The organism is Pseudomonas marginalis, from assembly GCF_900105325.1.
GTDB lineage: Bacteria > Pseudomonadota > Gammaproteobacteria > Pseudomonadales > Pseudomonadaceae > Aquipseudomonas > Aquipseudomonas marginalis.
Genome location: NZ_FNSU01000003.1, coordinates 3,408,459 through 3,464,056, shown reverse-complemented (window position 1 = coordinate 3,464,056; position 55,598 = coordinate 3,408,459). Strand labels below are relative to the sequence as shown.

Genomic DNA, 55,598 nt, shown 5'->3' with positions numbered 1-55,598 from the left:
CTATGGTAATCGTCGATCCAATGCGGGTCTCGCAATTGCTATTGATAGGCAGACCACTGGCCGAGTGACTTGTGAATCGTTACGTCCCGATATCGATTGGGAGTATTTGCGAATGCAGGGACATACGTCTGTTGTTGCGGATGCCTCAGCTCAAGCGGCTTAGAAAAAAGGCGACCTAAAGGCCGCCCAGTTCCTCCCGGCACACACCACCACAGTGCTGTCGGGTCGCGATAAAGGTAGGCGGGCAAACCACATGCAAACCGCCTCTCTTTACCGCGCTGCCAAGGCACGGATGCCTTGGGTTGCCTGCTAACCCACCACGGTCTGCAGGCTGTAACGGCAAGGTACATGCGGAGCGTGTGCCTTGCCATTGGGGTGCAGCCGGAGTTTCTACCACAGAGCGCCCGGCTGCATGCGACCACCTGTGAGTGACCACGGCGCAACTGTATCAAACAGGCACGCGGCGGTCACTGGCAGAGTTTTTGGAGTTTTGCCATGAACCGTAAACAGTTCAATTCCATTGAGCGCGCACGGCGTTCGCTGTTGACTCTACCGCAAGCTTTGCTCCACGCCGCACGCGATTATCCTGGCGGTGCCACAGCCATTGCCGCCATCGACGGCGGCAACGCCACCACGCTCAATCATAAGCTGAGCCTGACCAACACCAGTCACACGCCAAACATTGGCGATCTTGAATTGGTGCTGGATGCCACGCGCGATCCGCGCATTGTAGATGCGTTACTGCATCCCATCGGTTGGGTGGGGATCGACGTTTCCGAGTTGAGCGACACCGACACGGCGCAGACGCTATTGGCCGGCATTGGCGAGTTGCTTTCTCGTGAGGGGGAGTTAGCCACGCATGTATCTACCTCATTGTCCGATGACAGATTGGACGATGACGAGCTGGCTGAGTTTGAACTGCTGGCTGAGCGCATGGTGCAGGCGGTGTTCAAGTTGCGCGCGGTGCTCCGCAAGAAGCATGCGGAGGATCTAGCCTATGTCTGACAACGCAGATATTGCCGATAATGTTATCGCCCTTAATCTTGCACTGGCCCTGGCAGCGAGACCTACTGCCAACCCAGGCCAATGTGCTCTTGAGTGTGTTGACTGCGGGGAGGATATTCTTGAGGCTCGGCGGCTGGCGCTGCTTGATCGCGGCTGTACACGCTGCACTGACTGCCAGGAGTTGGCTGACCTGCGCGGGGTACGGGCATGACTAATCATGAATTGCTCGATGATGTGTTGGCCCAGTTGCAGGACTACGGGCTTAAACCAGAAACCCCGCTGGTGATTGGTAAGCGAACGCGTTGCGAGTGCGACGGCGACAAGGCTCCGGAAAAAACTGGTTGGTATGTGATCTATGACCATCTGACTGGCGGCAAGACACTGTATTGCGGTGCGTTTGGTGACTGGCGCCAAGGTGAAAAGGGAAGTTGGCAGAAGATCAAGGTCAAGGGTGGCCGGTTGAGCGCTGAGGATCGTGCGGTGATGCGGGCGCGGGCCGAGGAGGGCCAGCGTAAAGCGGCTGAGGCCGGGGCGCGCAAGCATCGAACTGCCGCGCGCCGTGCTGCGGGCATGTGGAAGCATTTGGAGGTAAAGGGCCATTGCGCATATCTGGATGCGAAGCGTGTGGCCGGGTTTGGCCTGCGTTATAAGCTCAAATCGGGCTGTGCCCTTGTACCAATGCGCAGTGTGAAAACCTGGGAGGTGATCGGCCTGCAGGTGTTGTTCCCTGAAGTGCAGCCCAAGCTGGGGCGTAATAAGACCTATTGGCCGGCGGGCTTGGAGAAAGAGGGGGCAGTGCATTTGATCGGCCCTGAACCTGAACCTGGCGATGTGATTCTTGTGTGCGAGGGGTACGCGACCGGCGCGAGCCTGCATATGGCCACCGCACTGACGGTAGCGGTGTGCTTTGATGCTGGCAATCTGTTGCCGGTGGCGCAGGGGTTACGGGTGCGTTATCCCGGTCGCCCGCTGTTATTCTGTGCCGATGATGATTGGAAAACCCAGGTGCAGGGTAAGCCGTTCAACACGGGTAAGGTGAAGGCGGAAAATGCGGCGGTGGTCGTTGGTGGCCAGGTGGTATTGCCGATTTTCGATAATGACCGTGAAGCTGGTTGGACGGATTTTAATGACCTGCATTGTGCTGAGGGTTTAGATGCGGTGCGCCGCCAGGTGTTGGCGCTGGTGAGGCCGGCGACTGATGCCGGATGGCATGAAAAGCTGCTGCGGTCTGCTAAGGGCGGGATTCTGGCGCACCCTTATAACGTCGGATTGATTCTGGGTAATGACTCGCGCTGGAGCGGGGTGATTGCGTGGGATTCGTTCGCGTCGAAAATCATTAAGGCGCGCACTCCGCCGTTTGGTGGCAGTGCAGGTGACTGGGAGGATATCGACGATATCAAGGTAATGATGTGGCTTGCCGAGGTTTACGGGTTGTCTGTGAAGTCGCCGAATGTGTTTGAGGCGGTGAACTCGGTTGCGCATGACAATGCTTTTCATCCGGTGCGCGAGTATCTGGATGGATTGGTGTGGGATGGCGCACCGCGACTGGAGCGATGGCTACAGGATCGGCTAGGTGTTGCGGACAGTGAGTACACGCGCAAGGTTGGGAAGCGTTGGTTGCTGTCTGCCGTGGCACGGGTGTTCCGGCCTGGCTGTAAGGTGGATGTGATGCTCATTCTGGAGGGGTTGCAGGGTGAGGGTAAGTCGACGGCAGCAGCTGTGCTTGCCGGGAAGTGGTTTATGGATACGGCATTCGATATGAGCAGTAAGGATGCGTATCAGGCGATCCGGGGTAAGTGGATTATTGAGATGGCGGAGCTGGATGCGCTGAATAAGTCCGATACAACGAAGGCCAAGCAATTCGTTTCATCGGCTACGGACCATTACCGAGAGAGCTACGGGCGGCGGCATTTGAGTGTGCCGCGCCAGAGTGTATTTATCGGCACTACTAACCAGGATGAGTACTTAAAGGATGACACGGGTAACCGCCGTTATTGGCCGGTGACCTGTACGAAGGTGGATCTGGATGGCCTGCGGGCCGAGCGTGATCAACTTTGGGCCGAGGCGGTAGCCTGTTTTCGCGCGGGTGATATTTGGTGGGCTGAGCGTGAAGAAAACGAGCTGTTTGCGGCTGAGCAGGATAAGCGCTTCCAGGCAGATATGTGGGAAGAACCAGTGGTTCACTACTTGGCAGCCAAGCATATCGGCGAAACAGTGACGGGCGCGCACCTGTTGCAGCAGGCGCTGAATATCGACCCGAGCCACTGGGGCAGACCTGAGCAGATGCGGATCGGTAAGATTATGCATCGGTTGAAATGGCCGCGTCGACGCCAGACTAGCGGCCACGGTGGCGTGCGTGGTTATGAGTATGTGAAACCGGTCAATTGGAAGCGCGGGACGGTTGAGCCCAGGCAGGAGACTGCATTTTGATCCCTGAAATGGATGAGATGTTGAAGTTGTGGGCGCTCGATATGCATGGCTGTGGAGGTGCAAATGGATCTGCTAGCACCATGTTGGGCCAGTTGATGGATTGCAAGGGAGAACTTATTCGTGGCACACGCGGTGGTTCGAGGATGCTGCTGCCATGGAGTGCGGACATTGAGGTGATAGTAAATAAGCATCTGTCTTGGCAATTGGAGCAGGTGGTGTACGAGCAATACCTAAACCGTGAGAGCGCAGAGCGTCAGAAGTGGGCGCATTGCGGATGCGGGCGTACGCAGTACTATGAGCGCTTGCATGCTGCCCATCTGGAGATCGCAGGTATGTTGCTGGAGCGCGCAGCGTGATCATGCTGTTTGGCCGGCCTGGCCTATTGGTGTTATTGCTGGTGGAGCAGGCGCAGACCGCGCCAATCGGGGCTTTGACCTTCCGTCCTACCTTTTTCGGGATTTCCCCGCGTAGTGCGTGCACACTCGTACGCGCGCGTCACGCGCAGCGTTTATTAATCTCTCTCTATACGGGGGAAAAGGTAATAAATAGTAGGACGGTAGGTCAGCGCTTTGATTCTTGGGGGCTGCAATTGGCGCACCTGTCTTTAGTTGTGTGGGGCAGGTCGGTCACTGCCCTGCGGGGCCATAGCCAGTTACGTTATATGTCCGTTGATGGCCGTTGATTGCCTGTATATGTCCGCTGATTGCCGTTGATGGCCGTTGATTGCGGGATGGCAGCGTTAAACGCTTGCTGCCACCGGACTGGAGGGGTATAAATCAGTCATGTTCAGAGAGGTACGCAACCAGCGACCTCACCACAAACCCGGCCCTCGCGCCGGGTTTTCGCGTTTATGAGGCCGGGAAATGACGAACGAACAGCAAGCGCTGGCAGAAATGCCGATCTGGTTAGTGATCGTCCTGGCCCTGGTGGGCGGTGTGTCGGGCGAGATGTGGCGCGCGGACAAAGAAGGGGCGCGGGGTTGGGCGCTGATTCGACGGCTGGCCCTTCGGTCCGGCGCCTGCGTGGTGTGCGGGGTGTCAGCGATCATGCTGCTGTACGCGGCGGGCATGTCGATCTGGACCTCTGGCGCACTTGGATGTCTGACAGCAATGGCGGGCGCAGACGTTGCCATTGGGTTGTATGAACGTTGGGCCGCCAAGCGGCTGGGCGTGCGCGAGGTTTCTGCCGATGTCCAGTCAGAACAATGAACGTCGCGGCAGTAGCACGGAGCGCGGTTACGGGTACAAGTGGCAGAAGTCCCGCGATGGGCATCTGCGGGAGAACCCCTACTGCACGATGTGTTCGACTGATCAGCGGCCCGTCGCGGCAACAGTCGTCGACCACAAGATTGCGCCCAAGCTCAAGGACGCCAAGGACAGTGGTGATCCGGTGCGGCTCAAGGCGGCATGGAAGCTGTTCTGGAACCCGGCGAACTGGGCGAGCCTCTGCAAGTTCTGTCACGACTCGACCAAGCAGCGGATGGAGCGGACCGGCACGGTCCCAGGCTGCAACCCTGACGGTCGCCCCGTGGATCCCGGCCATCACTGGAACCGGTGACCAGGGGGCGAAAACGCACCAAAAAATGGCACTCCCCAGGGTAGGGGGGGTGAAAAACTTTTTCCGGGATTCGTTCTAGACCGCTCGCCCCCCTCCGTGCGCAACGTCGGGATAAATGAGGGAGGGGGGGTATCAACAGGTAGGGGTTATTTTTATGGCCGGAAACGGAAATTCGGGGCGCCCTGGAAAACCAGCGGCGCTCAAACTGCTGCAGGGAAATCGTGGTCGGGAAAATATCAGCGACCTGCTGGCCGAAGTCGCGGCGCCGTCGGTTCCGGTCGGCGCACCGCCCATGCCCGATGTGCTGTCTGCTGAGGCCATCGCTGAATGGGAGCAGATAGTACCTGCGCTGATTTCGTTGGGCATCGTTTCGCAGCTGGATGCCATGGCGCTGGCCACCTACTGCCAGGCTGCCGCTGATTGGCGCCGCTATCAGCGGTTGATCATGAAGCGCAACGAAGCCTCAGATGATGACCTGGGCGGTGAAATCCAGACGTTCAAAACCGGCGCCCAGCAAATGCACGTACTTCGCCAGCTTGCGAATGACGCGGAAAAGCGCGCCAACACCGCTGGCGCGCAGTTCGGTCTGTCGCCCGTGTCCCGACGTAACCTGAAAACGTCGGCGGCGCCGCAAGGTGAGCTATTCCCCAATGACCAACGAGACGCTGCAGACAAGTACTTCAACTGATGATCGCATCAGCGCGTTCGCCCTGGCGGTGTTGTCCGGTGAAACAGTCGCCGGCCCAGATGTCCGCAACGCCTGTAAACGGCATCTGCTTGACCTGGAACACGGCCCGTCTCGCGGCCTGATCTGGGATCTGGCCAAGGCCAACCGAGCCATCGGTTTTTTTGAAGAGGTGCTTTGCCTCAACGGTGGCGACTACGAAGGCATGCCCTTCCTGTTGGCCCCGTGGCAAGCGTTCGTCATCGGCAGTTTGTTCGGCTGGATGACCGTGGACGGGTTCCGCCGCTTTCGTCTGGGCTACATCGAAACCGGTAAAGGCTCGGGCAAAAGCCCGCTGGTGGCCGGGATCGGCCTTTATGGCCTGGTATCTGATGGTGAGCAGCGCGCCGAGATCTATGCCGCTGCGACCAAGCGCGACCAGGCGATGATCTTGTTTCGTGATGCCGTGTCGATGGTCGACATGTCGAAAAAGCTCAGCTCACGACTGGTGCAGTCGGGCCGGGATGAAAAGGTCTGGAACCTGTTCTACCCCAATACCAATTCGTTCTTCAGGCCGATCAGTGCCGACGAAGGCAAGTCAGGCCCACGGCCCCACATCGGCTTGCTGGATGAAGTGCACGAACACAAAACCGCCGCCACCGTGAACATGATGCGCGCCGGTACCAAGAACCGGCGCAAGGCCATGGTGGTGATGATCACCAACAGTGGCTCCGACAAGAAAACCGTCTGTGGTCAGTATCACGACTTAGGCGTGCGGATCTGCGCCGGCATTGAGGACGACGACAGCTTCTTCGCCTTCATCTGTTCGCTCGATGAGGGTGACGATCCGTTCAGGGACGAGAGTTGCTGGGCGAAGGTTAACCCCTCGCTCGAGCACATCGCCGAGGGGCAGACCGATGGCATCCCTGGTCGCAAGTACCTGCGCGAGCAGGTGAAGGCCGCGCGGGGGTTGCCGGCTCAAGAGTCGGTAGTGCGCCGCCTGAACTTCTGCGAATGGACCCAGGCCGATGCGCCGTGGATTTCCTGGGCGGTTTGGAAACAGGCAGAAGAGCGCGTGCCGATGCGCATGTTGCGCAACCGCCGGTGCGTTGGCGGACTGGATTTAGCGAGCACCACGGACTTGACGGCATTCGTTCTGTTGTTCTGGCCGGCACCGCACGATCCGCACTGGCGGTTGTTGCCGTACTTCTGGATTCCAGACGATGACCTGCAAGGGCGTGAGGATCGCGACAAGGTGCCTTATGCCATGTGGGTCAAGGCCAAACACCTTGAAACCACTCCAGGCCGGGCGATCAGCAAGCTGCATGTGTTGCGGCGCCTGGTAACGATCACCGCCTACTTTGGCGTTGAGCGCATCGCGTATGACCGTTGGCGGATCGAAGACCTGCTGCAGCTGATGTCCGAGTACGACATCACGCTGCCGGAGATGGTGGGTTTTGGCCAGGGATTCAAGGATATGGGCCCGGCTGTTGATGAGTTTGAACGGCGCCTATTGGGCCTGGCCCCTGAGGAAGAGGGCGTGACTGACCTCGATCCTAGTGAGTGGGAGCTCGTCGAAAGCGAGACAGTCGAAACCTTGCGGCATGACGGCAACCCGGTGATGACCTGGAACGCCGGCAACGCGGTGATCGTCTCCGACCCGGCCAACAATCGCAAAGCCGACAAGGCCAAGGCGACGGGCCGCATCGACGGCATTGTCGCCTCCATCATGGCCACCGGCATCAGCAGCAAGTCCGGCGGTGCGAGCGGTACATCCATTTATGACGAAGGGATCAGTATATGAAATTGGTCATCCTGTCCTGGCTATCCGGCTTGCTGGGCTTCGGTCTGCTGGTCGGTGGCGTGGCGATGATGCATGTGCCCGCTGCGTGTGTTGTAGCGGGTGTTGGGCTGATTGCCTGGTCCCGGCTGGCGGATCGTGCAGCTGCTGCACTGAAACCTAAACCCAAAGGAGGTTGAGCATGTTCTTTTCAAGCGTGCTCGGCGAAAGTCGCGGCAATCTCACGGAAACAGGTAGTGGTTTCTGGCGCGGCCTTATTGGGAGCGGACGCAACAGCACTGGCGTGAAGGTCACGCCGGAGACGGCGCTGGGTCTGCCGATCCTGCAAAACTGCGTCACGCTGCTGGCTGAGACCATGGGCCAGTTGCCATGCGAGATGTACAAGCGGCTGGACAAAGGCCAGCGAGAAGCGGCGATCAACCATCCGGCGTATGACGTTCTTCGATACCAGCCCAATGGCTTTCAGACGCCGTACGAATACATGGAGTGCATGCAGGGCGCTGCGGGCTTGCGGGGCAACGGTTACAGCTTCATTGACCGTCGGGATGATGGCAACGTACTGGCGCTGTGGCCGCTGTGTAACGACAAGGTGCAGGTGCTCAAGGGCGGCGACATGCTGCCGTATTACCGAATCGGCGGCGGTGAAGCACTGCCGATGCGCATGATTCACCATGTGCGGTGGTTCAGCACCAACCACTACGTTGGGCTTTCGCCGATTGAGGTTCATGCGGAATCAATAGGACTGGCCCAGGCCGTAAGGCAGTACACGGGTAAGAGCTTCGCCAACGGTGTGACGGTATCTGGCGTGATCGAAAGACCGCGTGAAGCACCGCCCATCAAGGATCAGAGCAGCATCGACAAGATCGTTGATCAATGGGGGCAGAAGTTCGGCGGCATGGACAACGCCAAGAAGGTGGCCTTGCTGCAAGAGGGCATGACCTTCAAACCCGTCTCCATGAACAACGTCGACGCCGAGGTGCTTGGGATCCTCAAAACCACCGGTACCGATATCGCCAGGATCTACAAGATCCCGTTGCCGATGGTCAACGACCTGGAGAAGTCCAACTACAACACCCTTGAGCAGCTGATGATTCAGTTCGTTGTGTTCGCGTTGTTGCCGTGGGTCAAGCGCCATGAACAGTCGATGATGCGCGACTTCCTGTTGTCTGCCGATCGGCGCAACTACTTCATCGAATTCAACCTGTCCGGGTTGCTGCGGGGTGATCAGAAGAGCCGGTACGAAGCCTATGCCATCGGACGGCAGTGGGGGTGGCTGAGTGCCAATGACATCCGGCGCTTGGAAAACATGCCGCCCGTTCCTGGCGGTGACATCTACATGCAGCCGCTGAATATGGTTGACGCAGGTAAAAGCGGCGGCGACTTGACCAACCCGGCTGTGCGCGCGCAACTCGAAATGCAGCACGCTGAAATTGAGAGGATTCTGGCGCAATGAAAAATTACCTTCGAGCCTCCAGCCTGCTGTTCAATCAGCCGCTGTTGGTGATGCCTGATATGTTGGACCTGGGCGTTCGCTGGGCCAACCAGGTGATGAGCTTGAACATCGTCAACATCGGCGCCCAGGGTGCTCCCGGCCTGTGGTCGGATGACGGTATGGACCGCATCGCCCAGCGCGAAGAAGAGCGCCGAACGGCGATCGCCCGCACGGGTATCGAGGTGATTCCGGTCAGTGGCGTGTTGGTCAGTCGTGGCAGCCATATCGGCATGTGCGAGACGATGACCAGCTATGAACAGCTGCGCAGCCAGATCCGCAACGCGGTTGCCGATCCAATGGTCGAGCGGATTGTGCTGGACATCGACAGTCCCGGTGGTTCTGCCGTAGGGGCGTTCGAACTGGCGGCAGATATCCGCGCGATGTCCCAGCAGAAGCCCATCACCGGCATTGTGAACTTCATGGCCTACAGCGGCGGTTACCTACTCGGCTCTGCCTGTAGCGAACTGGTGGTGAGCCAGACCAGCGGTGTCGGCTCCATCGGGGTTATCGCCAGTCACATGGACCGCTCCAAGATGGAGGAGGGCATGGGCGTCAAAGTGACCACGGTGTTTGCCGGGGCACACAAAAATGACCTCACACCTCACGAGCCGCTAAGTGATCAGTCGCTTAAGTACCTCAACGATGTCGTACAAGAGAGTTACCAGCTGTTCGTCAATGCCGTGTCGGAGTACCGGGGGCTGTCTGCTCAACAGGTGATTGCCATGGAAGCCGGGTTGTATCGAGGTCAGGCCGGCATCAGCGCTGGCTTGGCCGATCGCCTGCAGAACCCGCAGCAGGCCGTCGATGATCTTTCCCACTCTGTCGCGGTAAGCCGGGCAAACCGCCAGGGTGGCCGCGTCGCGGTTCGCGCCGCTGCACTGAATCTTCAAACACTGATCTGACCGCGTTCGCGGCAGTCACCAAAGCCCGCCCTGTGCGGGTTTTTTTATGCCCAGGAGGCACCATGTCCCTTGTACTTCAATTGCGTAGCGAACGCGCCAAGCTGAATGAGCAGGTCCAGGCTTTGGCCAAGATCGAATCGGACGGCGGTGATCTGTCCGTCGAACAGCTGGCCCAGTTTGTTCAACTGGAAACCCAGATCAAGGATTTAACCGCGAAGCTCACGCGTGCTGAAGCCGCAGAGCGTATTGCGGCCGAAAGTGCGGTGCCCGTCGAGGAAAGCGCCCAGGGCAATAAAGGCTCCCCGACGCACATCAGTACCCATAGCGAACCCACCAAGCCGGGTGTTGCCATGGCGCAAATGGTGCGCCTGATGGTCCAGGCCGGCGGCAATCAGCAGGTCGCGGCTGAAATGGCCAAGACGGGCGGTTACGGCGCTGATGTACACATGGCGCTGTCCACTGTGACCCCTGGCTCTGGCGGTGTGCTGGTGCCGGAGAATTTTAGCACCAGTGTTATCGAATCGCTGCGGCCCAAGTCCGTGGTGCGCAAGATGGGCGCAGTCAGCCTGCCGTTGAACAACGGCAACCTGACCATGCCTCGTGTATTGGGCAACACCCAGGTGACCTACCTGGGTACCGAGGAGGACATTTCGATCACCGAAATGCAGTTCGGTGACCTCAAACTCTCCTCCAAGAAAGCCGCAGCGATTGTGCCGATTTCCAATGACCTGTTGGCGTATTCGGGTGTCAATCCGCGCATCGACTCCCAGGTCAGCAGTGATCTGGCGGTCAGCATGGGCTTGTCGGAAGATCTTCACTTCATCCGCAGTGCTGGAGGTGGCTCGCTTCCGAAAGGTCTGCGCTACTGGGCCCTACCAGGGAACGTGATGGGGGCGCCTGCTGGTGCAACGCTGGCGATCGTTGACCTGTACCTGGGTGGCATGATGCTGCGCCTGGAATCCGCCAACGTGGACCTGGCCGGTTGCGGCTGGATCATGGCGCCGCGCACCATCCGCTGGCTGCAATCGTTGCGCGACGGCAACGGCAACAAAGCCTATCCGGAAATCGACGGCGGTATGTTGAAGGGTTATCCAGTGGCCTTGACCACTCAGGTACCGGTCAACCTGGGCGCCAACGGTAATGAATCCGAGATCTACTTCGTGAACTTCGCTGATTGCTACATCGGTGAAGACACCACGCTGGCGATTGCGATCAGTACCGAGGCGTCCTACAAGGACGCCGCCGGCAACACGGTCAGCGCCTTCCAGCGTGACCAGACACTGATCCGCGTGATCAGTAAACACGACTTCGGTCCGCGTCACGTCGAGTCGATTTCCGTGGGTACCGGCATCACCTGGGGCGCCGGTATGTAATTCCCCTGGCCCTACCAACAGGCAGGGCCAACTACTTGAGCAGGCAACACTATGACCGATATGAAAATCGTCACCTTCAAGAAGGCTTGGCGTGGCTACGCCGTGGGGGAAACCGCGGGGTTTGATCCTGTCGCTGCTGATGCTCTGATTGAGGCGGGCCGGGCAAGGCTTTATGTGAAAAAAACTGAGGTTGAAAAGGTGGTCACCCCGCCTACTGCCGCCGAAAAGGTGGTCACCCCACCTACTGGTAAGAAAACCGGCGGCAAGAAGAATGCCGCCCAAAAGCCAGCAGCTCAGCAGACAACAGACCAACAGGAAGGCCCGCCGGAAGAAGAACCGCCAGAGCAGGAGTCGCCGGAAAATCCGCCGGAACAGCAGGAAGAAGAGGAAACCGAAGAAACCGAAGAGAAGCCCTAGGTCATGGCTCGTCGAGTGGAGTATTTCGGTGAGCCGGTCCTGACGCTTGCCCAGGTGGCGTTCCAGTGCCGTGTTGAGCCGGAGGACATGGCGCCGGAGCTGATCGAGCAAATCATCATCCCTGGCGTCACGGCTCAATGCGAGTCGAAAACGGGCGCGGCGATCCGGGGCGCTGTTTACGAAGAGGAGTGGCCAGCGGATCGGCAGGGTGGTCATGCGCTGGATGTCGGCCAGGCGACTGAGATTGTTTCGGTGTTCGCCCAGCAGTCCAGTGGCAGTTGGGTGGAGCAGGTCGGGCCGTTTGACCTGCGCCAGGATCAGCGGGAAAGCTTCCTGCACTTCCCCGCAGTTCGGCCTGCTGGGCGGCTGCGCATCAGGTACAAGGCAGAGCTTGATATTGACCTGCATCCTGGCGTGCGCAACTGGCTGTTGATGGCGGCTGCGACGATCTACCGACACCCGGAGGTGTTTCTGGTTGCGCAGACGCTGGCCGAACTGCCCTCGACATTCCTTGATCACCTGGTGGCGGATATCACCGTTCCTCCGAGGTTCTGAATATGGCCATGCGCGAACCGAGTGCCGGCGAGTTGGACCGTCGCATCCTGGTGCGATTGCGGTCTGATATACCCGCCGACGATCTGGGGCTAGATTCGGTGTTCACCGATCAGAAAAATCGGTGGGCAAAGATCGAGCCGGTTGGAACCGCAGTTTATGCGAACGGCGTTCAAACGGACGTGAAAGTCACCCACCGGATCATCTTTTATTTCTTGAAGGGCATGAGCGAGGCACATGAGGTCGTGCACGGTAACTCTATTTATCGAGTGCGCCGCGTTGCCGACATGAATGGTGCACGACGCTTCACGATATTGGAGGTTGAAGAGTTGGGTATCGTCAAAACCGGCGGAGGCATCTATGTCTAATTCGGCTTCTATAGACGGCTACTTGCACATTGAGGGTTACAACAACCTGCCGCGCGATATTTTCGATAAGCGAAAAATTCGTGCCGGGATGCGTAAGGCCGGGCGGTTGGTGATGCAAAGGGCCCAGATGAACCTTGCCCTGGCTCGCGGGGAGGAGGGATACCCCATCAACCGCACCGGGGCGACATTGGAGTCGATCACCTTCAAGGTGTCCCGCTCGGGTTTCCTGGTGAAGGTTGCCCCTCATAAGACCAGCAGGATGGAAGAGTACTACCCGGCCTACCTGCACTACGGGGTGAAGAAAGGCTCACGGCTCGGCAAGCTGGCACCTGGTAAAGGCAAGGGTAAATCCAACCGGCGCGCCGCCGGCGCACGTGCAGCTGCTCTTGCCGCGCGGGCTGCAGGTGAATGGCGGATCAAGCCCCGCGACAACTACATGGCCGACGCACTGCAGGACTCCAAGTCCGAAGTGCAAGCCATTCTCTCTGCGGCGTTCGCTGCTGCACTGAGCTGACCCCAGCCAGTATTTGTTGGCACCTCTAACGCTGGAACACACGATGAAAATCAGTCTGATCGTCGCGCAGCTGCGTGCGTACTGTCCTGCCTTTTCCGCCAGGGTATCGGCGGGTATTGATTGGGATGCGGTGGCCAGTAGCGCAAAGCTGAGTCATCCCTCGGCCTACGTGATCGCCGCCGGTGACGACGCATCCGCCAACGATGTGGATAACGCCATACGCCAGGATATCACCGACCTGTTTGACGTGATCCTGGTGCTCGATAGCACCGATGAGCGCGGCCAAGAGGCTGCAGATCTGCTGCACGATTTGCGTGCGAGCCTATGGAAAGCGCTGGTGGGCTGGAAGCCCAGTGTCGAGTACGACCCGATCGAGTACGGCGGTGGAAGTTTGATCTTCATCAACCGCGCTCGTGTTGTGTACCGCTTCAGCTTTGAGGCCGCGTTTCAACTGGGACGAAATCGGGCATCCGAACCTGCTGAAACGTGGGAGGAGTGGAAACTTGACGGCCTCCCGGCGTTTGAGGGCATGGATGTCAATGTCGATTTTATCGAGCCCTCTGACCCCAACCTACAAGCGCCCGGCCCTGATGGCCGGATCGACGCGCAGTTTTCCGTAGAACTTCCCCAACCGTAAGAGGATTTCTCATGTCCCGCATCACTGTGTACCCGGCTGAGGGCCGGAAGACCCCGGATCCGGAGGCCGGTGATTATTTGCCGCCCGAAGGCCGTGCAGTTCCCCGCAACACCTATTGGTTGCGGCGCTTGAGTGACCAGGACGTCACCGAACAGGCACCAAAGAAAACCAAGGCTACGACCGAACAGGCACCGAAAAAAACCAAGGTCACCACCAAACCTGCCGTCGATGTCGTCGCGGCTGAACCTGGGAGCGCTGAGTAATGAGTGAAGTCAGCTTTAACACGATTCCCAGTGACATTCGGGTGCCGCTTTTCTACGCCGAAGTGGATAACAGCCAGGCGAACAATGCGACATCCAGCATGGCGCGACTCATCGTCGCCCAGGTCAACGATGACTCGGCTGCCGAAGAGATCGGGCAGTTGACCTTGGTCTCCAGCCTTGGGCTGGCCAAAAGCATCGGTGGCGTTGGTTCGATGCTGGCACAGATGTACGAAACCTGGCGCTCCAGCGATCCCGCTGGCGAAGTCTGGTGCTTGCCCGTTAAGGGACTGGGCACCAAGGCCGCTGGCACGGTCACCATCACGGGAGCTGTCACTGCCGGTGGGGTGATCAACCTGTACATCGGCGGAACCCGTGTACGCGCCACGGTGGCGACCGGTGCCAGCCCCACGGTGGCAGCTGCTGCTTTGGTGGCAGCCATCAATGCTGCCGGCCTGGCGGTCACTGCTGCAGCGGTCGCAGGTGTTGTTACCCTGACCTGTAAGTGGTCCGGTGACAGTGGCAACGACATTGCGCTGCAACTCAATCGGCTGGGCCGCAACAATGGCGAGACTACCCCGGCAGGGCTGACGGTTGTGCTTGCTGCAATGACTGGCGGCGTTGGTTCGCCTGATGTGGCCGTTGCTCAGGCGAGTCTGGGTGATGAGCCTTTCGAGTTCATCTGTGCGCCTTGGTCGGACACGACCTCGCTGGATGCCTGGAAGGAATTCATGGGCGATTCCAGTGGCCGCTGGAGCTGGGCCAAGCAAATCTATGGCCATGTGTATGCCGCCAAACGCGGCACGTTGGGTTCTCTGGTTGCGTTCGGATCTGCGCGTAACGATCAGCACGTCACGGTTCATGGGTTCGAGGCTCTTGTGCCGGATCCATTTTGGAAGGTGGCAGCGGGCTACGCGGCGCGCCAGGCAGTGTTTATCTCCGCTGATCCGGCTCGACCCACGCAAACCGGGGAACTGACTGGTGTTAACCCAGCGCCGGCGGGCAGCCGCTTTTTGCTGCTTGAGCGGCAATCGCTGCTGACGCACGGTGTCGCAACGGCTTACTACGGTGGCGGTGCAGTACGCATCGAACGCGCAATCACCACTTATCAGCGCAATGCGTTTGATCAGAACGATGATTCGTACCTGGACAGTGAGACGTTGCACACCTCTGCCTATGTCATCAACTTCCTGAAAACGCGGGTGACCAGCAAGTATGGCCGTCACAAACTCGCCGACGACGGTACCCGCTTTGGCGCTGGCCAGGCGATCGTAACCCCTTCGGTGATCCGCGCCGAAATGATCGCGGGTTATTACGCGCTTGAGCAGTTGGGCATTGTCGAGAACGCTGACGCTTTCGCCCAAAACCTGATCGTCACGCGATCTTCGACCAACCCCAACCGGGTCAACGTCCTGTATCCGCCGGACCTGATCAACCAACTGCGCATCTTCGCGCTGCAGTATCAGTTCCGCCTGCAGTACGCCGCAGACGCCGCGTGACGGATCGACTAACCATGGCCCGCCAAGTGCGGGCTTTTTTGTAGGAGTAAGGCCATGGGCCAGAAAGTCGCCGGCACCGTCTACATCAAGGCGGACGGTATCCAGTTCACAACGACGGGTGGTGTGGAATGCCCGCTGAGTGACGTTAAGCGCGAATCCGTAGCGCCAGGTTTTTTCAAGGAAGAGGATCTGGTGGCCTATGTGAAAGCCACCATCGTTCATTCCCCTGACTTGCCCATCAAGCAAATCACGACCGCCACGGACCAGACCATTACCGTCGAGTTCAAGAACGGTGGCGTTTACGTATTGTCAGGCGCCTACGTCATCGGAGAGCCGGTGTCGAAGGGTGACGACGGGACCATCGACATCCAATGGGATGGCACCAAGGGAGGTTGGCAATGAGCGAAGTCGTAAAGCTGTCCGCGCCTATTGAGGCCCACGGCGCGCAATTGAGCGAGCTGACCATTCGCCGACCGACGCCGCAGGAAGCCAGGGCCATCAAGGCGTTGCCCTACAAAATCGACAAGGATGAAGCCGTCTCGATCGATCTGGACATCGCGGCCAAGTACATCGTCGTTTGCGCGGGCATCCCGTCGTCCTCGGTCAACCAGCTGGACCTGTCTGACCTCAACAGCCTCAGTTGGCAGATTGCGGGTTTTTTCATGACGCCGGCATCTGCGACCTTGACGGCCTGATAGCCGTTGCCTACGACCTGGCCTATTTCTGGAAAACGGACCCAGAGCTGGTTATGGCCAGGTCGCTGGATATCGTTCTTGAGTCTATTGCGCACGCCCAGCGCATCAACAATGTGTTGGAGGGGGGGTGATGGCAGATAAATTTCAGCTCAAGGCGTTGATCACCGGCGTTGATAAGCTTTCGCCTATGTTGGCCGGCGCCCGTAAAAACGTCGCCGCGTTCCGTAAGGGGCTGGAGAAAACCGGCCTTGGCAAGATTGGGTTCAGCGATGTCGTCACTGGCGGCGTATTGGCGGCACCCTTTGTCGCGGGTGCCAAAGCGGCCATTGATTTTGAGTCGCAGATGGCAGACGTGAGGAAGGTTGTTAACTTCGACACGCCGCAACAGTTCAAGCAGATGGGGGATGACATTGGCCGAATGTCGGACCGCTTGCCGATGGCTGCTGGCGACATTGCCAAAATTGTCGCTGCAGGCGGACAGGCGGGTTTTGCGCGTGAAGAGCTGCTGGGCTTCGCTGAGTCCGCTGTGAAGATGGGGATTGCATTCGACCAGACTGCCGAGCAAAGCGGCGACATGATGTCCACCTGGCGAACCGCGTTCAGGATGACCCAGGAAAGCGCAATTCGCCTGGCCGATCAAATTAACTACCTGGGCAATACGGGGCCGGCCAACGCGCAGAAAGTGTCGGCGATTGTCACGGAGGTAGGGGGGCTAGGGGAAGTTGCGGGTCTGTCAGCGGCTCAGGTCGCGGCGCTCGGTGCGACGATGGCCGGCGTCGGCGTGAAACAAGATGTGGCGGCAACAGGCATCAAAAACTTCATGCTGTCATTGACCAAGGGCACTGCGGCGACCAAGAGCCAATCGCAGGCTTTTAAATCATTGCGGCTGGATTCGAAAAGCGTTGCTGAGGGTATGCAGAAGGATGCACAAAAAACCCTGCTGGATGTCCTCACGCGTATCTCAATGGTCGATGCCACCAAGCGTCCGGCCCTGTTAACCGAGTTGTTTGGCAGCGAGTCGGTAGCGGCCATTACGCCCTTGCTCACAAACGTCGAACTGTTGCGCACGAACCTGCTGAAGGTGGGGGATGCCACCAAGTATGCCGGCTCGATGGAAAAGGAGTACCAATCAAGAGCAGACACGACGGCAAATAACCTGAATGTATTAGGCAACAACGCCGACGGCGTGTCTCGGGCGTTTGGTGAGGGGTTACTTCCGAACATCAACTCGGTGGTGGACGCCATGCGGCCAATGATCACCCAGGCAGCAGAGTTCATTAAAGCCAATCCCCAACTGGTCAAAGGCTTGGCGGTTGCGGGTATCGCGTTCACGGCGCTTCGTGCAGGTGTTTTTGCCGCGACCGTGGCCGTGCGGGTGCTGGGCGTTGCCTTCGCGGCCACTCCGATCGGCATCATTGCGGTGGCAATCGCGGCGGCGGCAGGCTTGATCGTCGCCAACTGGGAGACCGTCGGGCCTTTTTTCACTGCGTTGTGGGATCTGATCAAGGCTTACACCACCCCCTTCATCGACTTCATGAAATCGGTTTTTGGTTGGACGCCCATGGCGCTGATCATTAAAAACTGGACGCCGATCACGGAGTTTTTCAAGAAGTTATGGGAGGACATTCAGCCCTACATTCAGCCGATTTTGAAACTGTTTGGCATGGAAGACGGTGGTGTCGGCTTGACCGCAAAGGTCCAGCAGCAGGCCGAGGCGCAACGCATTCGCAATGCCGATGTGGGTGGCGGTACGGGGGCGTTCTTGTTGGCGGATGCGCCGCAGACAATGCGCAGTCAGCAGGCCCAGCGTAACGCGACCCAAGCAGGGGTAGATCCGAATCAGTTGCTGCGGGTACCCGGCTTGCCGGCTCCCGGCTCACTGCTCCAGCAGACGGCAGCGGCGAACAAAACGCAGCTCAACGGTGAGCTGGTGATGCGCTTTCAAAACGCTCCGCCGGGGATGCGGGTTGACCCGGCAAAAACCAGCCAGCCAGGGCTTTCCATTACACCGAAGGTCGGCTATCGGTCCTTGTCGGGAGATGCACCATGAGTGAGTGGCGTGACCGAAAACAGGCCGCATCCTTTCGTGGGGTTCCGTTTTGGGTCGATACCGATAATGTGCCAGTGGGCCGGCGCACGCAGGTCCACGAGTACCCCCAGCGTGATCAGCCTTACACAGAGGACATGGGGCGCCAGACACGCAAATACCGGTTTTCCGGATTTGTCGTGGGTGACGACTGCTTGTCGCAACGTGACCGCCTGCTGACCGCGCTGGACAAACCGGGCGCGGGCGAGTTGGTTCACCCCTGGTTTGGCCGGCTGACGGTCACGGCGGGGGAGTGCGAGGTCTCCCACGCGCGGGATGAGGGGGGCATGGTTCGCTTCGCGCTGGAGTTCATTGACGGCACGTTGGAGTTTCCAGTCCAGGCCCCCAATACCAAACAGCAACTGGTCAAACAGCAGGATTCGTTGCTGGCATCTATACAGAGTCGGTTCAGCACTGCGATGGCCGCCGTCAACTTGGCGGGGCAGCGAGCGCGGGCATTGCGTACCGCGTTGTCGAGCGTGTACGCGTTCGGTATCAACTTCCTGAAACCCATGACGTCGTTGGCGTCGGATCTAGATGCTTTCGTGAATGGCCTGGTGAACGCTCCGGATGCGTTTGCGGCGAGCTTGTTGAGTGACCTGACTCGTTTGGAAAGGACGTTTGACGGTTATGGCGCCGGCAGTCAGCTGAAGAGCAGCCAGGCCATGGCGGAGGCTATCCCGGCGCTTGAGACTGTGGCGCCTGTGACGTCGACCGCCGATGAAGCTGCGTTTCAAGCGGCGGTCATCGGGTTGATCCAGGACGCTGCCATTCTGGACCTGGTGCTGGACATAGCAGAGGTGCCCATTGCTGATGTGTCCAGTTCTGGCCAGGCCGCTAGCGTGGCTGCCCAGCTGGGTGAACAGGGGCTGACGACGGTAGCGAGTGAGGCCGAGCTGACCAGTGTCCCGGTCGCTGACGACATTCTTGAATTGCGTGATGCAATCAGCGAGGCCGTATGGGCCGTTGCTGCCGATAGCGCTCCGGATCACTTCAGCGTCCTCAGTGATGCACGGCTACGCCTAGATCGCCATTTGACCGAGGTTGCCCGCAGTGGTGTGTGGTTGCGCGCCTACACCCCACGGCAAACGGTTCCGTCGCTTGTTCTCGCGTACAGCCTTTACGGCGATGCGCTGCGCGGCGCTGAGATTGTTTCGCGCAACCGCATCCGTCATCCCGGTTTCGTGCCGGCCACTGAGCTACAAGTCGCCAAGAGCTGATTATGGATCAATCCAATATCGTCACCCTAAGTGCTGGCGGGTACGACTACGCCGGGTGGAAATCGGTGCGGATCAGTGCCGGCCTGGAGCGCCAGGCCCGCGACTTTGAGTTGGGCATCACCTGGAGTTGGCCAGGCGGTGGTGATGTGCCGGTACGCATCAAGCCGGGTGAGGCGGTTGAAGTGCGGATCGGTAGAGAGCTGATCCTGACGGGGTATGTGTCAGCAGCCCCCGTTCAATACGATGGCCGGGCCGTCAATCTGTCGATCTCGGGAAAATCACGGACAGGCGACTTGGTGGACTGCGCTGCGATCAATACCCCAGGTCAATGGCGCGCCCAGAGCGTGCAGAGCATCGTTGCAGCCTTGGCGGGTGAGTATGGGATCACTGTTGTTGATGATTCTGGCTTGGCGCAGGCGATCGATGACCATACGATCGAGCCAGGTGAAACGGCATTTGAGAGTATCGACCGATTGCTGACGCTGTCTCGCCTGTTCAGCACCGACGATGGTCGCGGGCGGTTGATCATCGCCTCACCTGGTAGTGCTGGCCGTGCGGCTGATCGGCTGGTGTTGGGTGAGAACATCCTGACCGGCGATGCACAGATGGATTTTTCCAATGTGTTCTCCCAATACGTCAGCAAGGGTCAGCGCAGTGGTACCGATACGAGCTTCGGTGTCGCCGCAACAGAGGTCGAGGCATCGGTTACCGACGATCGAATCGGTCGCAAACGCGTCAAGGTCATCCAGCAGTCAGGTCAACTTACCCCAGCTATCGCGCGTGCGCGTGTCGTGTGGGAGCGCGCCAACGCCATCAGCAAGGCCCTGGCGGCCACCTACAAATGCCAAGGGTGGCGGCAAAGTAACGGCGAGCTGTGGCGGCACAACATGATTGTGCGTGTGGTGGATCCCACCGTTGGTTTTGACCGGGACATGCTGATCACGGAAATCAGTTACGAGCTCGACGAGCAAGGCACTTTTGCCACGCTCAGCGTCGCTCCGCCTGACGGTTTTCTGCCCGAACCGAACGATGCCTACGAGAAGCGCAAGCTTCGCAAGGGCAAGAAAACTGACAACTTTGAATACCTCATACCTGCGGACTACAAACCCTCATGAGCGCACTGACGAACTTCCTCGCGCGTGGCGTGGTTGCTTTAGCCAACTCAGCCAGCAAGTTGCAGAGCCTGCAGCTTCGTTTGCTGGCTGGTGAAGTGAAGGACCAGGTTGAACACCTGGAGCCCTATGGGTTCACGGCCTGTCCGCACGCCGGTGCTGAGGCCCTGGCTGGCTTCATTGGTGGCGATCGCAGTCACGGGGTGGTGATCGTCGTCGCGGACCGGCGGTTTCGTCTGCAAGGTCTGAGCTCGGGGGAGGTGGCCATGTACACCGATGAGGGCGACAAGCTCCACTTCAAGCGTGGACGGATCATCGACATTGAAACCGTGACGCTGAATGTCAAGGCCACGGAGTCTGTGAACTTTGATACGCCGCTGATCAAAACGACTGGTCGCATTGAATCGGATGGAGATCAGGTCGCCGGCGGCGTGAGTCAGATCAATCACCCACATGAGGGTGTGCAGAGTGGGAACGGCCAAAGCGGGCCGCCCGTTGGAGGCACTTGATGATCGATCGTGAGCAGCTTCTTCGCCGCGCCGTAACCATCAGCTTGTTTTCCTGGCGCCGGGCCAATGATGACGATGACTTGGACGACAGTGACCGCCAGGGTTGGTGGGGAGACAGCGTGCCCACCGTGGCGGGCGACCAGATAGGTTCACGCCTTTGGCTGTTGCGCCGACGATCGCTGGTGCCGGACACCTTCAAGGATGCCAAGGATTATGCCGATGAGGCCCTGGCCTGGATGGTCGCGGATGGCATCGTCACGGAGGTCGCTGTCACCGTAGAACGCTACGGCATCAACGGGATGCGCATGAGCGTGCTGATGACAGAGGCAAACGGCGAAACGCTAGAACTGGCCTTTGAGGATACCTGGAGTTTAATCAATGCCTTATGACATCCCAACGCTGCCTGCGCTGATTACGCGCACGGAGGCAGACTTTGAGCGAAACGCTCCCGATGCGTTGCGCCGATCTGACGCCAAGGCCGCTGCCCGTGCACACAGCGGCACCGCCTTCGAGCTGTACGGCTATCAGCAATGGATCGCCAAGCAGTCGCACCCGGCTACCTGCGATGAAGAAAACCTTCTGCGCTGGGCTGACTGGCGGTTGGAGAAGGGGAGAACAGATGCAGTGGCTGCCACGGGGCTGATCGCCGTGACAGGCACGTCTGGCGCCCTGGTCGACGCTGGTGTCGTCTACCAGTATGAGGACGGGCGCCTTTATACCGTTACCCAAACCACCACCCTGGTGGCCGGTGCCGCCGTAGTGCCTGTTACGTCGAATGATGTCGGAACAATTGGCAACCTTGCGGCGGGCAACTTGACGGCGGTTTCTCCAGTGATCGGCGTAAGTTCCACGGCCACTATCGGTGTCGATGGCATCGTGGGTGGAACCGAGAAGGAAACGGTAGAGGCTTTGCGGTCCAGGGTACGGCAGGCGTTCAAGAACCCGAGCAAGGTGGGGAACGGTGCGGACTTTGTTGAATGGGCCTTGGAGGTGCCTGGGGTCACTCGGGCCTGGCCTCTGCCGCGCTGGATGGGGCCGGGTACGTTTGGCCTGACCTTTGTTCGTGACGCGGATGTCAGCATTTTCCCGACGCCTGCCCAGGTGGCAGAGGTTCAGGCTCATTTGGATGCCAGGCGCCCAGTTACCGCTGAAGTCTACGCCTTCGCGCCGATTGATCGGGTGCTCAACTTCTCGATCAAGTTGACGCCTGATAGCACTGTGCTGCGTACGGCGGTAACGCAATCATTGGCAGGGCTGATCAATGATGAAGCGGGGTCTGACTCGACCCTGTTGATTTCCCATATCCGTGGCGCGATCGGCAACACCGCTGGTGAGACAGATCATGTGTTGTCGTCTCCCACTGCCGATGTGGTCATCGCCAATAACGAAGTGGGTTCACTTGGGGTGATCACATGGCTTTGAGTGAAGACGACTACAAGCAGCAAATGCAACAACTGCTGCCGCCCGGTCCGGCATTTGACATTGAACTACAGCCAGATATTGCAGCACTGGTTGCGGCCTTCGCTCCCGAGTTCTGGCGCATTGATGTCGCCCTGGATGACCTTCAAGCAGAGCTTAATCCCGCCAGTGTCACCCAGCTTTTAACTGACTGGGAAGAGTACCTGGGCATTCCTGATGCTTGTGTTGTGCCGGGATCGCAAGCGGTGGCTGAGCGCCGTCAAGCGGTGCTGAACAAGATGAGTGCGACCGGGGCTCCCCAGCGTGCGTATTACCTGCGAATGGCCACGCAGACCGGCATTGGCATCACCATTGATGAGTTCCGCCCCGCCCGTGTCGGCTCGACCAATGCGGGCGACTTTCTGTATGGCGAGGGTTGGCCCTGGAGCTGGCTGGCGTCGGCACCGATCGAGGCGTTCGGTACCGCAGAAGCCGCCACGCTGGATTGTCGCCTGCAGCTGGAGGCGCCTGAATACACAGACGTGGTGTTGGGCTTTGGGCAGGAAGTAGTCGCCGGCATTTTTAGTCAGGTCGACACCTTTTTTAACGCGATCCATTACGTGATGCCCTCAGCGATCGCCGGCATTGAGGACTAGTAGCATGCAGCGAATTTCTAGTTGGACCGATCTGGTCACGGCGCTTGGCGGGTTTCGCTACGGCACCATAGTGGGCGGCGTGAGCCCCACGCCGATTAAGGCTGAATGGTTGAATACCGTTCAGGAGGAGCTGTGCAACTTGATACTGGGGTATCTGCCTGCCCTGGATGTTGAGGACAACACTCAGGTGCTCCAGGCCATTCAGGCAGCAATCGCTAACTATGCAGTGAGGGCAACGTCATTAGCCGGGTACGGCATCCTTGATGCTTACACGAAAAATCAAACGGACTATCTACTGTCCGGAAAGGCGAACAACGCCATTACTCTGGGCGGTTATGGCATCGGCGATGCCTACACAAAGACGGCCACAGATTCACTCCTCAATTCTCTGCATCAGACTATCCAGGCTGCGCTGGACGCCCTTGACCTGGCGAAGCAAAACAAGAACACCGCGTTGTTGAGCGCCAATGGGTGGAAGCTGGACAGCGCTACGGGGCTCTTAGAACAGTGGGGGCAAGGAAGTGTTGGCGCCGACGGCGTGAGTGGCCCAATAGACTTTCCAACGCCATTTGCTGAGGTCTACAACTGTTTCGGCAACAAAGTATCTCCTAATGCCACAGACGGTGATGGCAACTCGGCGGGTGCTTATGCGGTAAGCAATACGCAATACAGACTGTTCAACGACACGGTGAACTTTGGGGTAACGATTCACTGGCGCGCGATTGGCAAAGCGCCTGGGTATTAACCCGTGCTCTGCGCGCAGTACTTAAAGGAACAACCGCCCCGCAATGCGGGTTTTTTTTCGACTGGAGAAACGTGAATGACCGATATTTCAGCACTGGAGGCTTACGCCGGCCAGTTGGCTGAGGCGGCTGAACTTGCCACTTCCTCAGCACAAACGCAGCATGCGGTTGTCAACGGTGACGCGTCGACGGACGTGCTTACCGAATCAGGACTGGTACCGTCGCTGGCCAAGCAGGCGGTGTTGTCTCAGGCCAAAGTCACAGCGTCGTTGACTGAGGTAGCTTCGCAGATGGCCGGTGCGATGACTTATCCATCGATCGCACTAGGGTTGGCTGGAACAGTATCTGGCGGCTATTTCAGTGTGCCGTCGCCCGACGCCGATGAATATTTGATCCTGTACGAGAACGTCGCCGGCGTGGCGACTGAGCGAAAGCGCTACCCGAGTGCGGACGGCATCCTGAACCTTATCCGTAAGACGGGCAGTCGCGACGTGTTACGTATTCTGGATCAAGTCGGAAAGTCGGCACTGCGAATCACCAGGTCCGGCGGCTTTATTGTCCTGGGCCGGGATATATTTGCAGAGTTGGGTGTGGCCCTAGGCGTGGCTAAAAATGTCTTGTTCAGTGGCAGTGCCCGAGGTGGCGCAATCGCATTTGGGGACAGTCAGGGCAAGGCGCCGTTGACGCTGACCAGAACGGGCCGATTCAAAGTGTGGGGCCGTGACATCCTTCGCGAGTTGGACGCGCTTGGCGATGGTGCCGCGTTCGCTGCCAAGCTGGCCAGCATCAATCAGATGCTCACCCCAAACACAAACCTAATCGTTGCGGGTGACTCGCTGTCTGCCTACGCGGATTCATGGGTGCGCACCTTGATTCCGGCGCTGACGGATCAGAGTCGTACCCTGACGAATCTGGCAGTCGGCGGGCAGACGTCCTCTCAGCAGGCCGGGCGCCTCGGTGCGTTACCGTTCCTGCTCACGCTTCAGAACAACAAGATTCTGGCGTCGGGTGCAACGACTGTATCGACCTCTCAGATGCTCGCCCCGGACGGGGTGACCTTGACCACTGTCTGGCCTATATCGTCACAGGGCACTGGGCCGACCTGGCGTGCTCGCGTTTCTGGCGTGCTGGGCACATTCTCCAGCGCCACGTTTACCGGTGAGGTACCCACTGCGTTGGTGTTCACGCCTGATGCAGGACAACTCTCAGCGGATCTGCCTGTAGAGATAGGTGTGCCCACCGAGTCGGTATGGGCCGCTGGGCATGAGTACGACACCCTACTGATTGCCATGGGTCGGAACAACTTCCAAGACACAGCGACCGTTAAGCGCGACTGGCTGGCGGTGAGGAACTGGCAGCGCACGCTCAACAAGCGGTGCGTCATGGTCACCCCGCCGAACATGTCGGGCGAAGGTATCGCTTCGGGACCGGCCAAGTACGCTGCGATCGTAGAGCTGGAGCGCTACGCGCAAGAGCTGTTTGGTGAGTACGTGGTTGTGTCGCGCCAGGTGCTCATGCGTCACCCGGATACCAGCCTCACCGCCGACGTCGACGCAGTGGCCGACGGTCGTGTGCCTCCATCGCTAACGTCCGACGGACTGCATTGGTTGCCGGCAACGGGGCATGCGTACATACGAGCGGCTGCGGCTGCCATCATCAACCGTAAGGGATACTGAAACATGACCACCCAAATCCTCTCTGACGCCGCGTTCTACGACCCGAACAACCTGATCCCGTACATCGAGCTGGACGACTCCATCGTGCGTGGTGCCACCATGGCGCTGCTCGATTTCAGCAACGACGATTGCTATACGGGCAGCGGCGCGATCGCCGCCGGTGCGCAGATGCTCAGCCTTACCAATGACCGGGCTGTGGCTACTGCTGCTACCGCGCTGGGTGCTGTGACGCAAGGGCTCCTTGGCATTCCGAGTACGGTGACCAGTCCAAAACTCAACTTGCCCAACAGCTTTTTGCTGCCGTCCACTTGCCGGCGGTTTCTGTCGATCGCCTGGCTGAAGGCACCTGCGTCCGGTTGGGCTGCCTCTGGGTCGACCTACTCCCTAATCGGCGTTCTCAATAACACCACGACGACGGCGCAGTGGGGCATCACGCTGACCAATTCGGCGGGCACGATTGCCAAAGCCACTGTGATTTTTCCGATCTCCGCGAGCTCCGCCGGCGCCCTTGATATTTCAGCTTCAGCTCTGGCCGCCATATTGGACGGCAACCTGCACCAGCTGGCCGTTGAGTGGTCGGTGAATGATGTTGCACACACGTACACCGTCAATGTGTATTCGGATGGCGTGAAAATAGCGAGCGGGAGTGGTGCTTACACTGACGCTACCATCGTGGTCCCAGCAACTACTCCATGCATTGGCCGTGCGGGTGGCAGCTTTATCACCACCTACGCTCCTAACGTCTACATAGGGCGTCCATCGTTGTGGAATCTGACCGATCGCGCTGACCTGGTCGTGGCCAATATCTTGGCCGACGACGCAGAAGCCGCCGGGGGCTACCTCTCGTAGCAGCCAGTACATTCCCGTTGTTTCGTCGAACCCGCCAAGTGCGGGTTTTTTACGTCTGGAGAAAAGTATGCCGATTACCGAGCAGCAGTTGCTGCAGATACTTCCCCGAGCCGGCTGGCGCGCCGGCATTTTTATCCTCGGGCTTAACGCTGCCATGAGCCAGTACGCGATCGATACGCCGCATCGGGTCGCGGCATTCATCGCCCAGATCGGGCATGAGTCTGGCCAGTTGGTTCACGTGCGTGAGATCTGGGGGCCGACTGCACAGCAGGCCGGGTATGAAGGTCGCGCCGATCTAGGCAACACCCTGAAGGGAGACGGCTCCAGATACCGTGGCCGTGGCCTGATCCAGATCACCGGTCGGGCAAACTACACGGCGTGCGGAGAGGCGTTGGGCTTGGACCTGATCAATCACCCCGACTTCCTCGAGCTGCCGCAGCACGCCGCCATGTCGGCTGCGTGGTTCTGGTCGACGCGCGGACTGAATGCCCTGGCGGATCGCGGCGAGTTCGTGAAGATTACGCGCCGCATCAATGGTGGGCTCACCGGGCAGGATGATAGGCAGGCGCTGTACGACAGGGCGCTGAAGGTGCTGGCATGAGCGGTACAGGCTTCACCAGGTTGTCGCGGGTGCTGGCTAAGGCCGAGGACGACAGTCTTTTCTTTGAATGCCCAGGCTGTGGCATGGCCCACGGTATTTCCCATGGTGCAGGCCCTGGTCCGCGCTGGGGCTGGAACGGCAACGTCAATGCACCCACTTTCACACCGTCGATATTGGTCCGCTACACCTGGTCGGACGGCCCACGGGTTTGCCATTCGTTCGTGACTGATGGGCGCATTCAGTTCTTGGACGATTGTACGCACGAACTGGCAGGCCAGACCGTTGATCTGCCTGGCTGGGAGGATTAGTGATGACTATTTTGCAGAAGCTGGCATGCCTGCTTGTGGCGATGGGCATTGCCTTCGGATCCGCTTGGCAGGTGCAGACTTGGCGCTACGACGGGAAATTGGCCAATCAGGCCGAGTTGCATCTGGCGGATCTGTCATCGATCAGCAATGCCGCCACAGCCCAAGTCCAGGCCGAGCAGGATAAGCGCCTGGCTACCGAGCAGCGGCTTTCTGCTGCTGACCAACAACACAGTCGAGAACTTTCCGATGCCCAACGTAACCAGGCTGCTCTGCGTGATCGCCTTGCCACTGCTGATGTGCGGCTGTCAGTCCTTCTCGACGCCACGGATTCAGTCAGTGGCTGCAACGTGCCTGCCACCCCCGGCGCCTTCGGCGTGGTTCATGCAGCCCGTCGAGCCCAACTTGACCCAGCGCATGCTCAACGAATTATCGGCATCACCGATGCCGGCGACAAAGGACTGATCGCGCTGCGTGCGTGCCAAGCCTATGCAAAAGAAGTCTCTACATCGAAATGAAAGGAGCGGTCGAACAGGATGCGTCAACATCCAGCTCGGCCACCTTCCCTGCAGCGTTCCCCTGCAAGTCCAGCCAAGGCTCCTGCTTCGTGCACAAAGCGAAACGAGCCTAGCACTGTTTATTCATACAGCAAAGGTCTTGCTTTAATATGTCCACACCCATCATCCCTTGGATGGGCGGCAAACGCCGCCTAGCCGATCGCCTCATCCCGCTCTTCCCACCCCACGAATGCTACGTTGAAGTCTTTGCCGGCGGCGCCGCGCTTTACTTCATGCGACCACAGGCCGCGCCCGTTGAAGTTCTGAATGACATCAACGGCGACCTGGTGACGCTGTACCGCGTCGTGCAGAACCACCTGGAAGAATTTGTGCGCCAGTTCAAATGGGCACTCAGTTCTCGCCAGGTGTTCGAATGGCAGAAGATGACTCGCCCTGAAACCCTCACCGACATCCAGCGCGCTGCTCGGTTTTTCTACCTGCAGCACCATGCCTTTGCCGGCAAGGTGACAGGACAGACGTTTGGTACCGCAACCACTGGCCCGGCCATCAACCTGTTGCGGATCGAGGAGAACCTGTCTGCAGCATGGCAGCGGTTGTCCGGCACTTACGTCGAAAACCTCCCCTGGCTTGACTGCGCTGAGCGCTATGATCGCGCGCATACCTTCCACTACATGGATCCGCCTTACTGGCAGACCGCCGGCTATGGCGTGGATTTTCGCTTTGAAAACTATGAGCGGATGGCCGAATTCATGAGGCGCTGCGAGGGCAAGGTGATGGTCAGCATCAATGATCACCCTGACATCCGGCACGTGTTTAAGGGGTTTCACTTTGAGACAGTGGGCATCCGGTACAGCACGGCGAATCAGCGGCAGGGGAAAGCCGATGTCAGCGGAGAACTCGTGATTATGAATTGGGAGCCGGCAGCATTGGGAGGGTTGTTCTGAAAAGAGAAAGTCGGCGGGCTATTACTCCGCCGATTATTTAAGTTTTTGGTTGAAGTCATATATTGTCGCGGGACTTTCCAATTAGGGATTCAAGTTGAACTACTAGGTTCTGAATTTTGTTGAAGAACGATTTGTCAAAAGGTTTTTTGGCACTGAACGTTTTCAATAGTGCCTTTATTTCTTCATATGTGAACGGCTCTGATTCAGTTGTGTAGTCATGTGCTCGAAGCTTAATAAAAAAATTATTTTCGTCCCATTCAGTAATCACCTCGGGGAAATTTGTGAAGGTGAAATTGTTCACGCGCAAGTCATGCAGGAGCGATTCAGCTACCAACCCGCCTATTTCGCAGGAGCTAATACCTAGACGAGAAAAGTAGGTGCTCATAAATATTTCCATTCAATAGAGCAAACGATAAGCAAATAATATCTCTGCTTTTTAGCGAGGGTAATCTTTTTGCATTTCTGTGAAATTTTTTACGACCCATGCTGTTACAGTTTCACGACTTGGAGCCGTTGACTTATATTTTTCCTTCAGCATCCATTCGACGATGAGGCGGGTTCTCTTTTCTAGATCACCGTTATTTGCGCTTACCAAGCTATTGAGGTAAAGCAGCATTTCGTAACCCTCCTTTCGGCTTAGATGATTAGCATCCTCACTGATCAGCTTGGGGTTGTCTCCTTCCGATACCTTCCAACTGTACTCATAATACAAATCTGCTTTGGTCAACTTTGGCATGTGATGCCCTCTGTGTTCACCCGGTATGGGGTGATACCAAAATGCTGGCTGTACATTGGATTTTCAATCCTTAAAACCGGTCTTATTTGTAACGCCGTATTTCCCTAAATCAAGCTTTGCTAATCGGAAGGCAACGAAGTTGTGAACAAGGTCCTCCGCACAGAGCTCAGTGCGCTCAACGATCTCAACAAGTGCCTCGTACGATAGGAGTTTGCTATCGTCAGTGTGATGAGCGATAGCTTCGAGTAAAGGGTTGTCGGGAGCACCTTGGAGTATTACTAGGCAAAGCGGGTTGTGCGCAACAAGATTGCGACTTTCTGCAAGTTTCTTTGCGGTAAGAAGAGAATGGATGAAAGCCTCTTGGGTTACCTTTGGCGCATCTTGAGACTTTGCGAGGTCTCGGGCTAAGTCGATTCGTGAGGATAGTGGAGCGCGTGCAAAATGCTTATGAATTGTTTTCCCTGCCCAATCATGGATGCATTGATGGGTTGTTCGTTCGATGCTGCCAAAAGCGATGAACATTCGGCCAATCAATGGGGCCCACCGGGCTGAGTCTACGAGACTGACCATGTTTAGCTGCCACCTTTATCAAGTCGAGTCGCGAGTCGACCCCGGTTGAACAAATTTTATCTAACTGTTTGTATTTGAATAGAAAGGCTCGATCCAGTCTTGCAATTTTATCAGCGCTGTGATTAGGGATGTTCCAAACAAAATGAGCGTCACCAGCCAATGACGTTTAATCGTGTCGAGTATAAATAATGGATGAAGGCGGCTCGTGTCTAGCCAGCTAGTATCTGTCTTCAGTTTTTTTCGGCGTGCGAGCTCAAAAATACAGTGGAAGATTTCCAGTTTTCTGAGCGTGGATTCTTGCACCCTCAGGTAATCGCCAGCTTCAAATGCTTTAGGTTCTGCCTCACCTAGCAGTGCGCCTTTATCCCCGATGCTGTTCAATTCGATTAGCCTGAAAAGTCTGCCTGGTTTTCCGCTTTTTGAAGTGTGGTTGGCGTAGTGGTCGCCATACAGCCTCCATAATAATCTGGAGAGATTTATCTTTTGAGCATCCCGGACAACACATGGAACGCCACCCAGCGCCCTGTAACGGTGCTCCAGGGCGGGAAATCCATAATGATCGTTCCTCATATTCCAATGCACGAAATAGCAGTCATCGTGCTTGCTTAGGAATTGAAAGAATCCGTCCAGCATAATTTTTTCGAGGCGATTGAAATTCTCTGGGATTGTATCAAGGCAACCTTGGAGCTCAGCTGATTTGAGGATTGACCATGATTGTGTTTCCCCGCTAAGAAGGCGGCCGATCGATATTTGCGCTACCTTCACGGAACCGGTTGAGGAATTCTTATCGAACGATTCGCAGGAATAGTGGATGAAGTACACCCTGCCAGATTCTTGATGGAGATCTTCAACATCCTTCCTGGCTTTGTCCCGCTCCTTAATCGTGGTCGCCACTGACTCCATCCTGCCATACCTCCAAGTCATGCTGTCATAAAGCTGGCATTCTCCAGCCAAAACCAACCTTTTAGGCACAAAAAAGGCACTTGCGATAAGCGCTAAGTGCCTGATTTGTATAGCTTGTTTGGTGGAGCCGGGGGGATTTGAACCCCCGTCCGCCAGTACTCCGCTGTCGGTACTACATGCGTAGCCGTTTCTATTAAGTTAACCCTCAGCGACCCGAAGGGCAGGGTGCTTTGGGCGAGTTGTGTGAGTTTTAGCCGCTTCGTCCACAACGTACTGCACGGCGATTCTGTTCTATATGACAATCACTTTGGGTTTACAGACATCCCCTGGTGATTGCTGGACCCGAAGGTACCAGAAGCTCAGGTCTAAGGCTGCTTACGCAGCGATAGCGAATTCCTGGCCGTAGTTTTCGTCATTGGCAACTATAAGTAGTTGCAACAGTGGATTTACGAGTTCTGTTACCAACTCGGCATGCACCTAAAGTTTCGCGACCGGCGTCGAATCCTAAACGGCCCCGTGCTTGTAACTCGTTGTTTCATAGTGAGTGACAAGCCTGTGCAGTGTACGCCAAACGGTCACGGAAGGCCAACCCGAAGGTTGGCCCTGCGCTTATTGACCGCCTTTGTCCAGGTTCTGCAGGTCTTGCAGGGCCTTGGAGGTGATTTCGATGCACTTCTTGTCGTCACCGGCGGCGTGGGCAGCCTTGGCCTGGGAGACGGCTGTGTCGATTTCGCCGCTTTTGCCACTGGTGTCGGTGGCGAGCAGCGCTTTACCGTTGTTGATTTTGTCCAGGTTGATCTTGCACAGGTCTGGCTCGCCAGCAGCGAAAGCAGGGGAGGCCAACATCGCAGCGGTAATGAACAAGCCAGCAAGAGCGGAACGCTTCATAGGGTATCTCCTTGCGCAAAAAAGGCTCGACGCTGCTGGCGTTCATGGGCTGCCAGCGACATCACTGATGGGCCTCGTGCGTCGAGGCCTATGCAGATGACTACGCCAGCGCGCAGGGGTTCTGTTTTTTTGCGGGATTAATGGGCGCGGGCCTGGGTCACGCGATCCACGAGGTACACCAATCCGTGATAGTCGATGCCGCCATGCTGGCTCAGGCCGATCTCGCAGGTGCGGCTGGTGGAGATGCCTTCACTGCAATACTGCACTGCATCCTTGAGGGAGCGCAGCGAGTGGGCGTTGAGTTCCGGCGTGGTGAAACCTTTGTCGCCGGCAAACCCGCAGCAGTGAATGCCTTCCGGGATCACCACGGTTTTGGCACAGCGGCGGGCGAGGTCGATCAGGGCCTGGCTTTCTCCCAGGTGTTGGGTGCTGCAGGTGACGTGTACGGCGATCGGCGCTTCCTGGGGGGTGAAATCGAGACGGTCCATCAGGTGCGTGCGGATGAAACGTACGGGGTCGTAAAGGTCCAGGCGCGTTTCGCCGAGGTCTTGCACCAGGCGCAGGGTGCAGGGGCTGGTGTCGCAATAGATCGGGTCCAGGCCGCCGCGGCTGGCATGGAGCAGGGCGCCGATCAGTTCCTGGCGTTTGTGTTCTGCCTGTTCGGCGTAGCCTTTGGAAGCGAAAGGCTGGCCGCAGCACAGGTTGTCCTGGTTGTCGGGAAACACGACCTGGTAACCGGCTTTTTCCAGCAGGCCCTGGGTTTTTTCGTACAAAGACATCTGCTCTTTATCACCGGCCGCCGGGCCCATGGCGCGTGAGACGCAGGCCGCCAGGTAGACCACCCGTGGCCGCTCATCCGTCACCGCCGGGCTGAAGCGAATGGCTTTTTCCGGTTGTGGCATGGCGTTGGTCCACTGCGGAATCTGTCCCTTGGACAACTTGGTCATGGTGGCCGACAGCTTCGCCAGGCGAGGCGCTCCCAGCAGCATGCGTGCACCATTGGCTACATGCAGGGTAAAGCGCGCACCTTGCAGTGCCGTGGCGAAATGGGTGGCCAGCCATTCGGCGGTTTTCGTACGGTCGGCGTCACGGCTTCGCAGTTTTTTCACCAGGTCGCCGGTATTGATTCCTACCGGACAGCGTTGGGCGCATAGGCCGGTGGCGGCGCACGTGTCGATGCCCTGGTAGTGGTAGGCCGCTTCCAATTCGGTGGTGTCGACGCCGGCGCGTTTTTTCGCCTGTATATCTCGCCAGATCACGATGCGCTGGCGCGGGCTCAACGTCAGGCCCTTCGATGGGCATACCGGTTCACAGAAACCGCACTCAATGCACTTATCCACAAGCTCGTCGGCCGCAGGCAGCGGCTTGAGGTGCTTGAGGTGAATCTGCGGGTCTTGGCTGAGCACCACGTCCGGGTTGAGGATGCCGTTGGGGTCGAGCAGGCGTTTGAGTTGCCACATCAGTTGATAGGCGTCGCTGCCCCATTCCAGCTCCACGAACGGTGCCATATTGCGGCCGGTGCCGTGTTCGGCTTTCAGCGAACCGCCGAACTCCACGGCCACCAATTGCGCGACGTCATCCATGAACGCTTGGTAGCGTGTGACTTCTTCCGTGCTGTTGAAGCCTTGGGTGAACACAAAGTGCAGATTGCCTTCCAGGGCATGTCCGAAAAGGATGGCTTCGTCGTAGTGATGTTTGTCGAACAGTTCGATCAAGCGGTTCACGCCAATGGCCAGTTGCTCGACCGGGAAGGTGACGTCTTCGATGATCACCGTGGTGCCGGTTTTGCGTACAGCACCTACGGCTGGGAAGGTGTCCTTGCGGATGGCCCACAGGCGGGCGTTTTCCACCGGGTCTTCGGTGAAGTCGACCTGTTTCTCCACCGGGAAAACGGCCAGCGACGCCATGATCAGCGCCAATTGTTCGTGCAGCAATGACGGCGATGCGGCGCGGGATTCAATCAGCAGGGCGCAGGCACTTTCTGACAAGTGCTGTACGAATGCGGGCATGCCCGGTTTGTTCTGCACCGAGCGCATGCTGCGTCGGTCCAGCAACTCGACAGCCGACACCGGTTGGGTTTTCAGGATGGTGACTGCGTTGCAGCAGGTCTCCACATCCGGAAATACGATCAACGCCGACGCCTTGTTCGGGTGGTCGATCACGGTGTCGTAGGTGACTGCGCTGATAAAACCGAGGGTACCCTCGGAGCCCACCAACAAATGGCTGAGGATATCCAGCGGTTCATCAAAATCCACCAGGGCGTTGAGTGACAGGCCGGTGGTATTTTTCAGACGGTATTTGTGGCGGATTTTTGCTGCCAATTCCGCGTTTGCCCGCGTTTCACGGCCGAGTGTGGCCAGGCGCTCGAGCAGTGCGCCGTGCTGTTCACGAAACGCCGTAACGCTGCTTGCGTCTTCTGTATCGAGGCGGCTGCCATCGGCCAGGACCAGACGAATTCCGGCCAGGGTGTGGTAGGTGTTCTGCGCCGTACCGCAGCACATGCCACTGGCGTTGTTGGCGACGATTCCGCCGATCTTGCAGGCATTGATCGACGCCGGGTCTGGGCCGATCTTGCGCCCGAATGGCGCCAGCCAGGCGTTGGCCTGTGCGCCGATCACGCCGGGTTGCAGGCGGATCTGAGTGCCTTGCCCGCGAATCTCACGGCCGTTCCAATTGTCCCCCAGCACGATCAGTACCGAGTCGCTTATCGCTTGCCCGGACAGGCTTGTGCCGGCTGCGCGGAAGGTTACCGGCACACGTTCACGCTGGGCCAGTTGCAGCAGCGCCACCACTTCGTCTTCCGATTCGACGCGGATCACCAGTTGTGGGACCAATCGGTAAAAGCTGGCGTCGGTGCCGAATGCGAGGGTGGAAAGTGGATCGTCGAAACGTCGATCTTGTGGGATCAGCTGTGCAACGTCAGCAAGGAAAGCGGCAGGCAGACTCATTGGTCCTCCAGGATCAGCACCCCCTGGGCGCCGTATTGACACGATTGCGCAAAGCCGACGCCGAAGTTATAGCCCGGCGTCGGTTATGACCCTATTGCTACGGCTTTAGTGCACCAGCATGCCGGTAAACCAGTAAGCCTGGGCCAGGGTGATCAGCCCGACGATCGTGGCGAAGAACAGGCTGTGCTTGAGGGTGAAGCGGAACAGGTCGGATTCTTTACCCACCAGTCCGGTAGCGGCGCAAGCCACGGCGATCGATTGCGGCGAAATCATTTTGCCGGTCACGCCGCCGCTGGTGTTTGCAGCGACCAGAAGCGTGTCGTTGACGCCGATCTGGTGCGCCGTGGTGGCTTGCAACGAGCTGAACAGGGCGTTGGACGATGTGTCGGAGCCTGTCAGGAAAACCCCCAGCCAGCCTAGGAACGGCGAGAAGAACGGGAAGGCTGCACCAGTGCCAGCCAATACCAGCGCCATGGTCGAAGACATGCCGGAGTAATTGGTGACAAAGGCGAATGCCAGCACCATGCCGATAGACAGGATCGGCCACCGCAACTCGTAGAAGGTCTCTTTTAAAGTGGTAAGACCAATCTTGATATTGATCTTCAGGACCAGCATCGAGATCAGTGCCGAGAAGAAAATAGCGGTACCGGTCGCTGAAATCGGGTCCAGCTTGAATATCGCTGGGATCGCAGTCGGGTTGGTCACGATGGGTGCAGCCTTGATCACCATTTGATCCAGGTGCGGGATCGCGAAGTTGAATACCCAGCTGTACATCGAGCCGCCTGCGGCGAACATCGCCTTGAACGGTTTGAGGGTCCAGATGGTGACCAGCACGGTGAGGATCAGGAACGGTGACCACGCCTTGAAGATCTGCCCCAGGCTGTAAGGTGAGGCGACGGTGCTGCGCGGCAGGCCGAAGCCGCCGGCGCTGGCGGTAATCGCTGCGTCGGAAGTGGCACCGGCAATCTGCGCGCCCGCAGTGCGTTTGGGTTGCCATACTTTCAGGAACAGGGTCAGAGAGATCAGGCTGGCCAGGGCCGAGGTGATATCCGGCAGTTCCGGGCCGATGAAGTTGGACGTGAAGTATTGGGTGATGGCAAAGCTCAGGCCCGCGACCAGCGCAGCTGGCCAGGTTTCGCGAACGCCGCGCAGGCCGTCCATCATGAAGACCAGCCAGAACGGCACGAACAGCGACAGCAGCGGCAGTTGGCGGCCAGTCATGGCGCCGATCTTGAATGCATCGATTCCGGTCACTTGCCCGGCAACGATGATCGGAATTCCCAAGGCGCCAAAGGCGACGGGTGCGGTGTTGGCAATCAGGCACAGGCCGGCCGCGTACAGCGGATTGAAGCCCAGGCCTACCAGCAGTGCGGCGGTAATCGCCACGGGGGCGCCGAAACCGGCAGCACCTTCCAGGAATGCGCCGAAGCAGAAGCCGATCAACAGCACCTGCAGGCGCTGGTCATCGGTGATCGACAGGACAGAGCTGCGGATGATCTCGAACTGGCCGCTCTTGACGGTGAGTTTGTAGAGAAACACCGCCGCGACAATGATCCAGGCAATAGGCCACAGGCCATAGGCAAAACCGTAGCCAGCGGCGGCCAGCGCCATGTCCACTGGCATGTGGAAGGCAAAGATCGCTACCAGTATCGACAACGCCAGCGTGATGCTGCCGGCCACGTGGCCTTTGAGGCGAAACACGGCCAGAGCCAGGAAGAAAAACACGATCGGAATAACGGCGGCCAGTGCGGACAGGCCGAGGCTGCCGAGCGGGCTGTAGAGCTGTTGCCAGGTTTGCATATGGGGTGGCCCCTAATTGTTGTTGGTCAGGCACTTCATAGTCGACTTGGATAATTGGTAATACCAATTTACAATCGCCGGAGGCTAGGTTAAAAGTCTTCGCGGGATGTGTCAATTTGTCGCTCGCAAAACTTTGGTCGTAGCCCGGCAGGCGAGGTGGTTTGATCGGGTGAATCGAAGCGGTTCTGATAGGTGCTGGAAGGGCGGCGATAGGCCAGAATAGAGGCCCCGGCGAGTGGTCGGGATGGTGGGGAGTGAGTTATGGGGTTTGATCAGGTGCGTCAGCGCCGTTTGTCTGACGATATAGTCGAGCAGCTTGAGGGGATGATCCTTGAGGGCACGTTGAAGTCGGGTGAGCGCTTGCCGGCCGAGCGCGCTTTGGCTGAACAGTTTGGTGTGTCGCGTCCTTCGTTGAGGGAGGCGATTCAGAAGCTGGCGGCCAAGGGCTTGTTGGTGAGCCGTCAGGGTGGGGGCAATTATGTTGCCGAGTCACTGGGCTCGACGTTCAGCGATCCGTTGCTGCACCTGTTGGAAAACAATCCCGAGGCCCAGCGTGACCTGCTGGAGTTTCGTCAGACCCTTGAAGCGTCCTGTGCTTATTACGCAGCATTGCGAGCTACTGAGGTCGACCGTGAGCGGCTGACTGCTGCATTCGAGGCGTTGCAGGATTGCTATGCCCGCGTTGATGAAGTGAGTCGGGTCGAGGAGGGGGCTGCGGATGCACAGTTCCACCTGGCCATTGCGGAGGCCAGCCATAACGCGGTGTTGCTGCACACCATTCGCGGCTTGTTCGACCTGCTCAAGCGTAACGTGGTGACCAATATTGGCGGCATGTATCAGCAACGTACGGAGACACGCGACATGCTGATCAGTCAGCACCGGGAGCTGTACATGGCGATTATCGAGGGCCGGGCAGAACAGGCGCGAGAAGTCTCGACACGTCACCTGGAGTACGTGCAGGAAGTGTTGGAGGAAGTACGTCAGGAGGTTCAGCGCGTGGCGCGTGCGGAGCGGCGTAAGGGGATGTAGCCGGGGGGGAAGTCCCGAGGCTACATCGTTACAAGGGTTACTCTTCCTTGCCCTTGTTGCGCACGGCGCGATGCAGTTCGCGGTTGGAATCGCGTTCGCGCTCAGTATCACGCTTATCGTATTCCTTCTTGCCCTTGCCCAGTGCGATCTCGCACTTGACCAGGTGCTTGCTCCAATACCAGGACAGGCAGATACAGGCATAGCCTTTCTGCTGTACGGCTGCGGCGAGCTTTTCCAGTTCGCGGGCATTGAGCAATAGTTTGCGCGTGCGCACCGGGTCGGCAATCACGTGGGTGCTCGCGGTTGTCAGCGGGGTGATATGACTGCCGAGCAGCCATGCCTCGCCATCCTTGAGCAATACGTAGCTGTCGACCAGTTGCAACTTGCTGGCACGCAGACTCTTTACTTCCCAGCCGGCCAGGACCAGACCAGCCTCGAACCGATGTTCGATGAAGTAATCGTGTCGCGCTTTTTTATTTTGCGCGATGGTCCCTGTGGGGTGTTTCTTTTGTTTAGCCATAGGGGCGGCATTATAGGGAGTTGCGAGCGTGTCGGCTACGGTCAACCTGCGTGCTTGAGCGTGTTGGTCGAATCCCGGACAATACCGGCAGTTCTTTGGTTTTTTTCTTTCGCGGATCGGACTGTTGTTTCGCGATGTTTGCCGCTCAGCTGTGGAAATCACGCACACATGACGACGCATATTCAACGTTCGGCCCTGCTGCCCTATCCGGCGCAGGCGCTCTATGACCTGGTCAACGACGTGGCGCGTTACCCGGAATTCCTGCCTTGGTGCTCAACTGCCGAGGTGCTGGAAAGCAGTGATGAACATATGGTTGCCAGTGTTGGGGTGGCGAAAGGCGGGCTCAGTCAGCACTTTGTTACGCGGAATGCGCTGGTGCCGGGCAAGTCCATTGAAATGAATTTGCAGGAAGGGCCGTTTACCCAGCTGCATGGTGTATGGGTTTTCAAGGCGCTTACCGACAAGGCCTGCAAGATCAGCCTGGATTTGTCGTTTGATTACGCTGGGCCGATTGTGCGGGCCACATTGGGGCCGTTGTTCAATCAGGCGGCCAATACCCTGGTGGATGCATTCTGCCAGCGAGCCAAGCAATTGCATGGTTGAGATCGAGGTGGTTTATGCCGCCGAGGATCGCCAGGTTCTGCTGGCGCTGACGGTGGCTTCGGGAACCAGTCTGCGTGCAGCAGTGCAGTTGTCAGGGATGGCTATGCAGTTTCCTGAACTGGATCTGGCTGCTTGCCCCTTGGGGGTATTCGGTAAGGTCGTCACGGATGCTGAGGTGCGTCCCGTGCAATCGGGCGATCGCATTGAAATCTATCGGCCCTTGCTTGTGGACCCTAAAGAAGTGCGCAGGCTGCGTGCCGCCAGGGCGGCGTTGGCGAAGCGGCAGCATCCATAAGCTGGTTGAATGACAGGCAACAAAAAGCCCGGCATGCCGGGCTTTTTATATGCGCCGCAATGTTACTGCGGGCTGGTGTCCAGAGGCTGAGGCGTCGGGACAGGGACCGTTTCGACCCCGTCGACGTCTTTCTGGATCTTGTCGAGCAAGGAGCCTGGCTTGGCTGGTACTTCGGACTTCGGCTTCTCGCTTTCCTGCACAGGGGCAGTCACGTTTGTGCCGTTATCGTTGCCGAGCAGCGCTTGATCACGGCTTACGCCTGGCATGAAGTCACCCGACAGGCTGACAAGCTGGTCATTGCCATTGAAAATGACGCTGACACGCTCCTGTTGGCGTTCACCGCCACCAGGCTGCAGGCTGTAGAGATAATCCCAGCGATCGGCGTGGAAAGTGTCGGTCAGCAGGGGGTTGCCCATAATAAACCGTACTTGCCGTCGGGTCATTCCCGGGCGTAACTGGTCTATCATGTCCTGCGTGACGACATTGCCCTGCTGGATGTCGATTTTGTAAACCCCGGGGAATGAACAACCGGCGAGTGCGAGCAGTCCCACAAAGGTGAAACTGGTTAGCAAGAGCTTGGTGTTTTGCATCGGTGGGCGACTTCCACTATCTTGGCTGGGACAACGTAAACGCCGATCATACCCGTATTAAGAGAAGCTGCGAAGCAGCATCCGCGAGAAAGCTAACCATGGTTGAAAATAGCGAACTACGCAAAGCCGGTCTTAAAGTGACTCTGCCACGAGTCAAGATTCTACAAATGCTCGATTCTGCTGAGCAGCGCCACATGAGTGCCGAGGATGTTTACAAGGCGCTGATGGAGTCTAACGAGGACGTCGGCCTGGCCACGGTTTACCGTGTACTGACCCAGTTTGAAGCCGCAGGGCTGGTGGTTCGTCATAATTTCGACGGCGGTCATGCAGTGTTCGAATTGGCTGACGGTGGTCATCACGACCACATGGTTGACCTGGATACCAATGAGGTTATCGAGTTCACCAGCCCGGCAATCGAAAAGCTCCAGCACGAAATTGCTGAGGAGCATGGTTTCGATTTGGTCGACCACAATCTTGTGTTGTACATCCGTAAGAAAAAGTAAAAAGCGACGCAGAATTGCTCTGCGAAACGATCGAAGGCGACCCTGGGGTCGCCTTCGTGCTTTCTATAATAAGGAAAAGCTCGGCTCAGGCCTTGGCGGCTACGACCATTTTCTTCGCGTGTGCCAAAGATTCTTTGGTCAGGTCGATCCCTCCGAGCATCCGCGCCACTTCTTCCACGCGCTCCGACTTGTTCAGCTTGGATACCGCTGTGTGTGTCGCTTCGCTGTCTCTCACCTTGTGCACAAACAAGTGCTGATGTCCTTGAGCCGCCACTTGTGGCAAGTGAGTAACGGTCAGCACCTGGCCGCGATCCCCCAGGCGGCGCAGTAACTGACCCACAATTTCCGCCGTGGGGCCACCGATACCTACGTCTACTTCATCGAACACCAGTGTCGGTACCCGTGAGGTTTGCGCGGTAATCACTTGGATCGCCAGGCTGATTCGCGACAGCTCACCACCAGACGCCACCTTTGCCAGTGCCTTGAGCGGTTGCCCCGGGTTGGCGCTGACCAGTAGTTCTACCTGCTCCAGGCCGTAGGGCTGCAGTTCATTGCTGGCGTTGGTGCGCAACTCGATGGTAAAGCGCCCGCCCGGCATGCCCAGGCGCTGAATTTCCTGCTCGACGGCGCCAGCCAGGCTGGTGGCGGCCTGTTGGCGCAGATCGCTCAGCTCGCGGGCCTTCTCCTGATAGTGGCGGGCAAAAGAGCCGAGCTCTTGGCCCAGTCGCTCAATGGATTCGTCATTCGCGTTCAGGGTCTCGATTTCATCCAGCAGCTTCTGCTGCATGGTTGCCACTTCGGTGGGCTGGATTCGATGTTTGCGCGCCAGCGTATAGATGGTGTCCAGGCGCTCTTCTATTTCCTGCAGCCGCGCCGGGTCAGCGTCGAAATGATCAAGAAAGCGATTGAGTTCGCCGACGGCTTCTTCTACCTGGATTTGCGCACTGGTCAGCAGGGTGGTGGCTTCATTCAGTGAGCTTGAGGCGCTGTTAACACTGGACAGTCGGTTGAGGCTGGCCGTGAGCGCATTGAGCACATTGCCGGAATCGCTCTCGCTGCATTGCTCCACCACCTGGCGGCAGATAGACAGCAGGGTTTCGGCGTTGGTGAGATTCTTGTGTTCCTGTTCCAGTTGTTCCAGCTCGGTTTCGCCAAGACCCAGGCTTTCCAGCTCTTCAAGCTGATAGCTGAGCAATTGATGGCGAGCGCGTTGCTCATCGCCGGAATTGGACAGTCGCTCCAGCTCCTGTCGGGTTTGGCGCCAGCGCTGGGCGGCCAGTTGTACCTGTCGGGCAAGGTCGGTGGCGCCAGCGTATTCGTCGAGCAGGCGGCGATGGGTGTCGGTTTTGAGCAGGGATTGGTGTTCATGCTGGCTATGGATGTCGATCAGCAGTTCACCCAGGGCCTTCAGGTCGCCAAGGGGGCAGGGGGTTCCATTGATATAGCCGCGCGAGCGGCCCTCGGCGGTGATGACTCGGCGCAGGATGCACGGACCGTCGTTATTAAGGTCGCGCTCGACCAGCCAGGCTTCGGCTTCGGGGATGTCCGCGAGGTCGAAGGTGGCCAGAATGTCGGCCTTATCCGCGCCGGGGCGCACCACGCCACTGTCGGCGCGGTCGCCCAGGGTCAGGCCCAGGGCGTCGAGCATGATTGACTTGCCGGCGCCGGTTTCGCCTGTGATTACGCTCATCCCGCGATCCAGTTCGAGATCCAGATGTTCAACGATGGCGTAGTTGTGTACAGACAGGTGCACGAGCATGACGGCCGCTCCCAGGCTTTAGGTCTGGTTATTTATACAGTGTTTTGTTCTGGGCTGACAATCCTGATGCTTAGCTCAATTTGCTCGGTCGCCCGGGTTTTTTAGTGCAAAGGAGAATGATCGGGTCGAAGTTGATCTGGGGCAGGCGAAAGACTTTTGGTAGAGCCTGCACCCTTGAACCTGGAAATTGTGGCCCCATATACCGGAACAGAAGCGCGAGTTGAGTTCGCGCATGATTTTGAAAGGAGAAATCTATGGCTGACGAACAGACGCAGGATACGCAAACTCCGGACGCCAATTCGGCTGTCGGTGATGAACTGGCAACTCGTGTGCAAGTGCTCGAAGAGCAGTTGGCCGCTGCGCAGGATCAGTCTTTGCGTGTTGCCGCCGATCTGCAGAACGTCCGCCGCCGTGCCGAGCAGGACGTAGAAAAAGCTCACAAGTTCGGGCTGGAGAAGTTCGCGGGCGACCTGCTGCCAATTATTGACAGCCTGGAGCGTGGCCTAGAGTTGTCCAACCCGGATGACGAAAACATCCGCCCGATGCGCGAAGGGATCGAACTGACCCTGAAAATGTTTCAGGACACCCTGAAGCGTTATCAGCTGGAAGCCATTGATCCGCAAGGCGGCGAACCGTTCAGCGCTGAGCTTCACCAGGCCATGGCCATGCAAGAAAGCCACGACCTCGAACCCAACAGTGTGTTGAAAGTGTTCCAGAAGGGCTATCAGCTCAACGGTCGCCTGTTGCGCCCTGCAATGGTGGTAGTGAGCAAGGCTCCTGCACCCGTTGCACCTTCTATTGATGAGCAGGCTTGAAATCCGCCGCAAGGCCCCCATTTATAAGTCAAGCGTTTAAGTGCTACCGCAGTTAGCCACCACTGCTGCGGCAACCAAATTCAAGTTTCGGGAGAGTAAATCATGGGCAAAATTATCGGTATTGACCTGGGGACCACCAACTCCTGCGTCTCCGTGTTGGAAAACGGCGTTGCAAAAGTAATCGAAAACGCCGAAGGCGCGCGTACCACGCCGTCGATCATCGCTTACGCCAACGATGGTGAAATCCTGGTTGGCCAGTCGGCCAAGCGCCAGGCTGTGACCAACCCGCATAACACCCTGTACGCGGTGAAGCGCCTGATCGGTCGTAAGTTCGACGAAGAAGTCGTACAGAAAGACATCAAAATGGTCCCTTACAAGATCGCCAAGGCTGACAACGGTGACGCCTGGGTTGAAGTAAATGGCCAGAAAATGTCGCCACCGCAAATCTCGGCTGAAATCTTGAAGAAGATGAAGAAGACTGCCGAAGATTACCTGGGTGAGACAGTGACTGAGGCGGTGATCACCGTTCCAGCCTATTTCAACGACAGCCAGCGCCAGGCGACCAAAGACGCCGGCCGCATCGCGGGCCTGGATGTAAAACGTATCATCAACGAACCGACCGCAGCTGCTCTGGCTTACGGTATGGACAAGGCCAAGGGCGATCATACCGTGATCGTTTATGACCTGGGTGGCGGTACGTTCGACGTTTCCGTGATCGAGATCGCTGAAGTAGACGGCGAGCACCAGTTCGAAGTGTTGGCCACCAACGGCGACACCTTCCTGGGTGGTGAGGACTTTGACATTCGTCTGATCGACTACCTCGTTGACGAATTCAAGAAAGAAAGCGGCATGAACCTCAAGGGTGACCCTCTGGCGATGCAGCGCCTGAAAGAAGCTGCTGAGAAAGCCAAGATCGAGCTGTCTTCCGCTCAGTCGACCGACGTTAACCTGCCGTACATCACTGCAGACGCCACCGGTCCTAAGCACTTGAACGTGAAGATCTCTCGCGCCAAGTTGGAAGCGCTGGTCGAAGACCTGGTTCAACGCACCATCGAGCCATGCCGCATTGCGCTGAAAGACTCCGGTATTGATGTTGGTGCGATCAACGACGTGATCCTGGTAGGCGGTCAGACCCGTATGCCACTGGTTCAGAAGTTGGTTACCGAGTTCTTCGGCAAAGAAGCACGTAAAGATGTGAACCCGGACGAAGCGGTCGCCATGGGTGCTGCCATCCAGGGCGCGGTATTGGCCGGTGACGTGAAAGACGTGTTGCTGCTGGACGTAAGCCCGCTGACCCTGGGTATCGAAACCATGGGTGGCGTGATGACTGCGCTGATCGAGAAAAACACCACGATTCCTACCAAGAAATCCCAGGTGTTCTCGACGGCTGATGATAACCAGGGTGCTGTGACCATTCACGTGCTGCAAGGTGAGCGTAAGCAGGCTGCTCAGAACAAGTCCCTGGGCAAGTTCGACCTGGCTGAGATTCCACCAGCACCACGTGGCGTGCCACAAATCGAAGTGACCTTTGATATCGACGCCAACGGCATTCTGCACGTAGGTGCGAAAGACAAGGCTACCGGCAAAGAGCAGAAGATCACCATCAAGGCCAACTCCGGTCTTTCTGATGAAGAAATTCAACAGATGATCCGTGATGCTGAAACCAATGCTGAGGCTGACAAGAAGTTCGAAGAGCTGGCAGGTGCCCGCAACCAGGGCGACGCACTGGTTCACTCGACACGCAAAATGATCGCTGATGCTGGCGAGAAAGTGACCGCTGAAGAGAAGGCTGCGATCGAAGCTGCTGTAGTTGCCCTGGAAGCCGCTGTCAAAGGCGACGACAAGGCTGCCATTGAAGCCAAGGTTGAAGAATTGTCGAAAGTCTCCGCGCCAGTGGCTCAAAAAATGTACGCCGAACAGGCTCAGCCAGCTGACGGTGCTGCTCAAAAGGCAGAGCCTGAAGCTAAAGACGATGTTGTCGATGCCGAGTTCGAAGAAGTTACAGACAAGAAGTAAGTTGGTCGCCCGGTTGACCGCTATCAAGCGGTGACTGGTAGGATGTCGCCGCGCGGGAGCTTGCTCCCGCGTTGGCGTGTCTGGGGTATGTGAATTTTTACAGCATGCGACAGCGTTCGGATGTTGGCGGTGTGATCGGGGATGCTCCTGCTTTCCGAGCAATAAATACCGCGTTTTTGGCCGGGTCCCTGGCTAAAAAGTAGTAATGACCAGGATCGTTGAATTGACGTGAGTTGGGTCCGGGCCTGTATTGGGGCTCAACGAGTTTAGCCAGGCTCAGGAGGGTCTGGCTGAACGTCCTTAAGAGTGCAAAGACTTATGGCAAAGCGTGACTATTACGAAGTATTGGGTGTGGAGCGCGGCTCCAGCGAGGCGGACCTGAAAAAGGCTTACCGTCGCCTGGCAATGAAGCACCACCCGGACCGTAATCCGGATAGCAAAGAATCCGAAGATATGTTCAAAGAGGCCAACGAGGCCTACGAATGTTTGTCTGATCCCAACAAGCGTGCGGCCTACGACCAGTATGGACATGCCGGTGTCGATCCGAGCATGGGTGGCGGCGGTGCCGGTTTTGGCGGTCAGAACTTCTCCGATATTTTCGGCGATGTATTCAGTGACTTCTTCGGCGGTGGCCGTGGTGGTCAGCGTGGCGGTGCCCAGCGTGGCAGCGACTTGCGCTACACCCTGGAGTTGAATCTGGAAGAAGCCGTGCGTGGCACCAGCGTTAATATCCGCGTGCCGACGCTGGTTAACTGCAAGCCGTGTGATGGTTCGGGTGCCAAGAAAGGCTCCGCGCCGATTACTTGCCCGACGTGCGGCGGTATCGGCCAGGTGCGTATGCAGCAGGGTTTCTTCTCGGTGCAGCAGACCTGTCCGCGTTGCCATGGGCAGGGCAAGATCATTTCCGATCCGTGCGATTCCTGCCACGGCGAAGGTCGCGTCGAAGAGTACAAGACCCTGGCGGTAAAAGTGCCGGCGGGTGTGGATACCGGAGACCGTATTCGTCTGTCGGGTGAGGGTGAGGCCGGTACCCAGGGCGGTCCGACGGGCGACCTGTACGTGGTGATCAATGTGCGCGAGCACTCGATCTTCCAGCGCGACGGCAAGCACCTGTTCTGTGAAGTGCCGATCAGTTTTGTCGATGCAGCCCTGGGGGGCGAATTGGAGATTCCGACCCTGGACGGTCGGGTCAAGCTCAAGATCCCTGAAGGTACGCAGACCGGCAAGCAGTTCCGTATTCGTGGCAAGGGCGTAGCGCCGGTGCGCGGTGGTGGTGCTGGCGACTTGATGTGTCGTGTGGCCGTGGAGACTCCGGTCAATCTGGGGCGCCGTCAGCGTGAATTGCTTGAGGAATTCCGCAGTTCGCTGGAGGGCGATGACACGCATTCGCCGAAAACCACTGGCTTTTTCGAAGGCGTGAAGCGCTTCTTCGGCGACCTTTAAGGAAGTGAGTATGCGACGTATAGCCGTAATGGGCGCTGCCGGGCGCATGGGCAAGACGCTGGTCGAGGCGGTGCAGCAGCGCTCCCCGGCCTCTGGGCTGACCGCGGCGATTGTTCGTCCCGGTAGCACGTTGATCGGTGCGGATGCGGGTGAGTTGGCTTCGCTGGGGCGTATCGGTGTCTCATTGTCAGGCAGCCTGGAGCAGGTGGCTGACGAATTCGATGTGCTGATCGACTTCACCCTGCCGGAGGTGATGCTGAAAAACCTCGCGTTCTGCCGCAAGGCGGGCAAGGCGATGGTGATTGGTACCACGGGTTTGACTGCGCAGCAGAAGCAGTTGTTGGAGGAGGCGGGCAAGGATATTCCCGTCGTCTTCGCTGCCAACTTCAGTGTCGGCGTGAACCTGTCGCTCAAGTTGCTGGACATGGCGGCGCGGGTGTTGGGGGATGAGGCGGATATCGAGATTATCGAGACGCATCACCGTCACAAGATCGATGCGCCGTCGGGTACCGCGCTGCGCATGGGTGAGGCTATTGCTGATGCGCTGGGGCGTGATCTGTCCAAGGTGGCGGTTTACGGTCGCGAAGGGCATACCGGTGCGCGTGCGCGTGACACCATTGGTTTTGCGACCGTCCGTGGCGGTGATGTGGTGGGCGACCACACGGTATTGTTTGCTACCGAGGGTGAGCGCCTGGAAATTACCCACAAGGCTTCGAGCCGCATGACATTCGCCAAGGGCGCGGTGCGTGCTGCGCTCTGGTTGGAAGGTCGCGAGGCTGGTCTGTACGACATGCGCGATGTGTTGGATCTGCACTAAGCAGTAGCTAAAACCGGGCCTCGGGATTATCCTAAGGCCCCGTTTTTACCCGCTAAGCGACGTCCCGTCGCATTCTCCTGCCTTTAAGGCTCATTAGCGGTGGACCAAAAAAGCCTTTTTCTGTAAGCTACAGCTTTAGTGTGTCCACTAAAAGCGCGCAGAATAATTCAGTGAAGAAGCGGGGTGACGTGTCCATACGTCACTCCGCTTTTTTACAACCTGCGATCGCCCTTTCAGGCTTTATTTACGGGAGGTCTTCTTGACTAAGCCAGCCATACTCGCCCTTGCTGATGGCAGCATTTTTCGCGGCGAAGCCATTGGAGCCGACGGTCAAACCGTTGGAGAGGTGGTGTTTAACACCGCCATGACCGGCTATCAGGAAATCCTTACCGATCCTTCCTACGCCCAACAGATAGTTACCCTGACCTATCCGCACATCGGCAACACCGGTACTACGCCGGAAGACGTTGAGTCTGATCGTGTCTGGTCGGCGGGTCTGGTCATTCGTGATCTGCCACTGGTTGCGAGCAACTGGCGTAACACGATGTCGCTGTCCGATTACCTGAAAGCCAACAACGTTGTGGCGATCGCCGGTATCGATACGCGCCGCCTGACGCGCATCCTGCGTGAAAAGGGCTCGCAGAATGGCTGCATCATGGTCGGTGACAATATTTCCGAAGCCGCGGCGATTGCTGCAGCGCAAGGCTTCCCAGGCCTGAAAGGCATGGACCTGGCGAAAGTCGTCAGCACCAAGGAGCAGTACGAGTGGCGCTCCACTGTCTGGGACTTGAAGACCGACAGCCACGAGACTATCGAAGCGGCTGACCTGCCGTATCACGTGGTCGCATACGACTACGGCGTCAAGTACAACATCCTGCGTATGCTGGTCGAGCGTGGGTGCCGCGTGACCGTGGTGCCGGCGCAAACGCCTGCCAGCGACGTGCTGGCCCTGCAACCTGACGGCGTGTTCCTGTCCAACGGCCCGGGTGATCCGGAGCCTTGTGACTACGCCATCCAGGCCATCAAGGAAGTGCTGGAAACCGAGATTCCGGTATTTGGCATCTGCCTCGGTCACCAGCTGCTGGCGCTGGCCTCCGGTGCCAAGACCCTGAAAATGGGTCATGGTCATCACGGCGCCAACCACCCTGTGCAGGACCTGGACACCGGCGTTGTGATGATCACCAGCCAGAACCACGGTTTTGCGGTGGATGAAGCGACCTTGCCGAGCAATGTCCGCGCGATTCACAAGTCGTTGTTCGACGGTTCCCTGCAGGGTATCGAGCGTACTGACAAGAGCGCGTTCAGCTTCCAGGGCCACCCTGAAGCAAGCCCGGGCCCGAACGACGTAGCACCGCTGTTCGACCGTTTCATCAATGAGATGGCCAAGCGACGCTGACTGAGCGGCCTGCGGGCGGCCCCTACCTTGGTGGCCCCTGCAGGCTCTTCGAAGATTGTTCAAGACGGCTTGCCGACTGACCTGCGGATTTGAGTGACAAACCCATGCCAAAACGTACAGACATAAAAAGCATCCTGATTCTCGGCGCTGGCCCGATCGTTATCGGCCAGGCCTGCGAATTCGACTACTCCGGCGCCCAGGCCTGTAAAGCCCTGCGCGAAGAGGGTTACCGCGTCATCCTGGTGAACTCCAACCCGGCCACCATCATGACCGATCCGGACATGGCCGACGCTACCTACATCGAGCCGATCAAGTGGCAGACGGTTGCCAAGATCATCGAGAAAGAGCGTCCGGACGCACTGCTGCCGACCATGGGCGGCCAGACTGCATTGAACTGCGCCCTGGACCTGGAGCGCGAAGGCGTCCTGGAAAAATTCGGCGTAGAGATGATCGGCGCCAACGCCGACACCATCGACAAGGCTGAAGACCGTTCGCGCTTCGACAAGGCCATGAAGTCCATCGGCCTTGACTGTCCGCGCTCCGGTATCGCCCACAGCATGGAGGAGGCCAACGCAGTTCTCGAAAAGCTGGGCTTCCCGTGCATTATCCGTCCGTCCTTCACCATGGGCGGCACCGGTGGTGGCATTGCCTACAACCGTGAAGAGTTCGAAGAAATCTGCGCCCGTGGCCTGGACCTGTCTCCGACCAAAGAGCTGCTGATCGACGAATCCCTGATTGGCTGGAAAGAGTATGAGATGGAGGTTGTCCGCGACAAAAAGGACAATTGCATCATCGTCTGCTCCATCGAAAACTTCGACCCGATGGGTGTGCACACCGGTGACTCGATCACCGTTGCTCCGGCGCAGACCCTGACGGACAAGGAATACCAGATCATGCGTAACGCCTCTTTGGCGGTATTGCGTGAGATCGGCGTTGAAACCGGTGGTTCCAACGTTCAGTTCGGCATCTGCCCGGACACCGGCCGCATGGTCGTGATCGAGATGAACCCGCGTGTATCGCGTTCTTCGGCGCTGGCATCGAAAGCGACCGGTTTCCCGATTGCGCGTATCGCCGCCAAGCTGGCTATCGGTTACACCCTGGACGAACTGCAAAACGAAATCACGGGCGGCGCTACGCCGGCGTCCTTCGAGCCGTCCATCGACTATGTCGTGACCAAGCTGCCACGCTTTGCCTTCGAGAAGTTCGCCAAGGCCGACGCGCGCCTGACCACCCAGATGAAGTCGGTGGGTGAGGTCATGGCTATCGGCCGGACCTTCCAGGAGTCCTTGCAGAAAGCCCTGCGTGGCCTGGAAGTGGGCGTTTGCGGCCTGGACGAGAAGCTCGACCTGAGCAATCCGGAAAGCATGAGCATCCTCAAGCGTGAGCTGACCGTACCGGGCGCCGAGCGTATCTGGTATGTGGCTGATGCCTTCCGCGCCGGCATGACTGTCGAAGACATCTTTGGCATGAACATGATCGATCCGTGGTTCCTGGTGCAGATCGAAGATCTGATCAAGGAAGAGGAGAAGGTCAAGACCTTGGGTCTGGCCAGCATCGACCGCGACATGATGTTCCGCCTCAAGCGCAAAGGCTTCTCCGACCAGCGCCTGGCCAAGCTGCTGGGTGTGACCGAGAAAAACCTGCGCACGCATCGCCACAAGCTGGAGATCTTCCCGGTCTACAAGCGCGTTGACACCTGTGCCGCCGAGTTCGCCACCGACACTGCGTACCTGTACTCCACCTACGAGGAAGAGTGCGAGGCCGCGCCGTCGGGCCGCGACAAGATTATCATCCTGGGCGGTGGTCCGAACCGTATCGGCCAGGGTATCGAATTCGACTATTGCTGCGTACACGCCGCCCTCGCGCTGCGCGAAGACGGGTACGAGACCATCATGGTCAACTGCAACCCGGAAACTGTTTCCACTGACTACGACACTTCAGACCGTCTGTACTTCGAGCCGGTAACGTTGGAAGACGTGTTGGAAATCTGTCGTGTCGAGAAACCAAAAGGTGTGATCGTCCAGTACGGCGGCCAAACCCCGCTGAAACTGGCGCGTGCCCTTGAGGCTGCCGGCGTGCCAATCATCGGCACCAGCCCAGACGCCATCGACCGTGCCGAAGACCGTGAGCGCTTCCAGCAAATGGTTGAGCGCCTGAACCTGCGCCAGCCGCCAAACGCTACCGTGCGCAGCGAAGACGAGGCCATCCGTGCAGCCAGCAAGATCGGCTACCCGCTGGTGGTGCGTCCGTCCTACGTACTGGGCGGCCGAGCCATGGAAATCGTCTACGAAGAAGAAGAGCTCAAGCGTTACCTGCGTGATGCGGTAAAAGTGTCCAACGACAGCCCGGTGCTTCTGGACCACTTCCTCAACTGCGCCATCGAAATGGACGTGGATGCAGTTTGCGACGGTACCGACGTGGTCATCGGCGCGATCATGCAGCACATCGAGCAGGCGGGCGTTCACTCCGGTGACTCCGCGTGCTCGCTGCCGCCGTACTCGTTGCCTGCACATATCCAGGATGAGATGCGCGAGCAGGTCAAGAAAATGGCCTTGGAGTTGGGTGTTGTCGGCCTGATGAACGTACAGTTGGCGCTGCAGGGCGAAGACATCTACGTCATTGAAGTCAACCCGCGTGCTTCGCGTACCGTGCCGTTCGTTTCCAAGTGCATCGGCGTGTCCCTGGCCATGATCGCTGCGCGTGTGATGGCTGGTAAGACCCTGAAGGAAATTGGCTTCACCAAGGAAATCATTCCGAACTTCTACAGTGTGAAAGAGGCAGTGTTCCCATTTGCCAAATTCCCTGGTGTGGACCCGATCCTGGGCCCGGAGATGAAGTCCACCGGTGAAGTGATGGGCGTGGGCGACACCTTCGGTGAAGCGTTCGCCAAGGCCCAGATGGGCGCCAGCGAAGTGCTGCCGACCGGCGGTACTGCGTTTATCAGTGTGCGTGATGATGACAAGCCGCTGGTTGCAGGCGTGGCCCGTGATCTGATCAACTTGGGTTTTGAAATCGTGGCAACTGCCGGGACCGCCAAGCTGATCGAAGCGGCCGGCTTGAAAGTGCGCCGCGTGAACAAGGTGACGGAAGGCCGTCCGCATGTGGTCGACATGATCAAGAATGATGAAGTCACGCTGATCATCAATACCACCGAAGGTCGCCAGTCGATCGCGGATTCCTACTCCATTCGCCGTAATGCCTTGCAGCACAAGATCTACTGCACCACCACTATTGCTGCTGGCGAAGCTATCTGCGAAGCGCTCAAGTTCGGTCCGGAAAAGACCGTGCGTCGCTTGCAGGATCTACACGCAGGATTGAAGGCATGATCAAATACCCAATGACCGTCCAGGGCGCCAAGGCCCTGGAAGAGGAGCACGCCCATCTGACCAAGGTCGTACGTCCAAAGCTGAGCCAGGACATCGGTACGGCCCGCGAGCTGGGTGACTTGAAGGAAAACGCCGAATACCACGCTGCTCGTGAGCAGCAGGGTATGGTCGAGGCGCGGATCCGTGACATCGAAGGCCGTATGCAGAATGCGGTGATCATCGACGTCACGACTATTCCGCACACGGGCAAGGTGATTTTCGGCACCACCGTGGAGATCGCCAACGTCGAGACTGACGAGAGCGTGGTCTACCACATCGTGGGAGAGGACGAGGCTGACTTCAAGCTCGGCAAGATCTCCGTCGGCTCACCACTGGCCCGTGCCTTGATCGCCAAGGAAGAGGGGGATGTGGTGTCTGTCAAAACGCCAGGCGGTGTGATCGAGTACGAGATTGTTGAAGTTCGTCACATCTGAAAGGCGGCGCCCGCTTCGTGCGGGCGCCATGCTTTGGCAGCTTGCCCAGATGCTTTGGGTGGGCGGCCTATGGTTGTTACATCTTGGTGTATTGCCGGTGCTGGGCGTGATTGGCCTGGCTCCGTTGCTGATCGATGAAATCGATGGATTACTGAGTGCGCTGCTGGTGGGTTTCGCGGCGGCGTGCGTAGCGCTTCAGGCGTTGGTGCTGGTCAAGGCTGAAGGCTTGGAGAGTCTGTGGCGGGATATTCGCGGCCAACTGCTGTTGATGGCGCTGTATGCGTGTGCAATGTATTGCATTGTGCATGTCTGGCTGCCGGAAGCGTTGCGCTGGCAGCTATTCAGCTATCTTGTGCTAGGGTTCTCGGGCCTGGTGCTGGTTATGCAGCCTGCTCCGGGATGGAGTGGCGGGGCGCGCGAAGCACGCCCGTGACCCTTTGTATTACTTGAAGCGGTGTACGTTCGACAGTTGCTTGTTGACGCTGAAGTTCTTGCGATACAGCAGCGCCATCTTGCCGATGACCTGAACCAGGTCCGCCTTGCCAACCTTGCACAGTTCTGCAATGGCGGCCAGGCGTGCTTCGCGGTCAAGGATGTTGACCTTGATCTTGATCAGTTCGTGATCGCCCAGTGCGCGTTCAAGTTCGGCTAACACACCTTCAGTCAAACCGTTGTCTGCCACAATCAGAACTGGTTTCAGATGGTGGCCAATGGATTTGTACTGTTTCTTCTGCTCTTGAGTGAGCGGCATAATCTGACCCCTGCGTCTGATCTTGTAAAAAGCGGCGGCCAGTTTACCCGAGCGAGTCCGGGACCGCCCAGTTAATCACGACCCGTTTTATTTTCGAGGTGGCCCGTGGCCCGTTCCAAAACTAGCCTTAAGTGGCTGCAAGAGCATTTCAACGATCCTTACGTCAAAAAGGCGCAAAAGGATGGCTATCGTTCCCGGGCCAGCTACAAGCTGTTGGAGATCCAGGACAAGGACAAGTTGATTCGTCCAGGCATGAGCGTCATCGATCTTGGCGCGGCCCCCGGTGGCTGGTCCCAGGTGACCAGTCGTCTGATTGGTGGTCAAGGTCGCCTGATTGCTTCCGACATCCTGGAAATGGACAGCATCCCGGACGTGACCTTTGTTCATGGAGACTTTACCCAGGACACAGTGCTCGCCCAGATCCTTGAGGCTGTGGGAAATTCGCAGGTAGACCTTGTGATTTCCGACATGGCCCCCAATATGAGTGGGTTACCGGCCGTCGATATGCCACGAGCCATGTTCCTTTGCGAATTGGCGCTGGATTTGGCGGGTCGGGTGTTGCGTCCCGGTGGCGATTTCCTGGTGAAGGTGTTCCAGGGAGAGGGTTTCGACGAGTACCACAAGAACATCCGCAAGTTGTTCGACAAGGTGCAGACGCGTAAACCAGACTCTTCCCGGGACCGGTCCAGGGAGCAATACCTGCTGTGCCGCGGCTTCCGTGGCGTCGAAGGCGCGGCGAGTGAAGAGCGTTTTTGAGGAATTCGAGGAGGGCGATAGGTTTTTTTATATCGCTTTCGTCACGAAGCTTTACGAATATTGTGTAGTCAAAGTTTCACAAAGGGTTACAGACGGCGCCTGCCAGAGTTGTAGGTAATGTAGTAAGTTAGGCCGGTGAATATCATGCGAAGCGCGCGCCAGTAGCGGAGCTTGCTTCAGAGGGTAGTTAATTGAACGATATGGCAAAGAATCTGATCCTGTGGTTGATCATCGCGGCTGTCCTCGTGACGGTGATGAACAACTTCTCCAGCCCTAACGAGCCGCAGACCCTCAACTATTCCGACTTCATCCAGCAAGTTAAGGATGGCAAGGTCGAGCGCGTAGCGGTTGATGGCTACGTGATCACCGGCAAACGCAACGATGGCGATAGCTTCAAGACCATTCGTCCGGCAATTCAGGACAACGGTCTGATCGGCGACCTGGTGGATAACCACGTGGTTGTCGAAGGCAAGCAGCCTGAGCAGCAGAGCATCTGGACTCAACTCCTGGTGGCAAGCTTCCCGATCCTGGTGATCATTGCCGTGTTCATGTTCTTCATGCGCCAGATGCAAGGCGGTGCGGGAGGCAAGGGCGGGCCGATGAGCTTCGGCAAGAGCAAGGCGCGCCTGCTCTCTGAAGATCAGGTGAAGACCACCCTGGCTGACGTAGCGGGTTGCGACGAAGCCAAGGAAGAAGTCGGCGAGTTGGTTGAGTTCTTGCGCGATCCAGGCAAATTCCAGCGCCTGGGTGGCCGTATTCCTCGCGGCGTGCTGATGGTCGGCCCTCCAGGTACCGGTAAAACCTTGCTGGCCAAGGCCATTGCCGGCGAAGCCAAGGTACCGTTCTTCACCATTTCCGGTTCTGACTTTGTTGAAATGTTCGTCGGTGTCGGTGCGAGCCGCGTTCGCGACATGTTCGAACAGGCCAAGAAGCATGCGCCATGCATCATCTTCATCGATGAAATCGACGCCGTTGGTCGCCATCGTGGTGCTGGCATGGGCGGTGGTCATGATGAGCGTGAGCAAACCCTCAACCAGTTGCTGGTCGAGATGGATGGTTTCGAGATGAATGACGGCATCATCGTCATCGCGGCAACCAACCGTCCGGACGTGCTGGATCCTGCGCTGTTGCGTCCAGGCCGCTTTGACCGCCAGGTGGTGGTTGGCCTGCCGGACATCCGTGGGCGCGAACAAATCCTGAAAGTGCACATGCGCAAAGTGCCAATGGGCGACGACGTTGCACCGGCTGTGATTGCCCGTGGTACCCCGGGGTTCTCGGGTGCTGACCTGGCTAACCTGGTGAACGAGGCTTCGCTGTTTGCAGCCCGTACCGGCAAGCGCATCGTTGAAATGAAAGAGTTCGAGCTGGCGAAAGACAAGATCATGATGGGCGCTGAGCGTAAATCCATGGTCATGTCCGAAAAAGAGAAGCAGAACACTGCTTACCACGAAGCCGGCCACGCTATTGTGGGGCGTGTCGTGCCTGAGCATGACCCGGTCTACAAAGTGTCGATCATTCCTCGTGGTCGCGCCTTGGGTGTCACCATGTTCCTGCCGGAAGAGGATCGTTACAGCCTCTCCAAGCGTGCGCTGATTAGCCAGATCTGCTCGCTGTACGGCGGTCGAATTGCTGAAGAAATGACCTTGGGCTTCGACGGCGTGACCACTGGGGCTTCCAACGACATCATGCGCGCCAGCCAGATTGCGCGGAACATGGTGACCAAGTGGGGCTTGTCGGAAAAACTCGGTCCTTTGATGTACGCCGAGGAAGAAGGTGAAGTATTCCTGGGGCGTGGCGGCGGTGGTCAAAACGCCAGTTTCTCTGGTGAGACAGCCAAGCTGATCGATTCTGAGGTGCGCAGTATCATTGACCAGTGCT

The 55,598-nt window shown here is 58.0% G+C and carries 61 protein-coding genes and 1 other RNA gene (2 of these 62 cut by a window edge); 50 read left to right on the top strand and 12 right to left on the bottom strand.

Annotation, left to right across the window (positions count from 1 at the left end; all coding sequences use genetic code 11):
* The 36 genes from BLW22_RS25320 to BLW22_RS25135 all read left to right on the top strand — a co-directional run.
* On the top strand, nt 1–163 hold the 3' portion of the coding sequence (locus BLW22_RS25320; protein WP_074847670.1) for a transcriptional regulator. It extends 98 nt beyond the left edge of the window; only the last 163 of its 261 coding nucleotides appear in the window; its start codon lies beyond the left edge, outside the window; its stop codon occupies nt 161–163.
* Nucleotides 164–495: 332 nt separating this feature from the next.
* Nucleotides 496–1,005 carry a phage regulatory CII family protein gene (locus BLW22_RS25315; protein WP_074847669.1) on the top strand — a complete coding sequence of 170 codons (510 nt, stop codon included), beginning with the start codon at nt 496–498 and terminating at the stop codon, nt 1,003–1,005.
* The gene (locus BLW22_RS36090) at nt 998–1,216 is read left to right on the top strand and encodes a TraR/DksA C4-type zinc finger protein (RefSeq protein ID WP_074847668.1); all 219 of its coding nucleotides are present in this window, start codon (nt 998–1,000) and stop codon (nt 1,214–1,216) included. The genes BLW22_RS25315 and BLW22_RS36090 overlap by 8 nt, the downstream gene beginning before the upstream one ends.
* An 11-nt stretch (nt 1,217–1,227) precedes the next feature.
* Nucleotides 1,228–3,435 carry a virulence-associated E family protein gene (locus BLW22_RS25305; RefSeq protein ID WP_074848248.1) on the top strand — a complete coding sequence of 736 codons (2,208 nt, stop codon included), beginning with the start codon at nt 1,228–1,230 and terminating at the stop codon, nt 3,433–3,435.
* On the top strand, nt 3,432–3,791 hold the full coding sequence (locus BLW22_RS25300) for a PA0613 family protein (protein WP_074847667.1): 360 nt from the start codon (nt 3,432–3,434) through the stop codon (nt 3,789–3,791). Before BLW22_RS25305 ends, BLW22_RS25300 begins: the two co-directional genes overlap by 4 nt.
* 507 nt (nt 3,792–4,298) lie before the next feature.
* On the top strand, nt 4,299–4,643 hold the full coding sequence (locus BLW22_RS25290) for a phage holin family protein (RefSeq protein ID WP_074847665.1): 345 nt from the start codon (nt 4,299–4,301) through the stop codon (nt 4,641–4,643).
* Nucleotides 4,624–4,992, top strand: coding sequence for an HNH endonuclease (locus tag BLW22_RS25285; protein ID WP_074847664.1), 369 nt, complete (start codon nt 4,624–4,626; stop codon nt 4,990–4,992). The genes BLW22_RS25290 and BLW22_RS25285 overlap by 20 nt, the downstream gene beginning before the upstream one ends.
* Nucleotides 4,993–5,146: 154 nt before the next feature.
* Nucleotides 5,147–5,680 (top strand): phage terminase small subunit P27 family, encoded by a 534-nt coding sequence (locus BLW22_RS25280; RefSeq protein WP_074847663.1) that lies wholly within the window; start codon nt 5,147–5,149, stop codon nt 5,678–5,680.
* Nucleotides 5,643–7,460, top strand: a complete 1,818-nt coding sequence (locus BLW22_RS25275; protein ID WP_083381386.1) for a terminase large subunit — start codon at nt 5,643–5,645, stop codon at nt 7,458–7,460. The genes BLW22_RS25280 and BLW22_RS25275 overlap by 38 nt, the downstream gene beginning before the upstream one ends.
* A complete protein-coding gene (locus BLW22_RS25270) occupies nt 7,457–7,636 on the top strand; it encodes a hypothetical protein (RefSeq protein ID WP_074847662.1) in 180 nt (59 codons plus the stop codon). Before BLW22_RS25275 ends, BLW22_RS25270 begins: the two co-directional genes overlap by 4 nt.
* Nucleotides 7,637–7,638: 2 nt before the next feature.
* Nucleotides 7,639–8,910, top strand: a complete 1,272-nt coding sequence (locus BLW22_RS25265; RefSeq protein ID WP_074847661.1) for a phage portal protein — start codon at nt 7,639–7,641, stop codon at nt 8,908–8,910.
* Nucleotides 8,907–9,851, top strand: coding sequence for a S49 family peptidase (locus tag BLW22_RS25260; RefSeq protein WP_074847660.1), 945 nt, complete (start codon nt 8,907–8,909; stop codon nt 9,849–9,851). The genes BLW22_RS25265 and BLW22_RS25260 overlap by 4 nt, the downstream gene beginning before the upstream one ends.
* Before the next feature lie 62 nt (nt 9,852–9,913).
* Complete coding sequence (locus BLW22_RS25255) at nt 9,914–11,224, top strand: phage major capsid protein (protein ID WP_074847659.1); 1,311 nt, start codon at nt 9,914–9,916, stop codon at nt 11,222–11,224.
* A gap of 51 nt (nt 11,225–11,275) precedes the next feature.
* On the top strand, nt 11,276–11,641 hold the full coding sequence (locus BLW22_RS25250) for a hypothetical protein (RefSeq protein ID WP_074847658.1): 366 nt from the start codon (nt 11,276–11,278) through the stop codon (nt 11,639–11,641).
* A gap of 3 nt (nt 11,642–11,644) precedes the next feature.
* Nucleotides 11,645–12,196, top strand: a complete 552-nt coding sequence (locus tag BLW22_RS25245) for a hypothetical protein (RefSeq protein ID WP_074847657.1) — start codon at nt 11,645–11,647, stop codon at nt 12,194–12,196.
* Between the two features lie 2 nt (nt 12,197–12,198).
* Entirely contained in the window at nt 12,199–12,561 is a 363-nt protein-coding gene (locus BLW22_RS25240; RefSeq protein ID WP_074847656.1) for a head-tail adaptor protein, read from the top strand.
* Complete coding sequence (locus tag BLW22_RS25235; RefSeq protein ID WP_074847655.1) at nt 12,554–13,075, top strand: hypothetical protein; 522 nt, start codon at nt 12,554–12,556, stop codon at nt 13,073–13,075. Before BLW22_RS25240 ends, BLW22_RS25235 begins: the two co-directional genes overlap by 8 nt.
* A gap of 43 nt (nt 13,076–13,118) precedes the next feature.
* Nucleotides 13,119–13,712 carry a phage tail terminator protein gene (locus tag BLW22_RS25230; RefSeq protein ID WP_074847654.1) on the top strand — a complete coding sequence of 198 codons (594 nt, stop codon included), beginning with the start codon at nt 13,119–13,121 and terminating at the stop codon, nt 13,710–13,712.
* A gap of 11 nt (nt 13,713–13,723) precedes the next feature.
* Nucleotides 13,724–13,975, top strand: coding sequence for a DUF2635 domain-containing protein (locus BLW22_RS36085; RefSeq protein ID WP_074847653.1), 252 nt, complete (start codon nt 13,724–13,726; stop codon nt 13,973–13,975).
* Nucleotides 13,975–15,471 carry a phage tail sheath subtilisin-like domain-containing protein gene (locus BLW22_RS25220; protein WP_074847652.1) on the top strand — a complete coding sequence of 499 codons (1,497 nt, stop codon included), beginning with the start codon at nt 13,975–13,977 and terminating at the stop codon, nt 15,469–15,471. Before BLW22_RS36085 ends, BLW22_RS25220 begins: the two co-directional genes overlap by 1 nt.
* A gap of 54 nt (nt 15,472–15,525) precedes the next feature.
* A complete protein-coding gene (locus BLW22_RS25215) occupies nt 15,526–15,873 on the top strand; it encodes a phage tail tube protein (RefSeq protein WP_074847651.1) in 348 nt (115 codons plus the stop codon).
* Nucleotides 15,870–16,166: a phage tail assembly protein gene (locus BLW22_RS25210; RefSeq protein WP_074847650.1), complete on the top strand. Its 297-nt coding sequence runs from the start codon at nt 15,870–15,872 to the stop codon at nt 16,164–16,166. The genes BLW22_RS25215 and BLW22_RS25210 overlap by 4 nt, the downstream gene beginning before the upstream one ends.
* Nucleotides 16,167–16,296: 130 nt before the next feature.
* Complete coding sequence (locus tag BLW22_RS25200) at nt 16,297–18,216, top strand: phage tail tape measure protein (RefSeq protein ID WP_074847648.1); 1,920 nt, start codon at nt 16,297–16,299, stop codon at nt 18,214–18,216.
* Nucleotides 18,213–19,472, top strand: a complete 1,260-nt coding sequence (locus tag BLW22_RS25195) for a DNA circularization protein (RefSeq protein ID WP_074847647.1) — start codon at nt 18,213–18,215, stop codon at nt 19,470–19,472. Before BLW22_RS25200 ends, BLW22_RS25195 begins: the two co-directional genes overlap by 4 nt.
* Nucleotides 19,473–19,474: 2 nt before the next feature.
* Complete coding sequence (locus tag BLW22_RS25190; RefSeq protein WP_074847646.1) at nt 19,475–20,587, top strand: phage baseplate assembly protein; 1,113 nt, start codon at nt 19,475–19,477, stop codon at nt 20,585–20,587.
* A complete protein-coding gene (locus BLW22_RS25185; RefSeq protein ID WP_074847645.1) occupies nt 20,584–21,093 on the top strand; it encodes a phage baseplate assembly protein V in 510 nt (169 codons plus the stop codon). Before BLW22_RS25190 ends, BLW22_RS25185 begins: the two co-directional genes overlap by 4 nt.
* Entirely contained in the window at nt 21,093–21,482 is a 390-nt protein-coding gene (locus BLW22_RS25180) for a phage GP46 family protein (RefSeq protein ID WP_074847644.1), read from the top strand. The genes BLW22_RS25185 and BLW22_RS25180 overlap by 1 nt, the downstream gene beginning before the upstream one ends.
* Nucleotides 21,472–22,515: a baseplate J/gp47 family protein gene (locus BLW22_RS25175; protein ID WP_074847643.1), complete on the top strand. Its 1,044-nt coding sequence runs from the start codon at nt 21,472–21,474 to the stop codon at nt 22,513–22,515. Before BLW22_RS25180 ends, BLW22_RS25175 begins: the two co-directional genes overlap by 11 nt.
* Nucleotides 22,506–23,147 carry a putative phage tail protein gene (locus tag BLW22_RS25170; RefSeq protein ID WP_074847642.1) on the top strand — a complete coding sequence of 214 codons (642 nt, stop codon included), beginning with the start codon at nt 22,506–22,508 and terminating at the stop codon, nt 23,145–23,147. The genes BLW22_RS25175 and BLW22_RS25170 overlap by 10 nt, the downstream gene beginning before the upstream one ends.
* A gap of 4 nt (nt 23,148–23,151) precedes the next feature.
* Nucleotides 23,152–23,892 carry a gp53-like domain-containing protein gene (locus tag BLW22_RS25165; RefSeq protein WP_074847641.1) on the top strand — a complete coding sequence of 247 codons (741 nt, stop codon included), beginning with the start codon at nt 23,152–23,154 and terminating at the stop codon, nt 23,890–23,892.
* A gap of 75 nt (nt 23,893–23,967) precedes the next feature.
* Complete coding sequence (locus tag BLW22_RS25160; RefSeq protein WP_074847640.1) at nt 23,968–25,566, top strand: hypothetical protein; 1,599 nt, start codon at nt 23,968–23,970, stop codon at nt 25,564–25,566.
* Between the two features lie 3 nt (nt 25,567–25,569).
* Entirely contained in the window at nt 25,570–26,415 is an 846-nt protein-coding gene (locus tag BLW22_RS25155; RefSeq protein ID WP_074847639.1) for a hypothetical protein, read from the top strand.
* A 67-nt stretch (nt 26,416–26,482) separates the two neighbouring features.
* Nucleotides 26,483–27,016, top strand: a complete 534-nt coding sequence (locus BLW22_RS25150) for a glycoside hydrolase family 19 protein (protein WP_074847638.1) — start codon at nt 26,483–26,485, stop codon at nt 27,014–27,016.
* Nucleotides 27,013–27,324 carry a ubiquitination-like system serine protease family protein gene (locus tag BLW22_RS25145; protein ID WP_074847637.1) on the top strand — a complete coding sequence of 104 codons (312 nt, stop codon included), beginning with the start codon at nt 27,013–27,015 and terminating at the stop codon, nt 27,322–27,324. Before BLW22_RS25150 ends, BLW22_RS25145 begins: the two co-directional genes overlap by 4 nt.
* A 2-nt stretch (nt 27,325–27,326) precedes the next feature.
* The gene (locus BLW22_RS25140; RefSeq protein ID WP_074847636.1) at nt 27,327–27,839 is read left to right on the top strand and encodes a lysis system spanin subunit; all 513 of its coding nucleotides are present in this window, start codon (nt 27,327–27,329) and stop codon (nt 27,837–27,839) included.
* A 149-nt stretch (nt 27,840–27,988) separates the two neighbouring features.
* A complete protein-coding gene (locus BLW22_RS25135; protein ID WP_074847635.1) occupies nt 27,989–28,783 on the top strand; it encodes a DNA adenine methylase in 795 nt (264 codons plus the stop codon).
* Nucleotides 28,784–28,838: 55 nt separating this feature from the next.
* Here BLW22_RS25135 and BLW22_RS25130 read toward each other — a convergent pair whose 3' ends face one another.
* From BLW22_RS25130 to BLW22_RS25095, 8 genes are all read right to left on the bottom strand, one after another.
* Nucleotides 28,839–29,168 (bottom strand): hypothetical protein, encoded by a 330-nt coding sequence (locus BLW22_RS25130; RefSeq protein ID WP_074847634.1) that lies wholly within the window; start codon nt 29,166–29,168, stop codon nt 28,839–28,841.
* Between the two features lie 51 nt (nt 29,169–29,219).
* Nucleotides 29,220–29,519, bottom strand: coding sequence for a hypothetical protein (locus tag BLW22_RS25125; protein WP_074847633.1), 300 nt, complete (start codon nt 29,517–29,519; stop codon nt 29,220–29,222).
* 63 nt (nt 29,520–29,582) lie between these two features.
* On the bottom strand, nt 29,583–30,041 hold the full coding sequence (locus tag BLW22_RS25120; RefSeq protein WP_074847632.1) for a hypothetical protein: 459 nt from the start codon (nt 30,039–30,041) through the stop codon (nt 29,583–29,585).
* Between the two features lie 108 nt (nt 30,042–30,149).
* The gene (locus tag BLW22_RS25115; protein WP_143045161.1) at nt 30,150–30,983 is read right to left on the bottom strand and encodes a hypothetical protein; all 834 of its coding nucleotides are present in this window, start codon (nt 30,981–30,983) and stop codon (nt 30,150–30,152) included.
* Between the two features lie 128 nt (nt 30,984–31,111).
* Nucleotides 31,112–31,508, bottom strand: a transfer-messenger RNA (tmRNA) gene (ssrA, locus tag BLW22_RS25110).
* 93 nt (nt 31,509–31,601) lie between these two features.
* Nucleotides 31,602–31,880 (bottom strand): hypothetical protein, encoded by a 279-nt coding sequence (locus tag BLW22_RS25105; RefSeq protein WP_027605349.1) that lies wholly within the window; start codon nt 31,878–31,880, stop codon nt 31,602–31,604.
* A gap of 137 nt (nt 31,881–32,017) precedes the next feature.
* Nucleotides 32,018–34,828: an FAD-binding and (Fe-S)-binding domain-containing protein gene (locus tag BLW22_RS25100; RefSeq protein ID WP_074847631.1), complete on the bottom strand. Its 2,811-nt coding sequence runs from the start codon at nt 34,826–34,828 to the stop codon at nt 32,018–32,020.
* A gap of 105 nt (nt 34,829–34,933) precedes the next feature.
* Nucleotides 34,934–36,628, bottom strand: coding sequence for a lactate permease LctP family transporter (locus BLW22_RS25095; RefSeq protein ID WP_074847630.1), 1,695 nt, complete (start codon nt 36,626–36,628; stop codon nt 34,934–34,936).
* A gap of 261 nt (nt 36,629–36,889) precedes the next feature.
* On the opposite strand from BLW22_RS25095, the gene BLW22_RS25090 reads away from it, so the two are divergent.
* The gene (locus BLW22_RS25090; protein WP_074847629.1) at nt 36,890–37,657 is read left to right on the top strand and encodes an FCD domain-containing protein; all 768 of its coding nucleotides are present in this window, start codon (nt 36,890–36,892) and stop codon (nt 37,655–37,657) included.
* 37 nt (nt 37,658–37,694) lie between these two features.
* On the opposite strand, the gene smpB is transcribed toward BLW22_RS25090, so the two are convergent.
* Complete coding sequence (smpB, locus tag BLW22_RS25085; protein WP_003176160.1) at nt 37,695–38,177, bottom strand: SsrA-binding protein SmpB; 483 nt, start codon at nt 38,175–38,177, stop codon at nt 37,695–37,697.
* A 168-nt stretch (nt 38,178–38,345) separates the two neighbouring features.
* Here smpB and BLW22_RS25080 point away from each other — a divergent pair, with 168 nt between their 5' ends.
* Together BLW22_RS25080 and BLW22_RS25075 are read left to right on the top strand one after the other, a co-directional pair.
* Nucleotides 38,346–38,780 (top strand): type II toxin-antitoxin system RatA family toxin, encoded by a 435-nt coding sequence (locus BLW22_RS25080; protein WP_027605353.1) that lies wholly within the window; start codon nt 38,346–38,348, stop codon nt 38,778–38,780.
* Nucleotides 38,773–39,075 carry an RnfH family protein gene (locus tag BLW22_RS25075; protein ID WP_065925317.1) on the top strand — a complete coding sequence of 101 codons (303 nt, stop codon included), beginning with the start codon at nt 38,773–38,775 and terminating at the stop codon, nt 39,073–39,075. The genes BLW22_RS25080 and BLW22_RS25075 overlap by 8 nt, the downstream gene beginning before the upstream one ends.
* A gap of 62 nt (nt 39,076–39,137) precedes the next feature.
* Here the strand turns inward: BLW22_RS25075 and BLW22_RS25070 are convergent, their stop codons facing one another.
* Complete coding sequence (locus BLW22_RS25070; protein WP_027605355.1) at nt 39,138–39,665, bottom strand: outer membrane protein assembly factor BamE; 528 nt, start codon at nt 39,663–39,665, stop codon at nt 39,138–39,140.
* Nucleotides 39,666–39,763: 98 nt separating this feature from the next.
* Here BLW22_RS25070 and fur point away from each other — a divergent pair, with 98 nt between their 5' ends.
* Complete coding sequence (gene fur / locus BLW22_RS25065; RefSeq protein ID WP_010562662.1) at nt 39,764–40,168, top strand: ferric iron uptake transcriptional regulator; 405 nt, start codon at nt 39,764–39,766, stop codon at nt 40,166–40,168.
* Between the two features lie 85 nt (nt 40,169–40,253).
* Here fur and recN read toward each other — a convergent pair whose 3' ends face one another.
* The gene (gene recN / locus BLW22_RS25060; RefSeq protein ID WP_065925315.1) at nt 40,254–41,927 is read right to left on the bottom strand and encodes a DNA repair protein RecN; all 1,674 of its coding nucleotides are present in this window, start codon (nt 41,925–41,927) and stop codon (nt 40,254–40,256) included.
* 254 nt (nt 41,928–42,181) lie between these two features.
* Here recN and grpE point away from each other — a divergent pair, with 254 nt between their 5' ends.
* The 8 genes from grpE to BLW22_RS25020 all read left to right on the top strand — a co-directional run bounded on the left by grpE (nt 42,182) and on the right by BLW22_RS25020 (nt 52,646).
* The gene (grpE, locus tag BLW22_RS25055) at nt 42,182–42,742 is read left to right on the top strand and encodes a nucleotide exchange factor GrpE (RefSeq protein WP_027605357.1); all 561 of its coding nucleotides are present in this window, start codon (nt 42,182–42,184) and stop codon (nt 42,740–42,742) included.
* A gap of 102 nt (nt 42,743–42,844) precedes the next feature.
* Nucleotides 42,845–44,758 carry a molecular chaperone DnaK gene (dnaK, locus tag BLW22_RS25050; protein WP_053137821.1) on the top strand — a complete coding sequence of 638 codons (1,914 nt, stop codon included), beginning with the start codon at nt 42,845–42,847 and terminating at the stop codon, nt 44,756–44,758.
* Between the two features lie 318 nt (nt 44,759–45,076).
* The gene (dnaJ, locus tag BLW22_RS25045) at nt 45,077–46,201 is read left to right on the top strand and encodes a molecular chaperone DnaJ (protein WP_065925314.1); all 1,125 of its coding nucleotides are present in this window, start codon (nt 45,077–45,079) and stop codon (nt 46,199–46,201) included.
* 10 nt (nt 46,202–46,211) lie between these two features.
* The gene (gene dapB / locus BLW22_RS25040; RefSeq protein ID WP_027605360.1) at nt 46,212–47,018 is read left to right on the top strand and encodes a 4-hydroxy-tetrahydrodipicolinate reductase; all 807 of its coding nucleotides are present in this window, start codon (nt 46,212–46,214) and stop codon (nt 47,016–47,018) included.
* 259 nt (nt 47,019–47,277) lie between these two features.
* On the top strand, nt 47,278–48,414 hold the full coding sequence (gene carA / locus BLW22_RS25035) for a glutamine-hydrolyzing carbamoyl-phosphate synthase small subunit (RefSeq protein ID WP_027605361.1): 1,137 nt from the start codon (nt 47,278–47,280) through the stop codon (nt 48,412–48,414).
* A gap of 104 nt (nt 48,415–48,518) precedes the next feature.
* Nucleotides 48,519–51,740 (top strand): carbamoyl-phosphate synthase large subunit, encoded by a 3,222-nt coding sequence (gene carB / locus BLW22_RS25030; protein ID WP_027605362.1) that lies wholly within the window; start codon nt 48,519–48,521, stop codon nt 51,738–51,740.
* Nucleotides 51,737–52,213: a transcription elongation factor GreA gene (gene greA, locus BLW22_RS25025; protein WP_053137809.1), complete on the top strand. Its 477-nt coding sequence runs from the start codon at nt 51,737–51,739 to the stop codon at nt 52,211–52,213. Before carB ends, greA begins: the two co-directional genes overlap by 4 nt.
* A gap of 28 nt (nt 52,214–52,241) precedes the next feature.
* Nucleotides 52,242–52,646, top strand: coding sequence for an MFS transporter (locus BLW22_RS25020; RefSeq protein ID WP_074847628.1), 405 nt, complete (start codon nt 52,242–52,244; stop codon nt 52,644–52,646).
* 9 nt (nt 52,647–52,655) lie between these two features.
* Here the strand turns inward: BLW22_RS25020 and BLW22_RS25015 are convergent, their stop codons facing one another.
* On the bottom strand, nt 52,656–52,964 hold the full coding sequence (locus BLW22_RS25015; protein WP_017139256.1) for a YhbY family RNA-binding protein: 309 nt from the start codon (nt 52,962–52,964) through the stop codon (nt 52,656–52,658).
* 105 nt (nt 52,965–53,069) lie between these two features.
* Between BLW22_RS25015 and rlmE the strand changes: the two genes are divergently transcribed.
* Nucleotides 53,070–53,720, top strand: a complete 651-nt coding sequence (rlmE, locus tag BLW22_RS25010) for a 23S rRNA (uridine(2552)-2'-O)-methyltransferase RlmE (RefSeq protein ID WP_015885924.1) — start codon at nt 53,070–53,072, stop codon at nt 53,718–53,720.
* Between the two features lie 200 nt (nt 53,721–53,920).
* A protein-coding gene (gene ftsH, locus BLW22_RS25005; protein ID WP_027605365.1) for an ATP-dependent zinc metalloprotease FtsH crosses the window boundary here: on the top strand, nt 53,921–55,598 show its 5' portion. It continues 233 nt past the right edge of the window; only the first 1,678 of its 1,911 coding nucleotides appear in the window; its start codon is at nt 53,921–53,923; its stop codon lies off the right edge, out of view.

Coding starts and splice junctions, on each gene's coding strand:
- recN (WP_065925315.1), bottom strand. CDS start 41,927: ATGCTCGTGCACCTGTCTGTACACAACTACGCCATCGTTGAACATCTG.
- BLW22_RS25165 (WP_074847641.1), top strand. CDS start 23,152: ATGCAGCGAATTTCTAGTTGGACCGATCTGGTCACGGCGCTTGGCGGG.
- BLW22_RS25240 (WP_074847656.1), top strand. CDS start 12,199: ATGGCCATGCGCGAACCGAGTGCCGGCGAGTTGGACCGTCGCATCCTG.
- BLW22_RS25180 (WP_074847644.1), top strand. CDS start 21,093: ATGATCGATCGTGAGCAGCTTCTTCGCCGCGCCGTAACCATCAGCTTG.
- BLW22_RS25020 (WP_074847628.1), top strand. CDS start 52,242: ATGCTTTGGCAGCTTGCCCAGATGCTTTGGGTGGGCGGCCTATGGTTG.
- BLW22_RS25170 (WP_074847642.1), top strand. CDS start 22,506: ATGGCTTTGAGTGAAGACGACTACAAGCAGCAAATGCAACAACTGCTG.
- carB (WP_027605362.1), top strand. CDS start 48,519: ATGCCAAAACGTACAGACATAAAAAGCATCCTGATTCTCGGCGCTGGC.
- BLW22_RS25155 (WP_074847639.1), top strand. CDS start 25,570: ATGACCACCCAAATCCTCTCTGACGCCGCGTTCTACGACCCGAACAAC.
- BLW22_RS25135 (WP_074847635.1), top strand. CDS start 27,989: ATGTCCACACCCATCATCCCTTGGATGGGCGGCAAACGCCGCCTAGCC.
- BLW22_RS25315 (WP_074847669.1), top strand. CDS start 496: ATGAACCGTAAACAGTTCAATTCCATTGAGCGCGCACGGCGTTCGCTG.
- BLW22_RS25160 (WP_074847640.1), top strand. CDS start 23,968: ATGACCGATATTTCAGCACTGGAGGCTTACGCCGGCCAGTTGGCTGAG.
- dnaJ (WP_065925314.1), top strand. CDS start 45,077: ATGGCAAAGCGTGACTATTACGAAGTATTGGGTGTGGAGCGCGGCTCC.
- BLW22_RS25260 (WP_074847660.1), top strand. CDS start 8,907: ATGAAAAATTACCTTCGAGCCTCCAGCCTGCTGTTCAATCAGCCGCTG.
- dnaK (WP_053137821.1), top strand. CDS start 42,845: ATGGGCAAAATTATCGGTATTGACCTGGGGACCACCAACTCCTGCGTC.
- BLW22_RS36085 (WP_074847653.1), top strand. CDS start 13,724: ATGTCCCGCATCACTGTGTACCCGGCTGAGGGCCGGAAGACCCCGGAT.
- dapB (WP_027605360.1), top strand. CDS start 46,212: ATGCGACGTATAGCCGTAATGGGCGCTGCCGGGCGCATGGGCAAGACG.
- grpE (WP_027605357.1), top strand. CDS start 42,182: ATGGCTGACGAACAGACGCAGGATACGCAAACTCCGGACGCCAATTCG.
- BLW22_RS25070 (WP_027605355.1), bottom strand. CDS start 39,665: ATGCAAAACACCAAGCTCTTGCTAACCAGTTTCACCTTTGTGGGACTG.
- BLW22_RS25120 (WP_074847632.1), bottom strand. CDS start 30,041: ATGTTCATCGCTTTTGGCAGCATCGAACGAACAACCCATCAATGCATC.
- BLW22_RS25190 (WP_074847646.1), top strand. CDS start 19,475: ATGGATCAATCCAATATCGTCACCCTAAGTGCTGGCGGGTACGACTAC.
- fur (WP_010562662.1), top strand. CDS start 39,764: ATGGTTGAAAATAGCGAACTACGCAAAGCCGGTCTTAAAGTGACTCTG.
- BLW22_RS25075 (WP_065925317.1), top strand. CDS start 38,773: ATGGTTGAGATCGAGGTGGTTTATGCCGCCGAGGATCGCCAGGTTCTG.
- BLW22_RS25245 (WP_074847657.1), top strand. CDS start 11,645: ATGGCTCGTCGAGTGGAGTATTTCGGTGAGCCGGTCCTGACGCTTGCC.
- BLW22_RS25200 (WP_074847648.1), top strand. CDS start 16,297: ATGGCAGATAAATTTCAGCTCAAGGCGTTGATCACCGGCGTTGATAAG.
- BLW22_RS25175 (WP_074847643.1), top strand. CDS start 21,472: ATGCCTTATGACATCCCAACGCTGCCTGCGCTGATTACGCGCACGGAG.
- BLW22_RS25105 (WP_027605349.1), bottom strand. CDS start 31,880: ATGAAGCGTTCCGCTCTTGCTGGCTTGTTCATTACCGCTGCGATGTTG.
- BLW22_RS25280 (WP_074847663.1), top strand. CDS start 5,147: ATGGCCGGAAACGGAAATTCGGGGCGCCCTGGAAAACCAGCGGCGCTC.
- BLW22_RS25090 (WP_074847629.1), top strand. CDS start 36,890: ATGGGGTTTGATCAGGTGCGTCAGCGCCGTTTGTCTGACGATATAGTC.
- BLW22_RS25140 (WP_074847636.1), top strand. CDS start 27,327: ATGACTATTTTGCAGAAGCTGGCATGCCTGCTTGTGGCGATGGGCATT.
- smpB (WP_003176160.1), bottom strand. CDS start 38,177: ATGGCTAAACAAAAGAAACACCCCACAGGGACCATCGCGCAAAATAAA.
- BLW22_RS25100 (WP_074847631.1), bottom strand. CDS start 34,828: ATGAGTCTGCCTGCCGCTTTCCTTGCTGACGTTGCACAGCTGATCCCA.
- BLW22_RS25255 (WP_074847659.1), top strand. CDS start 9,914: ATGTCCCTTGTACTTCAATTGCGTAGCGAACGCGCCAAGCTGAATGAG.
- BLW22_RS25270 (WP_074847662.1), top strand. CDS start 7,457: ATGAAATTGGTCATCCTGTCCTGGCTATCCGGCTTGCTGGGCTTCGGT.
- BLW22_RS25285 (WP_074847664.1), top strand. CDS start 4,624: ATGTCCAGTCAGAACAATGAACGTCGCGGCAGTAGCACGGAGCGCGGT.
- BLW22_RS25210 (WP_074847650.1), top strand. CDS start 15,870: ATGAGCGAAGTCGTAAAGCTGTCCGCGCCTATTGAGGCCCACGGCGCG.
- BLW22_RS25150 (WP_074847638.1), top strand. CDS start 26,483: ATGCCGATTACCGAGCAGCAGTTGCTGCAGATACTTCCCCGAGCCGGC.
- BLW22_RS25290 (WP_074847665.1), top strand. CDS start 4,299: ATGACGAACGAACAGCAAGCGCTGGCAGAAATGCCGATCTGGTTAGTG.
- BLW22_RS25195 (WP_074847647.1), top strand. CDS start 18,213: ATGAGTGAGTGGCGTGACCGAAAACAGGCCGCATCCTTTCGTGGGGTT.
- BLW22_RS25265 (WP_074847661.1), top strand. CDS start 7,639: ATGTTCTTTTCAAGCGTGCTCGGCGAAAGTCGCGGCAATCTCACGGAA.
- BLW22_RS25095 (WP_074847630.1), bottom strand. CDS start 36,628: ATGCAAACCTGGCAACAGCTCTACAGCCCGCTCGGCAGCCTCGGCCTG.
- BLW22_RS25220 (WP_074847652.1), top strand. CDS start 13,975: ATGAGTGAAGTCAGCTTTAACACGATTCCCAGTGACATTCGGGTGCCG.
- BLW22_RS25250 (WP_074847658.1), top strand. CDS start 11,276: ATGACCGATATGAAAATCGTCACCTTCAAGAAGGCTTGGCGTGGCTAC.
- BLW22_RS25130 (WP_074847634.1), bottom strand. CDS start 29,168: ATGAGCACCTACTTTTCTCGTCTAGGTATTAGCTCCTGCGAAATAGGC.
- BLW22_RS25185 (WP_074847645.1), top strand. CDS start 20,584: ATGAGCGCACTGACGAACTTCCTCGCGCGTGGCGTGGTTGCTTTAGCC.
- BLW22_RS25230 (WP_074847654.1), top strand. CDS start 13,119: ATGAAAATCAGTCTGATCGTCGCGCAGCTGCGTGCGTACTGTCCTGCC.
- BLW22_RS25275 (WP_083381386.1), top strand. CDS start 5,643: ATGACCAACGAGACGCTGCAGACAAGTACTTCAACTGATGATCGCATC.
- BLW22_RS36090 (WP_074847668.1), top strand. CDS start 998: ATGTCTGACAACGCAGATATTGCCGATAATGTTATCGCCCTTAATCTT.
- BLW22_RS25235 (WP_074847655.1), top strand. CDS start 12,554: ATGTCTAATTCGGCTTCTATAGACGGCTACTTGCACATTGAGGGTTAC.
- BLW22_RS25215 (WP_074847651.1), top strand. CDS start 15,526: ATGGGCCAGAAAGTCGCCGGCACCGTCTACATCAAGGCGGACGGTATC.
- BLW22_RS25080 (WP_027605353.1), top strand. CDS start 38,346: ATGACGACGCATATTCAACGTTCGGCCCTGCTGCCCTATCCGGCGCAG.
- BLW22_RS25125 (WP_074847633.1), bottom strand. CDS start 29,519: ATGCCAAAGTTGACCAAAGCAGATTTGTATTATGAGTACAGTTGGAAG.
- greA (WP_053137809.1), top strand. CDS start 51,737: ATGATCAAATACCCAATGACCGTCCAGGGCGCCAAGGCCCTGGAAGAG.
- BLW22_RS25145 (WP_074847637.1), top strand. CDS start 27,013: ATGAGCGGTACAGGCTTCACCAGGTTGTCGCGGGTGCTGGCTAAGGCC.
- BLW22_RS25015 (WP_017139256.1), bottom strand. CDS start 52,964: ATGCCGCTCACTCAAGAGCAGAAGAAACAGTACAAATCCATTGGCCAC.